Origin of the sequence: Methylobacter sp. (assembly GCF_030680395.1) — a bacterium.
In the GTDB taxonomy this organism is placed as follows: Bacteria; Pseudomonadota; Gammaproteobacteria; order Methylococcales; family Methylomonadaceae; genus Methylobacter_A.
On sequence record NZ_JAUXVR010000007.1, the window covers coordinates 57,672 to 109,988 of the forward strand.

Sequence of the window (52,317 nt, forward strand, 5' to 3'; positions counted from 1 at the left end):
TGCTCTGTGGTGTCTACGAGCCTTCATCGGGAAGTGCGTGTGTTAAAGGTGTGGTTGGGTCATTAATTGACATTTCCCTCGGGATCGATCCTGAAGCTACCGGAAGAGAAAATATCTATTTTCGCGGCGGACTGCTAGGAATGACCAAGGCTGAAATCAATAAACAAATCGACGGTATTATTGAGTTTTCGGAACTAGGAAACTTTATTGACATGCCGATGCGTACGTATTCAAGTGGAATGCACCTTCGTTTGGCATTTGCAGTTTCGACTATTCTACGCCCTGAAATCCTCTTGATGGATGAGTGGTTATCGGTGGGTGATGAAAGGTTCAAGCATAAAGCTGAAAAGCGCATGGCCGAGTTAGTCCAAGCCACGAACATCCTTGTTATTGCCAGTCATTCACGCGAGATTATTTTACAAACCTGTAACCGTGCTATCTGGCTTGAGCACGGTAAAATCCGAATGGATGGCGATGTCCATACCGTTGCAGAAAATTATTTTACGAACAGCTAGCTTGCTATCTGTTTAGTCCCACAATTGAACTGTCATAGTCAATCCGTAGTTTATTATCTAAATAACTATAGTCAGAGATGATAAACGGAAAGCATGGATGAAAATTGACCTTTACACGAGATGTTGGAACGATAGCGAAATGCTGGATTTTTTCTTTCGACACTACGATCCTTTTGTTGATCGTTATGTAATTTACGATGATGAATCAACGGACGATTCGCTTGAAAAGCTAGCCAAAAATCCAAAAGTCGAAGTGCGATCAATGCCGACATACTGCGATATGGACTCGCGTATCCTCTCGAATCATGCAATTCTTGAGGAATGTTGGAAAGAAAGTCGCTTTGTAGCTGATTGGGTAATTGTCACCGATATCGATGAGCATCTGTATCATCCGAATATTAAACATTATCTCAAGGTTTCAAAAAAACAAGGTGTAACAATCATTCCTGCTATGGGATACCAAATGCTTTCCGAGGTGTTCCCTCAACCCAACTCATTACTCTGTAAAATCTTGACAAAGGGCGCTCCTTCTTCCGAGTACAGCAAGCTGAATATATTTGCACCTAATGAACTCGATGCAACCAATTTTAAATTGGGCCGTCACCGTGCACAGCCAACTGGGAATGTAATCGCCCCATATCGGGATGAGTTGCGCCTCCTTCACTATAAGCATATAGGCTTTGAACGGCTTATGCGTCGTCATGAGTTATACCTGACAAGACAAAGAAAAAAGGACTTGGAAAACGGATGGGGTAATCAATATTCATGGAGCGAAGAACAATTTCGGGACGAATGGAAAGAGTTTGAAGCCAACCTAATTGATATTAAAAATTCGGATTTCAAGTTATGGGAAAATAAAGGCGGGGAGCGCTGGTGGGAAGAATGTACGAGAGCCCCCCGATCAAGTCTGTCGAGCCATTTCAGAGGCCATATCCGCAAGTTTTTTTCGAGCCTCTTCTCTTAATTCCGGCGAGGTTTCAGACCATTCTGTAAGTCTTTTTCTTAGAAATAAAACTGATTGTTCAAAATCCCAGTCTGATGGCATGCCATGAAAAAAAGATCGTGATATCCAGGCACCTGTGGCTCCGAGCCGCGGATACTGCGCCAATACCAAATTTGGATCAATTGATAGAGATTGGTCATCTGGACGCGCCACTCCACCAACTGAAAATGCAAGTCCTGCCCGGTTTGCTTCCCAAGCGATTGTGTCAACTATCGATGAAGCCAGCACTTCGAAATGGTTATTTACAGCCAATTCAATGCGAAGATCATTAAGACCAACCATAACTTCCTGCAGCCCAGGAATGGCGAGTATTTCACGAACTCGCACTAAGGCAGAGGCAGTTTCAAGCAAAATAACAAGGTGAGCACGCCCATCAACAAGGCGAACGAATTTTTCAACTTCTTGTGGCGTGCGAAAAAAAGGCAGCATAAGAACGTTAGCCCCGCTATGCAAAACTTCCTCAATTTCAATGGATGTCTTTGCATTAATCGGATTAAGGCGAACAAATAATTTGGCTTTACTAATACATCTACCAATCCTGGCTACATCTTTTATTTGGTGGTTAGAAAATCTTGTGTCATGGCCTTGTTGACGTTCAGTTTTGCCTAAATACTCTAAATCGACTCCTACACGATTAACCCCACAGCGATCTGCAGTAGCAGCCAAAACCGGATCGTTAGTGATCAATGTCAGCTTGAATTTATCGCCAAAACTTGTCATTAAATTTGTAGGTATTAAAGAGCTTATCTAAAAGCTGTTTTTGCAGGTTGTTGCGTTGTAATGTTTAATACTTTACGAGCACAGGACGGATTTTGAATTATTACTCTCAACTGAGTAGAAAATCGCATAGTCGGCAATATATTAGCTTTTGATTTATAAGTATCTCATTGCTTTGAAGTTGTACATTTTTAGGGTGCGATAGCAGTAGAGGTGTATTAAAGAATGTCCGGTATTTCTGATGTTCTACTAGGGAGCCTAAAATTATCAGGAGATTCATAATTATATAGCTCGTTAATCACATTGATATAGCCGGCATATACACCACTCTCGTTACGTAAACCATGCCATACACCAGGAGGAACAACCACAATTATAGGGCGCGTGGCTCCAAAACGAATAATTTCTGACGCTCCTTTTGTAGGAGAATCCGGCCTTCCATCCCACAAAGCCAATTTGATGTTACCGCCGACGCCAACTAGATGATCGGTTTGTTTGGAGTGACAGTGCCAATCTGTAAGCCCATCGGGATTTAACTGTACCCAATTAATTTGGCTAACCTTGATATCAAAATGAAGCCAATCATTGCGGAATAATTCCATCAGGGAACCACTGCGTGTCAAGACATTCCCCAGTTCATAGAAATGGACGCCGCTAATCTTAGGTGGAGCATATCTATGCCCACCGGCTATAACAGATTGCTTATCCTTATTCCCTATCAGAGACATATACCCGGATCCCCTATTGATCGTTATTGTGTAATACTAACGGCTGATTATAATCCAAATGCCGAAATACAGAGTTACAATATAAGAAACCCCAAGGTTTTGGTATCCGGGAAAACTAGACCACCACACACGGACTGCTAGCCAGCGGATGCACAATGATGAAGAGATCGTGCAAGGTATATCTTTGTTTTAATGCCCGAGTGACATTACAAAACTACAACGGCCTCATATTGAATCAGCCACTCTCGCCAGTTTACGGAGTTTTGCAATGGTTTCAACCACCTGCAATCCTTCCAAAGCCGAACTTTTCGGCATAGGCCCCGTACCTTCGACGTATTCGATAAAAGCGGTTATTTCAGCTAGGAGCGGCATGCTGTCGACAAAGGGACGTTGTTCATACATCGGTGGTTCCCGGCGCCGGGAACCCAAGTCTGAACGCAGCACAGAAATATGTTGGTCGTAGGAATCCGCCAACACTGCCACCCCATCCCTGCAACGCAATTCTATTTTCCTTTTATACTGTGGTGAACGTGTACCCACTTCACAATGTAGCCAAGCTGGGCCGGATAGCCAAGCTGATAACCCAAATAGCCCGTCTGCATCCGATTCAGCAATTGCATGGACAGGTTTTGGCAAGAAGCCTAATATTTCTAATGCAATAGTTAAATCATGCGGAAGCAGTATCCACGCAGGATCCACGTCGTCATGTGGGCAACCCCATTGCAATCGTGTCGTTTTGACGCCAAGTACCGGCCCCAACTCGCCACTGCGCACTAGATCGCGTAACGCATGCACACCCGCGTGGTAGCGCCATTTATCCATAACAAACACTTGATCTGCCGCAGTCTCAACTATTTCTTGAGCGGAACCAACATTGTTTGTGAGCGGTTTCTCGCAGTAAATAGGGACGCCACGCGGAACCAAACGTAAAACCACTTCGCCGTGTAGAATAGTGGGAACCGCAACAATATATGCATCCAACTCTGGCAGCTCATCAATTGTCGGAACGATTAAATCAGCGAAGGCGGACTGCGCATTTGCAATGCTTCCAGAGTTTGCTGCAACCACGCCTACCCAGCATCCTAAAACTTTAAGATCCCGAAGAATTAAGCGGCCCCAACGACCACAACCAATCAATCCAACCCTTACCATGGTTTATTCCTTTCGCTGTGGAGTTTTAATAACAATTCTTCCAACGAACACGCTGCGTCGTCGCGCTCTGATAATAACGGTGCAACGGCCTCCTCGGGCCAAGGGATACCCAATGCGGGATCGTCCCAGCGGCATCCAAGCTCATCGTGAACAGGATCCCAATACTCTGAAACTCCATACACAAATGTCGTTGGTTCAGGAAAGTAAAAGCCATGAGCAATACCTTGCGGAATCATCAACATCGACCGATGCCCCTCTGATAGTTCTATCAGCGATCCAACTCTTTTAGCTTTTCCGCGCAGATCAGTCAAGCCGACCTGCATGCGTCCTTTTATCACCACCAAATAATCAACATGCTTCACATGCACATGGACGCCACGCAAAACATGCGCCTCAGATTGAACAAGGTTCCATTGTACAGGTAATGGCATATCCACCCAGTCATGTCGAAAAATTTCAGTAAGAGTACCCCGAGAATCGCTGCATGCAGATAATGCTACATTTTTTATAGACTTCACTTACCCCCCGGTCGTATTTAATAGGCCAGATTATTATGTATTACTGACAAATGTACATTATAAGGTTTAAATTACCCATTCTATTCGATGAGTCTTATGAAACGATGAATCATGTTCGGCTACAACTATCTTGACCGGTTGACCGATATGTTGGACAAGGGTGTATTTCAATTTTATTTGGAGTCCGCTTTTGCCTGAAAAACGTATCACTCAACATCAAAGTTGATTTTGCCGGCATACCCGCAGCATTTGGCGTAGCTGCCCGTTTTTGGTAAGAGCGCTGTGGCGCTTAACCTGCGGGATTTGCATATCGCAAAACAGCAAATCCTTGTCAACGATTTCGAAGGCGACAGGCACATTGATGCCATTGGCGTGATACAGACAATTGAGGATATTGGCGCCTTTGACGGTGCGATTTTGGCAATGGTCGAAATGCCGGGTGATGATCTCGTTTTCATCGGTATAGGTTTTTTCCTCAAGGGTGTCATCGAAGATCAGCACGCCCTCGTCCGCCTCAATAGTGTGGACGGTTGGTTTCACCAACGACCACAAGTCCCGTGATGTGTAATCAGTGCCTGCTAAAAATCGGGTGATTTGATCATGGCTGACCTCATGGTCCGGCAGTTGGGACAAACCGGTCGCGGTGATCCGGGCAAACGAACTCATCAGATAATCGCGGTATAACGCCAACAGAGAATTTTTCATGACAGCTACCTCACATGAATTCAGTCAACAGGCAATATTCCATGCCTTTATCAACTTCAGTGTGTAACATCAGTTACTTAAGAATTCTGCTATCTGCGGTAAATGAAGCGACGAATGGCCCGTAACGGGTATGTAATTCTCCAACTGCGAGAATTTTTCAATGAAACATTGCTTTGAGCTAACGTAGCAAGACATTCATCATACGAATGTACAAGTGCTTCAAGACGTTTACTATGCGAATGCACAAGCACTTCAAGATGTTCGTCATACGAATGTACAAGTGTTTCAAGGCTTTCACTATGCGAATGTACAAGTGCTTCAAGACGTTCACTATGCGAATGCATAAGTACTTCAAGACGTTCATCATACGAATGTGCAAGTGCTTCAAATTGTTCATCATAAGAACCAATTAGCGCTTCAAGACGATTAATCTGATTTCTATCCTCTTGGTTCTGGGGAGTGATGGGTACGGCTGGCGTAAGTTGAGTCTGCCAATCCCCCATCACTGTTTCTACAAGATATTGAGAGAACGTCGGATCCGTTATCTTTTCGAGCCATAAGTCCAGCTCTGCGCAACGGACTTCCAGTGAGATATCAAGTCGCAATGGACTCGGAAAGTGTAGCGTTGTCGGTAGCGGATGGGAGTAAAAGTGGCAGTCAGGCATGTCGATCCACTGCCTCCACATATATAAATCACTCCAAATGCCATCAGGTCGCGGGCGCCAGCCATAGGGTAATCGATGGTAGGCCTGCAGGGTATGTCCAACGCAGGTAGGGCCAAAAATATTCCATTTGTTTCGCGCCATAATTTCACGAGTCGCAGCATCATCGATACGTCCACCCAGACTATGGATAGTTCCATCGGTATGTACACTTGTGTGTAGGGTATGAACGAAATCATTCGATTCAAGCAACTTGACCATCACGTCAAGATGATGCGGTAGCCACAAATCATCATCGCCCAAATAGCAGATAAAGGCACAGTCCAGCTCAGAAATAACGGCAGCCCGATAGGCCTCACCATGACCGGCACCTTTGGGATGAGGGCGAAATTCGATCCTTGAATCCTCGGCACATAGCACGGACATAAGACGATCTGTTTCAACAGGGGCGCCATCGCCAATCACGATCAGCTTAAAATTTTGAAAATGTTGTTGCTGAACGCTCTTGATTGAACGCAGGAGAGTGTGGACATGGTTATAGGTCGGAATGACAACACATACCGTTGGTAACGCATTACTGACCGTATGCATCGTCACAACACTAAGCTCAAATAGATAGCAACCAGGACTGGAGCTAAATTTAATAAAAGAGCACGTTGGTGGGAGCAATATTGAGGTGAACTGAAACTGTAATGATTTGAATTAACCTGCATTTTTATCTCAACGAATTAATAAAGTTCCGGTAGCTGAAAAATGGTTTCTAAATTTGGAAGTGGGTCAAACTTGTAACGTAGCATGAATATCGATGCCAAACTCCAGCTGATTGCTAAGCAAGCCGATGACAGTGTAAAACAGTATTGTGATCGACTATGTAAAATTATTATCACATTGCCGTGCAAGCATTTGTTTTATCGAGTGACGGGTAAAAATGAAACTGAAAAAATGTTGTCGACGCTGTTTTATAGGTTATAGCGTCGATCAACACTTCGATGATGACATAGCTGCCGCTTGGAGGGCCGATAAAAGAAACCGTCAAAAAAGAAACATTCGGCGGGGATTAACAAAAACTCGGGTATGCCGGTGAGGCAACTGATTGACCCGGTAACTGGCCCGGTAACTGGGCTTGTAATAGTACCTGTAGGCGGGTGCCGACACATTGCGGCGGCTGTCGAAACGATGTCCAACCTGAGGTTTACGCAGAGGCGCATGGTGCACACGGTTGATTTGGGCGTTCCGATGCGAAGGCGACCGGTTATCTGCCATGGCGGTTTGTTGGCCGAATAACATCAGCACACCAACAAGGAGCATGACTTTGTGGTTTAGACTGTTCATATTTATCTACCTCAAAAGATTTATCTGGGTGTTTAGCGACTAAGTCCCTCCCTGGACAACAACAGCCGCTTCCAACCAAAGCGGGTTTACTTTTGGCTTTCGTTTTGTTTTTGGTTTTTTCTTTCCTCATGACGTTTTTGCCATTTTTCCTGGTGCTCTTTTTTTATGGCATCCAACTTGGTCATCTGCTCGGCAGTTAACACTTCCTGCATACGCAAACGGCTTTCCTGACGAAGTGCTTCACGTTTTTCCTGCTGTTCTTTGAAGATCACTTCCAATTTACTTTTTTGCTCCGCGTTTAAATCCAGCTGTTTGGCCAGACGTTCCACTTTATCGCCCCTGTGTCCATCGAAATGGCCTCCGTCATGGCCGCCGGGAAATGCGGCTACAGTCAAAGGAAGGGCTAAGGCCAGTGCGATGGTTATGATTTTTTTGTTCATGTTAAGTCTCTCTATTGATTAAGGATCGTCAAACGGCGTTTTTCCGTTTTCGAGATCTACTTTAACCACGAAAAGCGCAAACAATTTGAAGCAATTAAGGAAACAGTGTGCAAATTAACGCTTATCTATTCCTTGCCGTAGGCAGAATGATCGAGCTTCAACTAATCGCTATCCCGTTGCGGATCATAGCGATAACCGGCGCCATAGACCGAATGGATCAGCTCCTGGCCGGGTAACAGTTCGGCCAGTTTTTTTCTCAATTTTTTGATGTGACTGTCGATAGTGCGGTCCGAAACAATGCGCTGATCCTGATATATCTGGTCCATCAATTTAGACCGGGAAAAGATGCGGCCGGGTTGCCGGTATAACACTTGCAGCAGTTGGAATTCCACTGAGGTCAGTTCGATCTCATGCCCTGCGGCCAATACCCGAAAACTGTTGGCATCCAGGGTTAACAAGTGAACAGGATGCTCATCATTATCCGCTTGGGGCTGCAATCGGCGCAGTACCGCCTTGACCCGCGCCACCATTTCGCGGGGACTGTAAGGCTTGCAAATATAATCGTCGGCACCCATTTCCAGACCCAGTAAACGATCGATTTCCTCTATGCGCGCGGTAACCATAATAATCGGCACTTTGCTAAAACTGCGTAGTTCACGGCAAATCGTCAGACCATCGCAACCCGGCAACATCAGATCCAATAATACAAGATCCGGATGCTGCTGTTTGACCCAGGGCACAACCGCATTGCCCTCGCCAAGCGTAGCGGTGGCGAAACCGGCATTTTGCAGATAATCCTCTGCCAGCTTGGCGAGCTTTTGTTCATCTTCGACGATTAAAATAAGGCGGGTATCGTTCATGGTCATGATTGCACCGGTAACTCAATGTGTATGGCGAGTCCACCCAGAGATGAGGCCTGCGCCTTGATAATGCCGTTATGCGCGGCCACTATGTTTCGGCAAATGGCCAGACCGAGCCCTGCACCGCCATGATTTCTGCTGCGCGAATGTTCGACCCGGTAAAACCGGTCGAACAATTTCTCTCTTTCTTCGCCGGATACCCCCGGGGCGCTATCGGCCATATCGATAAACAGGGTATCCGCCTTTTTTGCAACCGTGATTTCCAGACGGCCGCCGCTGTCGGTATAGTTGGCGCTATTTTTCAGCACATTGCGGAACAGTTGCGATAAACGGTCCGGATCGGCATAGAGGCTGACAGTACCCTGTGTCTTATTGATCAATTGAATGCTCAGCTGTTTACTGTCGAATTCAGGCATCAGCGCAGCCAAATCTCCTTTTAAAACGGCCACCGGATCGATAAGCGCTTTTCGGTAAGTCAATGCGCCTTGATCGGACAAGGCCAATTGATAAAGATCCTCCGTTAACCGGTTTAGCCGCATAACATCGCCGAACAAAGAATCGATTGCCGCACGGTTCATTGGACGAATGCCGTCCTGCAATGCTTCCAGCTCGCCGCGCAATACCGACAATGGGGTGCGCAACTCATGGGAAATATCGGCAACCCAACGCCGCCTGGCCTGTTCCGACTGTTCCAGGGCGGCGGCCATTTCATTAAAATCACGCGCCAGCTGTCCGAGTTCGTCACCGGATTCGACTGGCAGGCGGATATCGTAACGGCCGACAGCCAGTGCTTTGGCTGCCGCAGTAATACGCTTGATCGGCCGACCCAGAATATAGGCCAGCAAAAGCGCCAGAACGGCGGAGAGCGTTATCATTAACAGTGCAATCCAGGCGAATTCTTTAGCCTGCCTTTCCATAAACCGGAGTTCGCCGAGTTGATTGTCGGGTTTTCCCGGCAACAGTCCCAGAAAACCGACGACTCGATCCTCATGCCTGATTGCTTGCAGCGTTAATTGCGACAGCGCTTCCGGTTGACCGAAAATAATCGATTTATCAGCGGCCAATAGCATCACCCGCATTTCCAAAGGTTTGAAACGCCGATTGCTAAGGGCTTCGGATTCAATGTCGGGAGGCCATCTGTTCAGCGGTTCGGTCAGCGCTTTTTTCATCCAGGGTGCCGGATGCCGGTGACGACGGTTATCGGATTGCAGCAGCAACTGAATCCATTGTTGCTTGTTCCCGGCCAGAGGTTCCCAACTGCCGGCATCGGCATAATAGTCGGCCAGTCCATCGATCAAGTTTGAGACCCGTTCACGTTGCCGTGTCTCAATAAGTTCATTAAAGCCCCGATCCAAGGACCAGCCCATAAACAAATACATGCCGGCCACAACCAGCAAGGTGGTCAGCAGAAAAGTTAGAAATAATTTGACTCGAATGGATTTGTGCACAGAATTGCTCGTCAGTCGTCTAGGGTATTGTTAGCTCAACGCAGAAAAAATAAATCTTCGTGGTGAAGATTGAATAACTGTTACGCAGTAAAGTTTCATGGTTTTCCAGGTGCTCGAATGGTGCGCTGGAGGGGATGATTTAGTTGTACCCACCGTAAGATTGATGCTCGCGTTTTTCTTCGCGAAGTAGTTCACGTTCTACTTCCAAACGCTCTTTGGCTATGTCATTAGACTCCTTCATAAGCTCTTGTTCTCTGCGTTCACGTATGCTTTCTGCACTGTAATATAGCTGTGGCGCACCGTAACTGTTAGGGTTATATGCAGTGCCGGACTGGTCAGCGGCAATAACGTTTAATGACGTGGCAAACAGTGTTATTGCGATTATTTTTTTCATATCTACACTGTGGTCTATGATTTTGGTATCGTTGACTGAGTCGCAGTTTGAAGCTGTTTTATCATAAGTCTTTTAACAAACTCTTCGGCCGCTTGTCTATGCGCTATGCTAGTAATTTCCGGATCAGTTCCTTGTGATAATTTTCTAATTTCATCAAGAATCCCCTGTTCATTTTTTGTTATTACGCCACCGAATACCTGCTCAACGGCCTTTAGAGTCTCTGGACAGTATTCAAGCATTGACATTCTAAGCATCTGCTTTGGATCAACGTTGAGAATTTTGGCAATATGAGGAATGCTTCTGAGCGGTACTCTTGTTTTGCCAGCCTTAAACATGCTGATAATGTTAGCTCGATCAAAGCTAAGTTCCGCAGCCATGTCTGACTGTTTAATGTTGGACTGATCAATTTTGTCCCTAAGAAATTCATGAAACATTTGTGGTTTTATTTGCTCGTCAGTTGATAGCATAGATACCTTATATTAAAATTTATAATAAAATCAATTTGTTATAACGTAAGTAATGAGTGATTTTAACGTTAAGTTCGTTCTACAGTGCAGAGCTAATTTGTGACGAAAAGCTCATTTATTCGTCGTCATCCTCAAGCCCAAGTCTTCCAGAAAATCCGTAAAATATGGACTTAAAACTAAGAGTAGCAATGTTTCTTACACCCGTAAAAACATCCAAAATAATGTTAAAAAATATATAACAAATCCAGCCGGTTTCTTTTACGAAAGGAATTAAAATTTCTTTAAATACTTCAAGTGGAAGCAAAATAATTCCGGACTGAATGCCTAAAGCAACAGACTTAAAATATCTTTTATTTCTTTTTTCCAAAAGCATCACTTTATCAACCGACACTATTAAAAAATTCAGCATTTATACGCACCTATTTTTATTAAAAGAGCACGTTTACTTTTATCAATTGAATCTGGATTTGTTTTAATTGATAGCTGATCTTTCGGCTTATTTCCTAAAAAATAGGCAATTCTTTCAGCATTAGCACCTGATGGGTGAGGCATACCGCTTAATATTTGGTTCTCATTGATTATTTTTTGTGAAGCGAGCCATTCCAAGGCTTCCGTTACTTTAGGCCCTAAAGGGATAAACAGAGATGTTTTTAGTTTATTGCATATTTCTGTTACAAAAAACTCTTGTATCGATTCTCTTAGCAAAGGCGTTTTAAGCATTGATGGTGAGCCGGAATAATTTCCGCCATCAACAAAAACAGGGTTTTTTAAAATAGATGCCATTTGCACTAAATGTGCATGAGAGGTAAAAAGCAATACAGTACTGGGTATACCCAGTTTTTCGTGAATCCCAACATCATCAAGCATACTAATTAAATTAGTTCTCATGGAGCCGCTAAAGCTGGCAGCCGATTTAACCGCTTTTAAAATATCTTCTGAAGAACCGCCTTTTTCTAAGTCAATTTTTGCAGCATTCAGTGCATTAGCAGCTTGCTGAAGGCCAGGTGTAATGCCAACAAGTACAATTTTTGCGTTTTCATTAACATACTCAAATGGAGCGTAATAAATGCTTATTTTTCCTTCTTTTTTTAGCAAAAGCGAATCAGGTAATGGGGCAGTGGTAGAAAAATGAGGCTCATTTTGAATGAGTGCCCTGTAATTTTCAAATTGATAGTTTGCCATGATGTATTGGTTCTCTTTTGTTAAGTAGTAAGTTTAAAAAAAATCCTGATGATGCTATTTACGTTTAATTGACTCCTCTCGATATCCGGTGGTAATAATCTTGCCGTTATTCCCCCTCACCAGATAAATACTTTTGAGCTTGTCAATTTTATTGCTAATCCCACCGGTATAACTGGCCAACTTTTTAAGGCTGAGCTGATTGAAGTAAATCAACTCTGAGCCATTTTGTGGCTCGATAGCTCCATACTGCTCAAGCCAGTCGATAATCACGGGAGAAATGCCTCTCTGCTCTAGCCTGGTCTGTGCGTGTAGTGTTAAGTTCATGCCCGTGCTCCGTAAGTCAAAAATCAAGATAATAAGGCTATTTTAATTTTTATTTCACAAATATGCAATAAAAATTAAAATAAGAATTTCAGTGAAATTTAATATAAATATTTATATATTATATTTTGACATTTTAGTGTAATTATTTATAATTTGCATGAAATAATTTTTTAAGGAAAACCATGAAAAACTCTTACGTTGACGCTCATTTAAAAAAACTAGAAAGAGAGCTTGCGGAGCGCATACTTCTTTTATGCGCATTTGTGGGTGCCTGTTTTGGCAATGGGAATGGTGGCTTTGGTAATCGCCTTCTTGAGTCGATAGATAATACAGATATTGACATACATTATGATTTTGAACGTATCGATTTATCCAAATATAGCATTGGAAGAAATTTGCTATTTTTTTATGAGTACGCTTACCATGCGCGCTGTACTCAAGGGATTGATTGGGATAGCTGGGCTTCTGACAGTGAAGATGGAGTATTCCAAGAGTTTCTTAATCTGACTGGTACATACGCAATAATGTCAAGCGGTGCTAATATCCCTGAGTGGTGGACTGAAGGTGATGTTTATTCTGGTCTGCGTGACATGATGAATCTATGTCATGCAAGACATAGGTTGGACTTTGAAGAAGCGGTAAGCATTGCCGACATCACTTTATTGACCAATATGAACGAAAAAAGTGTTAGGAATGCGCTACGTGATGAAGGTGAAAATAAACTGCAAAGTTTCAATGGCGAACATATTGAAAGCGCAGAAGCACTACGCTGGATGCGCGGCAGAAAAAGCGGTTTTAGGGAAACGACTTTTATTGCTTTCGACAAAGATGAGCTACCGGAAAATTTACGCTATATAGAAATAGCGCCATTTATAAAAGAGCGATTAGAAAAGTTCTGTGATCATAGTGTTGGTTCATTCCGATATGCAGATGCCGCAGAACGTTTAGGTTATAGCTGTGAGAAAATTTGGTCTATTTTAGATGATATCGATAACCTGCCTATTAAAGATACCCATCGCATTGCCAAGGTCATTAAGGTTGATCCCGTTTGGTTTACCGAACAGGTTTTCACAGCGCTGTTTCCAGAACAAATGGAGCTGATTCTATATAAGAAAGAAATTGAGTATGAAGTGGACACCAACGAACAAGAAAAGCCTTATATCGAAATCAATTTGACCGAGAAGGGCATCAAAAACGGTTATATCGATATTCCTGCAAAATTTTCAGAATTTTTTCCTCCAGATTGCTTTGGTGATCGAGCAACAGGAAACCAAGGTATCCCTATTGAACTGCGATTCGGCAATGAAATTAGAAGTACTGATATGCGTGTTAAAAGTTCGATCACTATTAGCCCTAGAGCACGTTTTGGTGGTTATTTAAATAAAGTCATTAATGCAAAACCTGGCGATACGCTCCGAATTACCAAAGTTGAAGACCGGGTGTTCGAAATAAAACACACCCCCATCTAACTAGATACAATTCATGTTCGTATTCGATAGATCAACTTATAGGAGAGAATAAAATGAGTCAATGGAATCCAGAAGAAGCTATTATGCAATTAGAGAGCTTGGGCTTTAAGCCAACTAACGCTCATACCGAAAAGAGTAAATCTATTGGTTTTAGCGTAGACGATCAGAAGCAAAGACATATTGCTGTTTTCTGTGGAACTAAAAACACGGTTACTTGTTATGTGAATTTCAATTCAATAACGGGTGAAAAATATCCAATCGAAGGTATTGAGGGTATTGAAAAAATGAAATTTTATCCACGAGGCCATAAAGGAGAAAATGGTAATCCTGGAATATCAAGTTCTGTCGCTAGATATAACCCATCTCTTAACCCATCAAATCATGCAGTTATAAGGGTTCATGTTGATAGTAAAAATTCTCTTAATAGATTATTGACTTGGTACGCTGGAAATATACAGTAAGCATTTTTAATGCACTGGAAAAAACAAATAAGCTATTACTTACCGTTCGAAAAAATTCTGGGGTGATCATTAATGCTCTATGGAATAAGTTGACAGCTCTATATGAATAATACAAAAGACGATGTTATTTGCTACTGTACCGGAACAACTAAAGAGAAAATCAAGGAGCTTATCGCTCAGGGCATCAATGATCTGGATATGATTCCAAGGGAAACAGACGCTTGTTCTGGGTGCGGATCTTGCGATGCGGAAATAAAAGATTTTTTAGTCGAAAACAGCTCCGGCGCATAATCCGAAAACCGTCCGGTCGGATTGCTCAGTCCATTAGCAATCCACGGATAAATAAAGGCATCTCTGGGCACGCGACACACACATCCGTATGCGTGTGTCGCCCAATGTGAAATGAGGTCGACGCCCGAAACGGGAATGTCAGCCCAACCTCTAGGAATGTTTCTAAGCCCGATGAATGACCTAACTATTGAGAAATGATTGAATTAGCGTTAACCACCGAACGTGTGCGACCCATTTTCTACAGTTTTCGGCGCTGCCCTTATGCAATGAGAGCTCGTCTGGCTATCGCAATAACCGGAGTCATTGTCGAATTAAGGGAGGTCGAGTTACGCGATAAACCTGCAGCGATGCTGGCTGTTTCGCCTAAGGGTATGGTGCCGGTGCTGCAACTTGAGAACGGTGAAGTGATTGATGAAAGTCTGGATATTATGTTTTGGGCGTTGCGTCAGAACGATGCCGAGCATTGGCTTAATAGTTCTTGGTTACAAAATGCGGTGCAATTGATCCGACGGAATGACGAGGAATTCAAATACCATTTGGACCGATATAAATATGCAGATCGTTATCCGGCATACTCCGAGCTTTACTATAGGCAGCAAGGTGAGCTGTTTTTAACTGACCTTGAAAGACGGTTAAATCAAAGTCAATTCTTGTGTGGTGATTATTTTGCATTGGCTGATGCCGCTATCTTGCCTTTTATCCGCCAGTTTGCGGCGGTCGATTCAGATTGGTTTGAGAGTTCTCCTTATCCTGCTGTAAAGCAGTGGCTGAACAGATTTTTAACATCCAAGTTATTTGACGTGGTCATGACAAAATATCAATTCTGGAAGCCTTATGATCCGTTATTATTTTTTGGCAGTGAGAAAACTGGGGTTAATTAACCCCCGTATTGATATCCGGTTGTCGTACATATCGACTACCGGTAGTATGTCGGTTATCTACGTACCGCTTCCATCTAGGCCGAGCTATAGCAAGCAAATCCCATTTCACTGCATTGAGTTCATGTAAATGACAACCGGATAAGCACGGTATGATGCCTGGATAAAATTAATTACTCGAACAATACGGCATTAAAATGAAAATATCACTTATCGTCGCGATGGCGAGCAATCGGGCCATCGGCCTGAACAATCAAATGCCCTGGCATTTATCCGCCGACCTCAAAAAATTTAAAAAAATCACCATGGGCGCGCCCATTTTGATGGGCAGAAAAACCTACGAGTCGATAGGCAGGCCGCTGCCGGGGCGTACTAATATCATTATCAGCAGGAATCCGGCATACAGCCAACCGGGCTGTCTGGTGTTTAATGATATTGAAAAGGCGCTGGGAAGTTGCCGCGATGCTGAAGAAATTTTCGTTATCGGCGGCTCGGATTTTTATAAGTCGATGCTGCCGGTTGCCGATACGCTCTACCTGACGCAAATACATCAGGAATTCCCCGGTGATACATTTTTTCCCGAAATTGATGCAGCTCAGTGGATCGAGGTGGAGCGGGAAGATATCCGGGACGATCCTGATGCGGCGTTTAGCTACAGTTTTTTGAAGCTGGAAAAACGAAAAGGCTAGCAGTCCAAAGCCGGCGTTGGACTGCTTATGAGCATTAACATGTAGGAGCGGCTTTAGCCGCGATTATCGCTAAAGCCGCTCCTACATTGGTTAATAAGTTAACTGGCTACAGCCGGATAACTTTTATTGGATTTTTTAGTTTCAGGACAATCAATGCTGAAACGCTGCACTTGCTCACCGAGTTTTAATGCGGTGAGTTGGCCGCCCCAAAGACAGCCGGTATCGATGGCGTAACAGTTAGGGCCTTCATAATATCCCAAGGCAGACCAGTGGCCGAAGATAATGCGCATGTCTGCGTTTTTACGTTTAGGCACTTCAAACCAGGGAACAAGGCTTTTGGGTTGCGAGCCTGGAGGCCCGCTATTAACAAAATCCAATCGGCCGTTAACATCGCAGTACCGCATTCGGGTAAAGCAATTGATGATAAATCGTAACTTCTCGACACCTTTCAAATTGGATGACCAGATATTAGGCTTGTTGCCGTACATTTGTTTTAAAAACGCCTGATAATCAGTATCTTTTAAGGCCTGCTCCGCCAGCAAGGCCATCTTTTTTGTTTTCTTAAAATCCCATTGGGGCGGAAGACCCGCATGCACCAGGCAGAAATCATCGTTAAAATGAAACAGCGGCCGATGTCTTAGCCAATCAATCAGCTCATCTCTGTCCGGCGCTTCAAGTATCGGCAGCAGCGAGTCTTTTTTATGGGCTATGTTTTTTGGCGCGCAGGATGCAGCCAACAAATGCAAATCATGATTGCCCAGTACCGTGATTGCAGAATCCCCAAGCGATTTTACAAAGCGGAGGGTTTCCAGAGACTTGGGGCCTCGATTGACCAGATCGCCGGCAAACCACAACTGATCGGTGTGTTCATTAAAAGAAATAGTATCGAGGAGTCTTAATAATTCATCAAAACAGCCTTGAATATCACCGATAGCATAAATAGACATTTTTAATGCAGAGTTCTGGGGATGGACAAGGTAAATCTGGGAACGTCGGCACGGAAATTATCGCCATCATCCGAATGCATAGTATAGTCGCCTTGCATGGTGCCGACAGGTGTCGCTATCATTGCACCGCTGGTGTAGCGAAAAGATTCGCCGGGTTTAAGATAAGGAGTTTCGCCTATGACCCCATCGCCTCTGACTTCCTGGATCTTGCCATTGGAATCGGTAATCAGCCAATGACGCTGAAGCAGCTTTGCCGGTATTTCGCCGACGTTGGTGATAGTGATGGTGTAGGCGAAGACATAGCGATCCTCATCAGGAGAAGATTGCGCTTCTATGAAATGAGGTGTGGCTTCAACTAATATTTTGTTTTTTTCGTTCATTATTGGATCATATAGGTTATGTGTTGATTATTTCATCGTAACTTTTCATTAAACGCAAGTAACTATTCAGTATGAAATACAAAGACGGCTTTTTAATTCTGTTGTTGGCCTTGTCCCAAGCGACTCAGGCAGAAGATACTAAAGATTTATTTGCGGCGGCAATGATGGGCAAGCTTGAAAGAACAGAGGCTTTGCTGGCACAAGGGCTTGATGTTAACGGTAAAACAGCCAGCGGTCGCACCGCATTGATGGCAGCGAGTTTTAACGGTAATGTACAGATTGTTAAATCCCTGTTGGCATACGGAGCCGATGTCAGTCTTGCCGATAATGCAGGAGCGACCGCGTTAATGGATGCGCTGGTTTTCGGCAATGAAGACATCGTAAATTTACTGATTGTAGCCGGAGCCGATGTCAATGCGCTGGATAAACAAAATGTGACAGTCATGGGCAGAGCCAAAAAAAACGCCCACGAAAAAATCATTAAAATTCTGGAAAAAGCCGGGGCAAAAGAAGAGGCGGACGTGCCGATAGAAGACGCGACAGCTCCAGCCAAAGACGGTGCCGGCGGAAAACCGGCGGAAAAGCCCGATGCCAAACCACCCGTTAAAAAATAATTCAACTCAGGATAAAACATTGCACATTCATATCTTAGGCATTTGCGGAACATTCATGGGCGGACTTGCCGTGATTGCACGGCAGTTGGGTCACCAAGTCAGCGGTTCAGACCAGAATGTTTATCCGCCGATGAGTACGCAGCTGGAACAGCAAGGCATCGTGTTGATGGACGGTTATCGGGCCGAGAACCTGGACGGTAAACCCGACTTGGTGATTATCGGCAATGCCCTGTCGCGCGGTAATCCTGAAGTCGAAGCGGTGCTTAATAAAGGACTGAGATATGTATCAGGTCCGCAATGGCTGGCAGAGCAGGTGTTGCAGGATAAATGGGTGCTGGGCGTTGCCGGAACCCACGGTAAAACCACCACAACCAGCATGTTGAGCTGGATACTGGAGCATCAGGGCTTTAATCCGGGCTTTTTAATCGGCGGCATCCCGCTAAATTTCGGTATTTCGGCGCGGTTGGGCGAGTCCGACTTTTTTGTGATTGAGGCCGACGAATACGATTCCGCGTTTTTCGACAAGCGCTCGAAGTTCGTCCACTACCGCCCCCGCACCGCCATCCTGAATAACCTGGAATACGACCACGCCGATATTTTTCCCGACCTGGATGCGATCAAAAAACAATTTCATCATCTGGTCAGGACGGTGCCGGGCGAAGGCCTGATTATCAGCCCTGAACGCGACGCCAATATCAATGACGTGCTGGCGATGGGCTGCTGGACGCCGGTTGCCAAGACTTCGATTAATTCAAATGCTCAGTGGAATGCCCAATTGATCAAGGAGGATGGCAGCCAATTCAATGTGTTGATGGACAATCAAGCGCAAGGCTGCGTCGAGTGGTCGCTAACCGGCGAACATAATGTTTACAATGCGCTGTCTGCGATAGTCGCCGCAAAACACGTCGGCATTTTACCCAAGGATGCGATAGCAGCGCTGGGGCAGTTTAAAAACGTCAAGCGCCGTATGGAAGTGATCGCCCATATCCCTGTCCTGAGCGCAGTCGAAGGCAGCGGGGTGACTATATACGACGACTTCGCCCATCATCCGACCGCAATACAAACAACGCTGGACGGCTTGCGCAAACAGGTGGGACAAGAACGTATCATTGCGATAGTTGAACCGCGCTCGAACACCATGCGCCTGGGCGTGCATACCAAAACGCTGGCGGAATCTTTGGGTAATGCCGATTTGGCCATTATCTATCAGCCGGAAGCGATGGGCTGGGACTTAAGCGAGCTGAAACAATACGCCGGTAATATCGAAATCTGTCAGTCGCTGGATGAAATCATTGCCAAACTCAAATTTGAAGCGCGTTACGGCGGACATTATGTGTTGATGAGCAATGGCAGCTTCGGCGGCATTTATCAACGCTTGCAGGATGAACTTTAAATATATAAAAGATTCACCACGAAGACACGAAGAGCACGAAGACAACCAAAATAAAACTTCGTGTCCTTCGTGTCTTCGTGGTGAAACATAATTTACCCTAAACAAAAACATGCATATACAACAAGCCCTGCAAACCCTGCTGAACAAACAAAACCTAAGCTCCGATGAAATGCGCGAGGTGATGCGGCTGATCATGAGCGGCCAAGCCACTGACGCGCAAATCGGCGGGTTTTTAATCGCCCTGCGCTGTAAAGGCGAAACCATCGACGAAATCGCCGCCGCTGCCGAAGTGATGCGCGAACTGGCCGCCAAAGTGGAGGTAAAGGGCGAGCATGTCATCGACACCTGCGGCACCGGCGGCGATGGTGCGAACACCTTTAACATCTCCACCACCTGCGCCTTTGTCGTGGCCGCAGCGGGCGGGCAGGTGGCCAAACACGGCAACCGTTCCGTATCGAGCAGTTGCGGCAGCGCCGATCTGCTGGAAGCCGCTGGGGTCAACCTGGATTTAAGCGCCGAACAAGTCGCGCACTGCGTCAATGAAATCGGCGTCGGCTTCTTATTTGCGCCCAAACATCACGGCGCAATGAAACATACCAGCAATGCCCGTAAAGAAATGGGCGTAAGAACCCTGTTCAATCTCTTGGGTCCGTTATCCAATCCCGCCGGTGCGCCGAACCAGCTGATTGGCGTATTTGCCAAACAGTGGGTAGAGCCGCTGGCGCAGGTGTTAAAAAAACTCGGCAGCAAGCATGTGTTGGTGGTTAATGCCGATGACGGGCTCGATGAAATCAGCATTGCCTCGCCCTCAACCATTGCCGAACTCAAAGACGGTAACGTCACCAGCTACATAATTACGCCGGAACAATTCGGTTTTAAACGGGCCAGTTTGGCAGAATTGGCCGTTGATGGTGCAGCCTCCAGCCTGGTAATGGTAAAATCGGTACTGGATAATAAAGCCGGAGCGGCCAGGGACATAGTGGCGCTCAATGCAGGGGCGGCAATTTACGCGGCCAATATCACCGATTCCTTAAGCGCCGGCATAGAAAAAGCCCGGCAGCTTATCGCCAGCGGCGCGGCAAAAGCCAAATTCGATGCGTTGATCGCATATTCAAAAATCTCATAAACGACTAGAAGCCATGACTGATACGCCAGATATTTTAAAAAAAATTCTCGATAAAAAAGTAGAAGAAGTTGCCCGACGCAGACTGGGCATGACCATCGCCAATCTGGAAGAAATTGCCGGAACTGTAGAAAGACCGCGCGGATTTTATAACGCCCTGCAAAGCAAGGTACTGGCAAAAAAACCGGCTATTATTGCGGAAATCAAAAAAGCCTCGCCCAGCAAAGGCGTGATCAGGGAAATTTTTCAACCTATCGCCATCGGTCAGGATTACACGATGAATGGCGCAGCCTGTTTGTCGGTGTTAACCGATAAGGAGTTTTTCCAGGGTTCGGAAGTCTACCTGCAAATGGTCAGGGAACGCTGTCCGCTACCGGTGCTCCGAAAAGACTTCATGATCGACCCTTACCAAATCTATGAAGCGCGCGCCTTGGGAGCCGACTGTATATTGTTGATTGTCGCCGCGCTGGAAGACAGCCAAATGCATGAGCTGTCAGATATCGCAACCAAACTGGGCATGGATGTCCTGGTAGAAGTGCATAATGCGGAAGAACTGCAAAGAGCGCTAACACTGGATACCAAACTGATCGGCATCAATAACCGCAACCTGCGCACCTTTGAAACCTCATTGCAGACTACGTTGGATTTAAAAATGCAAATCCCCGCAGATCGTATGATCATCACCGAAAGCGGTATTCATACCCATGAAGACGTGCAGTTGATGCTGGATAATGGAATCTATACTTTCCTGGTTGGCGAAGTGTTTATGCGTGCGGAAAGTCCCGGGCAAAAAATGAAAGAGTTGTTTGGTTTGTAAGGTAAAGCTGCATATTTAGTACGAATGTTGAGAAACAGCTGAACTTGCAAAATATGAGTGCCGCAGATCCGATTGGCGTTTTCGATTCAGGCGTTGGCGGATTATCAGTTTTACATGAGATTCGCAGGGCGTTGCCGGGTGAGGATCTGTTGTATGTGGCGGACTCCGCCCATGCGCCGTATGGCGATAAATCCCAGCAATTTATCGAGGCCCGGTCGATTGCCATTACCGAGTTTTTGGTGAGCCGGAACGCCAAGGCCATTGTCGTGGCCTGCAACACGGCAACCGGCGCGGCGATAACGACATTGCGCTCACGCTTCTCCATGCCGATTATTGCGATGGAGCCAGCCGTTAAACCGGCGGTGGCGAATACCCGATCAGGGGTTATCGGCGTTCTGGCAACCAGCCGGACATTGGCCAGCGATAATTTTGTGAAGTTGTTTGCGCGATACGGTACGGATGTCGAGATATTGGGACAGGCATGTCCCGGATTGGTTGAACAAGTAGAAGCGGGCGATTTGTCAGGCGATAAAACCCGGCTATTGCTTGAGCAATATGTGATTCCATTGCTGGAGCAGAAAGCTGACACGATAGTGCTGGGCTGTACGCATTATCCGTTTTTGGCGCCGTTGATACAGAACATAGCAGGCCCCGGGGTGGCTGTCATAGATTCCGCCGCCGCCGTTGCACGGCAACTGCGCCGTCGGCTTGAAGTTGCCGGTCTGTTGGCGGATGCGGCCAAGGCAGGCGGAGAATCCTTTTGGACCAGCGGCTCATTGGGTAAAGCCCAGTCGCTGGTCTCTGAATTATGGCAGGCGGAAGTAGCGGTATGCGCTTTGCCAAGCCTACGTAAAAGGCTCGCAATGACTGAGAGTGATAGTGTCGTAGGAGCGGGCCACGCCCTCGACATTTTCGGCAACAACTGAAATTTTTGTTCACCGCTGATCGCGGGCATGGCCCGCTCCTACAAGGTTTACAGTCGTTACGTTTTTTCTTCGTGTCTTCGTGGCGATATGTTTTAAGTTAATGCCTATGAAGTCGCAAAGCTGATTTGATCAAAACTATTTACCTGCCGGTGCTCGGCCTGCGGGTCGGGCATACTGTCCCGGGTCAGCCAGATGGTTTCAAAACCTGCGGCTTTGGCGGCATCCAGTTCTTCTTTAATATCCGATAAAAACAACAGTTGGCTTGCCGGAGTTTCCAGTTGTCCCGCTATGTTTTCATAAGAGCTTTGTTCTTTCTTGCCGCCGATACGGGTATCGAAATAGCCGGAAAATAACGGCGTTAAATCGCCGTATTCAGTATGCGCGAACAACAGTTTTTGCGCGTAAACCGAACCGGAAGAATAAATGTATAAATCCAGGCCGCGGGCTTTCCATTCTTTGAGATGTGCAGCGGCATCGGGATACAGATGACCTTTGAAGTCGCCTTGCCGGTAACCGGCTTCCCAGATCAGGCCTTGCAAGGACTTTAACGGCGTGACTTTTTTGTCTTCATCTAACCACTGGATCAGCTGGGTGATGATTTGCCCGGTAGACAGTTGCTCTCCAACTTCTTTGCAGACATCTTCCAGCAGCGGCTTTACTTGCGGATCGGCTGCGTGGCTGCGCACATAGTCGGCCAGATTTGCCCGCGCATAAGGAAACAGCACCTCCTTAACAAACAAAATCGAGGAGGTCGTGCCTTCGATGTCGGTGACGATGGCTTTAATCATGATAGTTCGGCAATTGCTCCTGCATTGCTCTACCTCCTGCATCCGTGCAGTCGTCGGCAACGCATTGATCAAGCGTAGGAAAAGATTTGGCAATATCGCTGCCGGTAAAATCAGCCACCCAGCCGTCCGGCGTCGTGAATAAACGTATGCACTTAAACCGGGGATTTTCGCCCATATCAAACCAGTGCGTGGTGTTGGCCGGTACGCTGATTAAGTCGCCTTGTTCGCACAATACGCCATACACATTGTCGGCAACGTGCAGGTAAAACAGGCCGCGACCCTCGATAAAAAAGCGCACTTCAAAATCGGCATGGACATGCTCGGACAGAAACTTCTGCCGGAAGGCCGCTTTCTCGGGGTGGTCCGGGTTTAAACTGATTACGTCAACAGACTGAAAACTGTATTGCTGTTTCAGGCGGTCGATGGAATCGCTGTAGGCGGCAAGCACGGTATTCTGGTCGGCATCGGCAGTAAGTTCACAGTTGGCCGTCCAGCGTTCGAACTGTACGCCTATCGCATCCAGATGCTTTTGTATGGCGCCAAAGTCAGTATAAGCAACACCTGACTGTGGCTGATTCTCAGGGTAAACGGTTAATGCACTCATAGTCTTTTGGCTCCGTGTAATCGTAATTCGCAATCAAATAAAAATTCCAGCGCCTCGAGATGACGCAACGTTTCCTGTACCGAACTGCCCCAGGTATAAAGTCCGTGTCCGGCAATTATATAGGCGTAAATGGCGCCGTGCTTGTTCATATACTGTTCCACTTGCCCGGCCAGACGGGGGATATTCTGGTCGTTGGCAAAAATCGGTATCACAACCCGGCTTTCGTGGGTATCAATACCGGCCAAGGCTTTTAACAGCTCATAGTCTTCGAGTACGATTTCGGATTGGAATATCCGTGAGGTCAGGGTGGCATTAATCGAATGCGGGTGCAGTACCGACTGAACTTCCGGGAAACGTTTATACAGCGAGGTATGCAGCACCGTTTCCGCAGACGGTTTTTTACCGTCAAGGGAATTGGCATCGGCATCGATCAGCATGATATCGTCGAGTTGCAAACGGCCTTTGTGTTTGCCGGAAACGGTAATGGCAATGGTGCCGTCAGGCAGCCGTGCGGAGAAATTGCCGCTGGTTGCAGGCACCCAGCCTTTGCTGTCGATAAATCGACCGGCATCAATCAACTGATGGGCCAGCTTGAGAAAGTCTTCGGTATAGGTCATGTAGGGATAATGATTGTTTTGATTAGATGGGTGACAGTGAAACGTTGCGGAGATCAATCCGCAAACAATCGGGTAAAGAAATTTAAAAGAATATCACTACGAACGACTGCATGGAAGCAGGAGGTAGACTCGCGTCTGGAACAGCGATCGAGAGCAACGCATGGGGCGGTTGCCGAGACACGAAGGACACGAAATTTTCTGAGCGGTGAATAAAAGATTTTCAACCGCCTGATTACCCATATCCGCACAATTCCGGATCAGTTTATGGACGGGGTTTATCCCTTAAGTCGGCGCGGACAGATGAGGTATTTTCCACGCCGCCGGAACTTCCCATTCTTGTACCCAAGCGGCAAGATCAGCGGCAGGCATCGGTTTGGCGATGCCGTAGCCTTGCGCATGGCGGCAGCCCATTTGCAAAAGAGCGATGCCGTGTTCGATTGATTCCACGCCCTCGGCGATGACTTGTCGCCGGAAAGATTCGGCCAAACCGATAACGCCTTGCACAATGGCTAAATCATCCTCATTTTCGAGCATATTTCGCACGAAAGTCTGGTCGATTTTAAGCGTTTCCGCAGGCAGATGTTTAAGATAGCTCAGCGATGAATAGCCTGTTCCGAAATCATCCAGCGCAAACCGTACGCCCAATGTTTGACAGTCTTTAATAACCTGGGAGGTCAGCGATAAGTCAAGTAACGCCTGGGTTTCCAGTATCTCCAGCTCAAAATGAGCCGGTTTGATAGAGGGATGGCGTTCAAACGCATAATAGAGTTGCAGGATAAAATCGTCGGTTTGCAGCGATCTGGCGGTGATATTGACGCTGATGTGGAGTTGTAAGCCCAGCCGTTGCCAATCCTCCATGTGCTGCAAGGCCTTGTCGATAACCCAGGCATCGAGTTTGGTTATAATGTCATGGTTTTCAAGCAGCGGCAGAAAATCGCCCGGCATGACCACGCCGCGTTCAGGATGCCGCCAGCGTATCAACGCTTCTGCGCCGAACACGATACCCTGCTGCATGTCGACTTTGGGCTGGAAAAAAAGTTCGAATTCTTCGTTTTCAAGCGCCTGTTCAATACGGTTTAACGCCTCGCGATGCGAATGGAGTTGACGATCCAGCTCCAGGTTGTAAATATGAAAGCAGTTTTTTCCCTCTTGTTTGGCCTGATACATAGCTTGATCGGCATGCCGCAACAGCGTATCCGGGTCGGTATTATCTTCGGGGAAAATGCTGATGCCAATGCTGGCGGATACCGAAACAGCCTGGTTTTTCAAGGAAACAGGCTCGCTGATGACTTGCAGCAGACGATGCAAAGTGGTTTCGCAGTCTTCAACCTTTTCCAGTCCCAGCAATAAAAATACAAATTCATCGCCGCCTAAACGGGCGATGGTATCTCCTTCGCGCAGGGCATTTTTAATGCGCAGGGCAATTTCGATCAGCAGTTGGTCGCCCGCTTCATGGCCCAGTCTGTCGTTAACCGGTTTAAAGCCGTCCAGGTCAAGATAACCGACCGCCATTAAACAGTTGTCCCGCCTGGTTTGAGCAAATGCCAGATGCATACGGTCCGCTAATAGAATCCGGTTGGGCACACCGGTGAGCGGATCGTAGTGAGCCATGAGTTCCAGCTTCCGTTCCTGCTCTTTAAGCTGGGTAATATCTGAAGATGTGCCGATGTAATGCGTTATTTTACCCTGCTGATCGGCAACCGCGGAAATAGTGAGCCATTCGGCAAAGATTTCCCCGCCTTTCTTGCGGTTCCAAACCTCGCCGCGCCAGTAGCCCTGTTGACCGATTGCTTGCCACATGTTTTCATAGAAGCTGATATCGTGAAGTCCTGACTTAAGCAAACTTGGCTTTTTACCCAATACTTCATCGCGCGAATACCCTGTTATGCTGCCGAACGCCGGGTTCATATCGATAATGTTGCGCTGCGCATCGGTAATCAGGATGCCTTCCTGGGTACTTGCAAAAACGCTGGCAGCCATACGCTGTTCTTCTTCAACCTGTTTGCGTTTGCTGATGTCGCGTTGCAAACGCATATTCCAGATGACAATAAAAGCAAGCAGCGACAGTGCCGCTGCGGCATAAAGCAGAACGGTTTCAGTTTTTATACCGGCTTCATATTTCAAACTCATCCAGCGGTTCTGGATGGCGTCTTTTTCAGACTGGGGGATGTCGGCCAGGGTTTTGGCAAGTAAGCTTACCAGTTCGGGATTAGTCTTGGTGGCGGCCATGCGGTGGTGGCTTTTGTAATTGGTCGCTCCGGAAAAACTGAGATTAAGCATGCCCTCTCTTTTAATCGCGTAGTTGGTTGAAGCGGCATCGCCAATGTAAGCATCCGCTTTGCCGCTGCTGACCATATTCAATGCATCGCGAATATTTTCGGTGGGAACCAGTTGTATTTCAGGATGGTCGTGCATCAGCAGTTCTTGCATGAAGTAGCCTCTTTCCAGCGTCACCCGCTTGCCGCTGAGACGATCCAGGGTACCGATAAATCCGTTGTTACTATCGCTGATAATGATGGCAGGAGTGCTTAGATAGGCGTCTGTGAAAACTAAATAGCGCTCACGTTCTGGCGTTTTATTGGCGTTGGAGATCATCTCCAACTCTCCGTGCTGCGCCATTTCCAGCATTTCAGACCAGGATTTATCCTTCACTATGTCAAGCTTTACGCCCAGCCGCTGCCCGACCAAGGCTATATAGTCAGCGCTCAGGCCAACGTAATTACCGTTGGCATCGATCCATTCGTACGGTGCAAAATCACGGTCTATGCCTACGCGAATAACCGGATGCGTCTGCAACCAAGCCTGTTCCTCCGGAGTGAAATCAAGCTTGTTTTGCTCTTTTTGGAGGTAAATAAAGTCTTCCAGATGATCTGTCGAATTTATCAGGCCGAGCTGCCGATAAGTATCGGCGATCCGTTGAAAACGCTTGATATCGGTGTGACCGATTGGAATAGTGTCCGGCAAAATCATCTTTACCGTTTCCTGTGCCTCAAAACGCAAGTGCCCGGCAGACAGCCGGTTACCGGGATTATATTGACTTAGAATGATCCGGATCAATTCGTCCTGATGTTTGAGCGCATAATCCCAGCCTTTGAGCGAGGCGCGCAGGAAACGCCGAACTCTTTCCGGATGCCGGTTTAGTTCCTGTTCCGTGGTGAACAGATTATCGCTTAAAAAATCTACACCGTAGCTGCGAGGATCGATGATGTTAATTTCGATATTTTTGTTTTTGAAGTAATCAACCTGGTCGGTGAGATAGCTGACCATGACATCGGTTTTGCCATTGGTCAGGTCGTCGGGGTTGAAGGAGTTTGCCAAATGGGTAAATTCATCGCCGGAGATACCTGTTTCATAAAGCATGGCGAGCAGCGGTGCATTGTCAAAACTGTCCTCCATGACCCGTTTGCCCTGAAGCTCATAGGGGCTGACTATGCCGGAATCCTTTAAGGTAAGGTATACCAGCGGGTTATGTTGAAATATAGAAGCCAAAACCACGACCGGCTTGCCGACCAGCCGTTGTTCCAGCAGCCCGGTATCGGCTACGCCGTATTGAGACTCGTCTTTTAGGACTTGCTCAATGTTATTGATGCCGGGAATACGCTCACGGATAGTGACGTCCAGCTGTTCTTCAGCGTAAAAACCTTTTTCCTTTGCCGCGTAGTAGCCGGCAAACTGGAATGAATGTAACCACTTGAGTTGCAAAGAGACCTTTTCGGCAGGCTGTGCAAGTTCCGCCAATAAAGGTGATGAACAGAACGCCAGATACAATAAAGCAGCCAACCGGAGCAAGGGCATAAGCATCAGTGTGTGAAAATGTGTAATTCTAGCATTTCGGCATCGGTATGGTCTGTCTGTAATTTAATGCTTACGATTTTTTACAAAAAAGGAAGCCGTGAAATTATCGAAAAATTAGTAATTAGCAAAGTATCGCTCAAGCTTTTATAAATATTGATTTTAAATCAAATACACCTATAGTTGCCTGACAAAAATCACCAACCTTTAGCGAGTACACTATGCAACATTTTCGTCTTTCTTTTTTCGTCACCGCGGTCTGTTTGGCCGTAGCATTTTATTGGGGGGGAATAATGGGGGCTTTTATCGCCATTATTCTCGGAGTTCTTGAAGTCAGTTTATCATTTGATAATGCGGTTGTTAACGCATCAATTCTAAAGCGTATGGATGACCGCTGGCAGAAGTACTTTTTAACCTGGGGTATTTTGATTGCCGTTTTCGGCATGCGCCTACTGTTTCCTATCGTGATTGTTTCTGCGGCCACCGGTATCGACTTTATGGGCGTCACCGAGATGGCGCTAAAAGACACTACGACTTATGCCAAACATTTAGACGAGTCTCATGTACAAATTGCGGCATTCGGCGGCATGTTCTTGCTGATGGTGTTTTATTCGTTCATCTTTGATGAAACCAGGGAATTACATTGGTTGGGTTACATAGAAAAAAAAATGTCTTCATTCGGAAAGCTTGAAGCAATTGAAATTATCATGGCATTAGGGCCGCTGTTAATCATCCAAAACTACTTGCCCCAGGAAATCCGTTTGGATGCGCTGGTTGCAGGTGTTACAGGGGTTATTTTATACGTGATCGTGGACAGTCTTGCGACCTTGTTTGAGCATGAGGAAGAAGGTGAAGAGGTCGTTGCGGTGCTCAAAAAAAGCGGCATGATGAGCTTCATCTATCTTGAAGTATTGGATGCGTCGTTTTCCTTTGATGGCGTGATCGGCGCGTTTGCGATCACCCAGGATGTGGTCATTATCATGTTGGGCTTGGCTATCGGCGCGATGTTTGTGCGAAGCTTGACAGTCTATCTGGTGCGTAAAGGTGCGCTGGATGAATATGTGTTTCTGGAGCATGGCGCTCATTATGCCATTGGGGTACTGGCGGGCATTATGCTTGTCAGCATGACTCATCATATTCCTGAGGTTATAACCGGCTTGACGGGGGCAGTGTTGATAGCATTATCACTGATTTCATCAATCCGCTACAAAAAACGGGTCGCCTGATTTTGGGTTGTGTTTGCCGGAAACGCCAGTTCTCGCTGATGCTCGAACCGGCTTATTCCGGCTTATTCCGGCTTACTTTCAAGGTAGAAATTCAATTAGCGAATAGGGCTTAATCTTCCAATTGCTGAATGCCATCCAGATACCATTTGGACTGGATGCTGACTTTAGGCTTAATAAAATGCCAGACTTCCCTGACTTGCTCAGCCTGAGCGTTGCTGTCTTCGCGCATGATGGAATCGAACAGCACCACCGCTTCAAGTTCTGAACCGACTTCCCTGACTTCCAGCAGTTCCGCTTCCAGCTTAAGGACTTCTGTGCGGTTCTCCGTAGTCGATGCTTTAAGCTGATCCTGAATTTCGGCAAATACTTTATCCGTTGTTAAGCCTCTGATTTCGGCAAGATCACGTTCATCCCAGGCTTTTTGCAGTTCGGTAAAGGCTATCTTGGCGCCGATCAGAAAGCCCTTTTGATCAAAGTTGGCCGGAACGTTCGCTGTACCGACTTCTGCATTCTGTTGAGCGGATTGACCGAGGGCCCCGGATGTGGCGGTATTGTGTTTATCCCCGAACAGAATATCCGTATCGAAACCGGCAGGATCAGTCTGGTTTGGCGGCGACACCTGATAGTTGTTATCAGCTGTCCGGTTATAGGCGGGGCGTGGTGTAGCGCTCGCTTTTTTAGCGGCAAACCATTTATAAAGTAGAAAGGCAATTCCGCCAAAAATCAGTATATCCATAAAGTTGATACCCTGAAAGCCGCCGCCGGCAAATAGCGAGCCTAATAACCCGCCCAGCGCCAAGCCGCCCAACATACCCATTAAACCGCTACGACCAGCTGCCGCAGGTGTCGCTGCCGGGTTTGGCGTGGCAGCTTGTTGCTGGGCAGGCCGAGCGGGTGGGGTTACAGAGCGTTGATACGGAGCGCTGTAGGAGGATCTGCCGCCAAAAGAGCTGCCGCCGCCGAAACGTTTGGCATCTGCGTCTGACATCTCGGCTAACGTTAAGGAAAGCCCCATTAATAAAGTAGCAATAATTCCGGTATATTTATTCATACATTCGCAAGTTTAGTCAGTTGAATCATGCCGACTGTTCCTGTCATGCACTCTTCGGGGGTGATGTTTGCTGCTTCAGGCAACAAGAGTCTGGTTTTTGCATTATTGGGGTGAATAATTAAACAACAAGTTGTTAATTGTTTTTTAATAGCATAGCATTGTGCGCATGTTTACAACACTACGCAAATTTACCGTTATCTTTCTGGCAATAGTGCAATTGATTGCGCCGTTGGTGCATGCGCATGCCGGAGACAAGGTTTCAGACTTGGGACTGCATGTTCCCGGCCTTGAAATGTATGGTGTTAAACATAGTGCCTTTATGTCTCAGGCAGTCAATTATGATTTCGATTCTGAAGGAATCATAGTAAGTGTTGATGCCGGCATGAAAGACAGGCAAGTTAATGCCGTTGCAGATTTAGATGACAATCCCTATCTGCATCAACAGGCCGCACTATTTAAAACCGCACTCTCTCCTTTTGATACTAATTTCTCCCCGCAATCAGCGCAGTTTGTTTGTCGGTTGCTTATTCCATCGCTATCCCCTCGCGCACCTCCCGCTCAATAACCTTCGTTTTTGCAGGAATGTTGCAATGCAATGTTTCCCTGTAATTGCTCCTGCATTACCCGTTCATACAGTCGTACGTTACTGGTTTTTCCTTAAAACTTAATAACGCGGTTAGCGCCGCATCGAGTTTGGTCTATGTTTTTCTTGAACCTTTTCAGAAGGCTCATTCCTCAGTTCCTGCTAGGGAATATTATTTTTTGGGTGACGATTACCCTCAGTTTTGCCGATTCGGCCTATATTGTCGAACATCATGACCCGATTGAAAGCGATGCGACGCTGAGTTTAGCTAAAGTCGTCGATTTAACGCTGGAGAAGTATCCCGATATAACCTGGCTTAATTCTCTGGAAGAAGAAGCGACAGCTCTCTCGCTGCGCGGCGATAGCTGGACAGCCGGTGCATCGCAAGCGGGGCTTCGTTTTCAGGAAGCGACCAGCGGCACCCTGCATTATATTGACGGCACGGTGCAAGTACCGTTATGGAATTTGGGCCAGCGCGATGCGGAGCAAACAGTCGCAAAGCAAGCGGAAAACAACACCATGTCGCAATCGGATGCGATCAAATTACGAGTGGCGGGGCTGATCAGGGGCGCCTTATGGAATATTGCGCTGACCAGCTTAAGTTATGAACAGGCAAAAATCGAGCTCGCTATTACTGATCAGTTAGTGGCCAAAGTGCAGCGGCGTGTCGAGTTGGGCGACTTGCCCAGGGCCGATTTATTATTGGCGCAGTCGGAGTCGCTGCAAAAACGTTCAGTAGTCACTCAAGCTGAAGCGGAATTAATGCATGCCCGTAAACGTTATGCCGGCATCACTCAAATAACTAAAATCCCCGGCGATTATCAGGAAAAGCTGGTTGGGTTAACTGAGATTCAGCAAAATCATCCTGCCTTAGCCGCCATTAACGGCCAGATTGAACGCAAACAGGCAGAACTTAACGCGATTAAATTGGTGGGTTCCGGCCAGACTAATGTTGCGGTTGGCGTCAACAGCGACCGGTTTACCAATGATCCGCGAAGTAATCAAACGGAAAGCTTCAACATCGGCGTTACCGTTCCTTTCGGCGGTAGTGCGCATCTGGCGCCACAGGTTGCCGCCGTTAATGTCGAATTAAACAGACTGGTTGCAGAACGGGAACAATTGTCCCGCGACTTGGAACAGGCGCATCACGAAGCTGAGCATAATCTGGAAGTCAACCGGGTCGAACTGGGCATCGCCAATGAATTAAAGCAGGTTGCCGAAGAACATTTAAAAATGACCCAATCAAGCTTTTCGGCGGGGGAAATTGACTTGATGGATTTGTTGAAAATTCAGTCCAGAACCCAACAAGCGGTGTTAAATGCCAAGCAACGGTCAGTCATGTTGCAGCGCGATATCGCGCTTTATAATCAGGCCGTAGGAGTTATGCCATGAAACTATTTTTTGCCCGTCCTGCAATGGTGTTGTTATTGAGTCTGGTCGGTTTCGGCAGCCATGCTGCTGAAAACGTAATTCAAATGTCACAGGAAAATCTTGATGCCCTCGGTGTAAAACTGGGCAAGCTGGAGTCTGTTACACAAATTCCGGTGTTATCGGCTCCCGCTAAGGTGGTGATCCCACCGACGCAGGAATATATTGTCAGCGCGTCGCAGGCCGGCGTCATCGACAAGCTGAATGTGGCGATAGGCGATAAAGTAGCGAAAGGACAGATTCTTGCCCAGCTCAACAGTCCTGACCTGCTGACGCTGCAACGGGAATATCTGAAGGCGGGCACGGCACAGCAAACGGCTTTGATTAATTATAATCGAGACAAAAAACTGCTGGAAGAAGGCGTGATTCCCGAGCGGCGCTGGCAGGAAACCAGCAGCCAGTATCATTCCGCTATTTCCGAAGTTGATGAACACAAGCAATTGTTGGAAATTGCCGGGATGACCTCCGGTGAGGTTAATCATCTTGCCAAAACGCACCGCTTAACCCGTCAGCTCAATGTCCGTGCGCCCATTGTCGCTGTAGTGCTGGAGCGCTTAGCGGTTGCAGGCACACGCATCGATATGTTGGCGCCGCTGTACCGCATCGCCAACCTTGATGAGCTTTGGCTGGAAATTGCCATCCCGCAGGAACGCATGGCCGGCATTAAAATCGGTGACCGGGTCGTGGTTGAAAACTCCGACGTCAGTGCAAAAATCACTTTATTGGGGCAAAGCGTAAACCCGGAAAACCAGACTATGCTGGCGAGAGCGGTGGTGATAAAGACCCAGGATGTTGTCTCTCTACGCCCAGGGCAAAGACTCAATACCCGGATTATCCAGCCCAGCGACAAGGCGGCTTTTAAAGTTCCAAATGCGGCTATTGCCCAGAACGAAGGCAAAGCCTTTATTTTTATCCGTACTCAACAGGGATTTGCGGTGACTCCGATTAGCGTAGTCGGCAAACAGGGTGACGAGTCTATTATCGGCGGCGAGTTTACCGGTAACGAAGAAATAGCCGTCAAAGGCGCTGTTGCGCTCAAAGCAAATTGGCTGGGGCTGGGGAGCGATGAGTAATGGCTAATTTGATTCGCTTTGCGCTGGGTCAGCGGCTGATGATGTTGATGTTGGTCGTGCTGCTGGCAGGCGGAGGCTATTATGCCTTTAAAAATATTCCGATTGACGCCTTTCCTGAAGTATCGCCGACTCAGGTAAAGGTGATCGTTAAAGCGCCCGGCATGACGCCTGAGGAAGTCGAAGCCAGAATTACCGCGCCGATCGAGGTCGAACTGCTGGGCATTCCGCATCAGACCATGTTGCGTTCCATCGCTAAATACGCGCTAACCGACATTACCGTTGATTTTAAAGAGGGCACCGATATCTTCTGGGCGCGTCAGCAGGTTGCCGAGCGCTTGAATACGATGTGGGGGAGTTTGCCTGCCGGTGTCGAAGGCGGTATTGCGCCGATGACCACGCCGCTAGGGGAAATGTTTATGTTTACCGTGGAAGGCGGCGGCTTAAGCTTAATGGAACATCGCAGTTTATTGGACTGGGTAATACGGCCTGCACTGCGCACGGTCTCCGGGGTTGCCGATGTCAATTCATTGGGAGGCATGGTCAGGAGTTTTGAGGTCATACCCGATAACATCCGGATGTCGGCCAGAAACATCAGCATGGCCCAACTGACGACCGCATTGGAAAACAATAACCGTAATGACGGCGCAGGTCGCATGACTGACGGCGAAGAAGCTCTGATCGTCCGTGCCGAAGGCCGTATTAAAACCCTCGACGATGTCGGCATTATCGTGGTCGATAACAAAAACGGCGTTCCCATTACTGTCGGCGATGTCGCTATCGTCAAAATAGGCGCGTTGACCCGCTACGGTGCAGTCAGTAAAAACGGCGAAGGGGAAGCGGTTACCGGGCTGGTGCTGAGTTTGCGCGGCGCTAACGCCAGGCAAACCATTGCCGGTATAGAAGAAAAACTGGCCGAGATCAGCCCGGGCTTTCCTAAAGGCGTTGAAGTTAAGGTCTTTTACAATCGCGGCAATCTGGTAGACAAGGCGGTAGACACGGTTTTACACGCCTTGTTGGAAGCCATTGTGCTGGTTGTGATCCTGCTGATTTTATTTCTGGGCAATTTGCGCGCCGCTTTGGTGGTCGCATTGGCCTTACCGCTGGCAGCACTGTTCACCTTTATTTTAATGAACTACATGGGCATGTCGGCCAACCTGATGAGCCTGGGCGGCCTTGCCATCGCCATCGGTATGCTGGTGGATGCCGCCGTGGTGGTGGTTGAAAACCTGATCACCCATCTGGCGCATGCCGAAAAAGCCCAGCGCCTGCCGCGACTGCATGTTATTTATCGGGCCACCCGCGAAGTGGCTCAGCCGGTGGTTTCCGGCATTTTGATTATTATTATCGTTTTTTTACCGTTGCTGACCTTGCAAGGGCTCGAAGGTAAATTATTTACGCCGGTGGCCTTGACCATTGTGTTTGCACTCAGCGGTTCGCTGGTGTTGTCGCTGACGGTGATTCCGGTGATCGCCTCTTATTTGTTGAAAGAGGTGTCGCATGAAGAACCCTGGCTGCCTAGACAATTGCAAAAGCTTTATCAGCCCGCTTTAGTCTGGTGTCTTGCCAACAGCAAAAAGGTCTTTATCGCGGCAGGTTCCCTGTTGGCTGTGACCGTACTGGTCTTTACCCAGATCGGCAGCACCTTTATGCCGACCCTGGATGAAGGCGATATTATCGTGCAGTTGGAAAAATTGCCGTCGATTACCCTGGAGCAATCCGTGGCGCTGGATCTTCTGGTGCAAAAAAACCTGCGTAAAAACATTCCCGAAATCATCGATATTGTTGCCCGCGTCGGCTCGGACGAGTTGGGGCTCGATCCGATGAGTTTGAACGATACCGATACCTTTTTGATACTCAAGCCCAAAAAACAATGGCGCATGGACAGCAAGGAACAATTGCTGGATGAGATTCGGAAAGTCATGGCGCAAACGCCGGGCATCGCCTTTCAGTTTACCCAGCCGATTGAAATGCGGGTCTCGGAAATGCTGACCGGAACGCGCGGCGATGTAGCCGTCAAATTATTCGGCACCGATCTGGCCGTGTTGAATGAAAAAGCGCAGCAAATAGCGGAGGTATTGAAAAATATAACCGGCGCCAGCGATGTGTTCGCCAAGCAAAATGACGGCATGCAATTTTTGCAACTGACCATCGATAAACCCGCGGCAGGGCGCTTGGGCCTGGACAGCGACAGCATCGAAACGTTGCTGCGCGCGCAGATTGAAGGTTTGAAGCTTGGCGTGGTTCAGGAAGGCATCAAGCGTACGCCGTTAATTTTACGCGGCGACAGCAATACCGCCACTTTTGACAACCTGCAAATTGCCTTGCCGGATGGCGGGCAGGTGCCGGTAACGGCTGTTGCCAAAATAGAAAAAGTGGAAGGCGTGGTGTCGGTGGGCAGGGAGCGAGGCCAACGCTTTGTGGTCATTACCAGCAACGTGCTGAACCGGGACTTGGTAGGCTTTGTCGATGAAGCCCGCAAAGCCGTTGCCGACAAAGTAGAATTGCCGACCGGCTACACCGTTGAATTCGGCGGTCAGTTCGAGAACCAGCAACGCGCTGCAGCGACCCTGTCAGTGGTCGTTCCGGTTTCGTTAGGACTGATTTTCTTGTTATTGTTTTCAACGTTCGGCTCAGTCCGCCAAGCCGTATTGGTGTTATCCAATATTCCGTTGGCAATGGTCGGCGGCGTTTTTGCGTTATGGTTATCCGGCGAGTATTTATCGGTACCGGCATCGGTCGGCTTTATCGCGTTGCTGGGCATAGCCGTGCTGAACGGCGTGGTTATGGTCAGTTATTTTAATCAGCTGATCGCAACCGGCATGGACTTGGTCAAAGTGGTGCAGGTCGGATCATCCCGGCGTTTGCGCCCGGTGCTGATGACCGCCAGTATCGCGGCATTCGGTCTGATTCCGTTACTGTTTGCAACCGGGCCGGGGTCTGAAATTCAGCGGCCCTTGGCTATCGTGGTCATTGGCGGCTTGGTGTCATCGACGTTTTTAACGTTATTCTTATTGCCGATTTTGTTTAAATTATTCGGACTGTCACCGGAGGTGAAGCAATGAACACCAAGGAATATTTAATCACGCTCAACGTGCCGCTGAGTATTGAAGAAGCAATAGTCGATTGTCTGTTGACGCTGGAATCGGAACACGGCTTTAGCAGTTTTCCGGTCAGTTCCCATGACCATAAAAATGAAGGCTTATCGCTGGCGGAGCAGGTTACCGGACGGCAGAAAAAAATCCGTTTCCAGATGTATGTGCCGGAGCAGGGACTGGCCCAGTTATTGGATCAACTGAGAGCGGAATTTTCCGGCTCGGGGATTCGGTATTGGGTGCTGCCGGTGGTAGAGAACGGGACTATTTAAGGTAAAAATTTGGGCTTGATCTGTAGTTGCCAAAATTAGTTTCATCTGTATTGGATATTGACTGTCTCAAACCGACCCATAAGCGACGTCACATCTGTGTTTGATTCTGTCTGCTTCAGGATGATCAGCAGCCATTTATCGCAGGTCGGTTGTCAGAAAAGTCCATTCGCAGGAAGAGTTTTATTAAATTCCCCTTTCACGTTTGTCGGCAAGTGTTTAAAAGGCGTTCAAGATAAATCCAAAAGATTAATGATATTCATCTTAATGGCTAGGCGAGTCAACTCGATATCACTGGCAACGCCAAGTTTTCGCTTGATCATATAATGGCAGTTCGATACGGTTTTTGGACTGATGTTGAGTGTTTGAGCAATATCATCTGTTGACCGAGCATCGACTAACATACGCAGAATATCGAATTCTCGTACCGTTAATTCTTGCAGCGCGATACTATCGCCGCCTAATTTTTCCAGGGCCAAGGCTTGTGCAATGTCGGCACTCAACGTAATTCGCCCTGCATAGACATCATGGATAGCCCGGATCAAAACATCCGGTGCACTGCTCTTGGTGACATAACCCAGCGCACCCGCCCGAGTTGCCTGAACAGCAAAGCTTGGATTCTGGTGCATACTGAATACCAGGATCTTCGCATCCGGGCGTCGTTGTTTAATACGTACAATAGTCTCCAGCCCCCCTTGGCCGGGCATCGAAATATCCATAACGACTATATCAGGGTTGCAATCCTTAAAGCGTGAATAGGCTTCTGCTCCATCAGCTGCTTCAGCAACCACTTCCATTCCTGATTGCTTCTCCAATAGTGAGCGATAGCCTTCACGAACAATGGCATGATCATCGACCAGCAAAATTCTGATACTTTCCGAGCCTGTCATGTTTGTGTCTCTGAAAGGGATTGAACCGGAAGCCATACATGGACGGCAAGTCCGCTGGGGTTACCAGTATTTAATGTCAACCGTCCGCCGATTGCGGTTACTCGTTCACGTATACCGAGCAGACCAATCCCGGGGCTGTCTTCAAACGGCAGTTTATTGGCCTTACCGTTATCTTCGATACTAAGTTCAATGGTTGTTATTGAATTATTCGCAGAGACTGTTCGGAGTGTTACTTTCGCATTCGTAGCGGCTGAGTGTTTGGACACATTGGTCAGACATTCCTGAACAATCCGAAAAATAGTAACGGGAATAGGTTCGGGTAACCGGTCAAGGTCGTCATGAACAGCAAGGCTATAATGAATCTTGCCGCCACTGCTGGCATTCCAGCCAGCCACCAGGCTTTTTAAACTGACAGTAAGGCCCAGTTCATCAATGTCAGAAGGGCGTAAGCGCAATAATAATCCACGTATCGATTCCATCATATGATGGACAATTCGACTGATTTTTTTCCCTTCCGGAACCAGTTCCGGGCATTCATTTTCTGCGGTTTGTGAAATGGAAGCTGCGACCGCGTTGATCGCAGCTAGGCATTGACCGAACTCATCATGCAGCTCTCGGGCCAGGTAACGGCGCTCTTCTTCCTGAATATTCATCAGCTTTAAGGTTAATTTCTTACGCTCGGAAAGGAGTTGTTCCAGACTTGCCGCCAGTTGATTGATGGCCTTCCCGGTTCGCTGCCATTCATCTAACTCGAAAACGGGTAGCCGAAATGACAATTCACCCTTTTCCATTTTCTCCAAGCCTGTAACGATCACCTGTGCCGGTCGTAAAACTCGACTTATCGTAAAATAAACCAGCAAGCAAAGCGCCAAAGTGGTACTGGCAGACAGCCCCATTAAGCCACGGATATTTTGCCAGGCGCTTGCTATTCCCATCTCAGCGCTGGGTGCAACCATTACTGAACCATGAATCCGCCCCTTGAATTCCACTGGTCGCACTACCTCCAAGCCGGGATGGAAAGCCCATTGGTAAAAGCTTGCAAACCAAATAGGCCAGCTTCGTGACGTTATTTTTGCGCCATTGCAAATGTTGCGCCTGAGGCTGTCAATCGTTGATAAGTAACTGATACAAACGCCGGATGCAGTACTGGTCTCTTTCCATAAATTAAAATCAGGGAAACGTTCCGGTTGAGCAAAACCTGCATCGATATGCACCAATTGAAGCTCCAGTTGCTTATCGATTGACTCAGCCGTTACTTGTGTCTCAAGAATAGCTTGCTGATCGGCCTGATACAGCACATAGGCTGTCGTTGCAATCAGGCAAGTGCCAGCAATAAGGATAATCCGTGATAGCAGGTGAAATTTTAGATTCATGGCAAGCGCAAGCCTTCTGTTAAATGCTTTGCTGACGATTCAGCATCGGAAAATATTCATTTTTTTGATCATTTTAAGCTTGAATTCAGGGGCTGGAATAGGGGCCGCAGGAAGACCGGGCAAATTGCCCGACTTTTACGGGCAAATATAAGGTTACGGACTTACATTTACTCGCTACTCTATTAGCGACTATAAAACGAATATGATGAAACAATTAATGGTGGTGTTACCGATGACTTTTTTATCAACAAGATACAGTGTAATTTTATTATGAACCCTAGAAACAATGCAGGATTACATCACATGTTTGGCATATTATTTTTATGCCTGTTCAGTGTTGGCGTATTTGCTGAAACAAGCATCGCTATATTGGATTTTGAATTAAATGATGTCACCCTTGCCCCCAGAATACCTGCTGAAATTGAAAGAACGGCGGGCATAAAGGCTATGCTAGAAGGCGAATTAAAAAGAGCTGGTTATAAAATCATTGCTGTTGATTTGGATGCTCAACGTGAGGCCAACGGCGGTTTTGGGTATATTTTTGACCACAGCGACATGGCCGCAGAACTAGCGAAAAAAGCCGGAGCTGAGTATGTATTGGTGGGCAGACTGCATAAACCAAGCTTTTTATTCGCTTATATTATGGGACATTTAGTCAGGGTTAGTGACGGCCAATTAATCGGTAATTACATTTCAGAGACAAAAGGCGGTGATAAAAAATTAACCCTTAAAGGCGTCGAAAGTCTTACCGTTAAAATTGATAGGGATTTAGATAAAATCTATACGCCGCCACCCCCTTCTAAAACAATCGCTATATTAAACACCTCTGCGGCTGCAGACATGTCATCCCAGAAGCCGCAGACCCTTAGCAACCACATAGAAAATGGAGATACCAGATGAGAATGTATTTGATAGCTTTAATGCTTATTTTTTTCGAAGATTCCGCATTAGCTCAGGATAAAATTGATCGCATGAGCGCCGTTACCATGGAATCGTTTATCCCGGATACGGTTAAGTGGAATGACGAGCCGATACTCCCTAAAGGTGCCAAAAGTGTCATTCTAGTTGGTGACCCAAGCAAAGCGGGGGTTTTTATCGCTTTGCTGAAATTTCCATCTAATTATCCAATCCCACCACACATACACCCATTTACGTGTGAGGGAACAGAAGGAATGCGATAAAGAAGGAATCGTTATGATGCGGTATATACAGGTATAAAAACAGATAGTTAAAGCAATTTTTCGCTTTTTCGTTGAGTTTGCGATAAAAACGAATTTTGGTGGTTTTTAGTGTTTTGGGTCAAATGATCTGCGATATTTAAGATTCATTGTTTAAGCGTTTAAAAGTCATTTAAAAGTTCTGTTTTTTTGCCCTACAGTCGTTTAAAAAAAGACCATTTCGAGGACAACCTTCAAATGGTCTTTTTTTGGTTCAAATTTCGTGGCCGTACCAGCAAACACGTCCGGCTATTTTTAAAGTTTTGGCTTGCTCTGGGGTAAGTGTCTGTTCTTTATACCTGGGATTGTCGCTGATGATGGATACAGAGCCGTCAAAGGCTTGTTGCAGGCGCTTTACGATTAAATGATGGTCGGCTTGTACTATATAGATTGAGTCGTCAATTATTTTATCGACGCGAGTATCAACCAGAAGCGTATCTCTATCGCAAATAGTCGGGTCCATTGAGTCGCCTTTCGCTGTAATAATTGCTAAGTGGCCTATTTTTAAGCCTTTTTCTCTTAACCATGCTTTTTTAAACGCCAGCTGACCAGTCTGAAGCTCGGCTTCTACGTGGCTGCCATGACCTGCCGAGGCTTGGACGTCATACACCGGCACCAAGGCGAAATCATCCCAAACCGCTTCTGTTTCATCGCTATGGGCTTGATCTGAAAGCGATAAAGCAGCGGATTGCGGCGATGGGTCACGCAGACTCGCACTGCCAGAACTCGTGCGAAGGTCGCCTTGCGGCTTTTGTACGTGCATTTCCCCTTCGCCAGTTGCGAGCCACACGAGAGACACGTCAAAGGCTTCAGCAATTGTAATTAAGCGTTTTCTCGACGGATCGGAGTCACCTTTTCTCCAGCTCCTGACTACAGACTCAGATGCGCCACACTTTCTTGCGAATTCAGAGTTCCCTCCCACAGAGCTAATTAGGCAGTCAATGCGCTCAGCAAACGCGTCAGAGTTAGGTGCGCTAACTCTGACCTGATGCGAAACTTTATCTTGCGAGGTCAGAGTTTGCATAAACTATTGTAATAAGTAAACATTTTATAAAATACCCTCGTTATTTTTAGCGATTAAACTCTGACGCAACTCTGACCTCAAAATAATCGCTATATTTCGTTGACGTTCGCTAAATTTAGCGCTATCGTATAGCACATGGAAACATTAAACAGCCCTAAAAAAGCCAGTCCTGAAGACTGGCATAACGCCGACATCATAGCCGCCTTGCGTAAAGCAGGGTGGTCATTTCGACGGCTTTCCGTTCATTTGGGTCTGGCTCCCACCTCGCTGGCCAATGTGATGCAAAAGCCCTATCCAAAAATGGAAAAAGCAGTTGCCGACAAGATTGGCGTTGCGCCCTGGGTGATCTGGCCTAGCCGTTACAACGTCAGCATTGATGCCGACGGCAACGAGATAGGCGTACCCAATAGGGGCGCACCAGGGCGTAAAGCGGGTGTTGTTTATGATACGGGATTATCAAAAACCCGCAACGTAAAAAAGCGTAAGGCGGATTGACATGGCCAGGGTAAAAGATACGGTCACGCTAGACCTGTTCGAGATTCCAACGGTTGATATTGTTATCCCCGGCGAGTCTTTCTACGCCCGGGAGGTGTCGGAAACGGTCAGTTTGTTGATGGCCGAATCAGGCGTAAAGACCGTTATACGCTTAGTGCCGAGGTTAGCCGGCTGGCAGACAAGGACGTTTCAAAGCACATGCTGGATGCGTATTGCTCACCGGCCCGATTGGATCATGCTTTGCCGTTTTGGCTGGCACCGATACTGGAAACGGTATGTTCCGGGCATCATCTGACCAACTGGCTGGTGGCTAAAAGAGGCGGTCGAGTGGCTTATGGTGCGGATGCGCTGGATGCCGAAATCGGCAAGCTGGAGCTGATGAAAGATGAGATGTTGAAAGAGATGAATAGCCGCTTGAAAGATTTAAAGCGGCTGAAAAGCAATGCTGGTAATGATTAAGAAATTGGGAGAGCAGGAATGATAGATGAGAAAAGAACACCGTTTAAGGCTGGCGATTATAAGATCGAATTTGAACAGTATATGTCCAGCGTTGGCCTAAATAATGGGGAATATGGTGCTTTATTGCTCACGGCAAAACAGATGGTATTTGAACGGGAGCAACAAGGCTTAATCACCAAGATTATTGGACACTGTAGCAGTGAAGAGCGTCCTAATCTGCTTTATCGTTTACGTAAACACAGCACTCAATAACTTTATGCTGCCCTTGATATTTATTACTAAGCCTGTGATAGAGCTCCTCGGCAATAGTTTTGCCGACGTTGATGCCCACTCTGTACAACTCGGTTTCCAGCCAGAAGTTTGCTCTATCACAGCCTTTTGTTCCATTGGTCTCCCATTCAATAAAGACAGGGTAATAAATATCTTTAGTTCTGATCCAGAAGTCGAGCAGTTCTTTCAAGTCTTCGGGTTCATTTACATAGTAGGTGTAGCGGTTAATTTCGGTCATGGAGGCTATCCGGTTTGGGTTTTGTTGTGGAATTCAAAGCTTAGCACGGTCAATGGCCTCCGCCCAAACGTTAGGATAGTCCGATGAGTCAGGATTCAGAAACTTATTACACCGCCATAGAATTGGCAGGATTGGCCGGAATGCCAAAAACCGAATCCGGCGTTATCCGTGCAGCCAAGCGCGAAAACTGGCTACACAGAACCCGCTCCGGCAAAGGCGGTGGCAAGGAATACCCGCTGTCGGCTTTACCGGAAGAAACGCGGACTTATCTGACACTCCAAGCCGGAAAAGCGGAAGCTGCCGCGCTCTATGGCCCACAACTGGCCGTATTAAGCGCCGAGTTACAGGCGTCGGTTGATGAGTTCCATGCAGAACAGCCGGAAGAAGTCGTGTTCACTGTGGACTGGGATCATTTCCGCCGCAAAACCGCGAAGCAACAAACCAAGGCTTATAAAGAGGCCGAGGTGGTGCTGCAACTTAAACGGGTGATGGACGCGGACAGGCAGGCGGTGTTTGCCGCTAAAGAACGCAGGGCCAAAAACTCACCGCTACGGGTGAAGAAAAAAACAGTCAACGACATGCTGCGGGAGGTGGCCGCCGCTAATCCAGAGGTGTGTGGCTCGTGGCGGACACTGCAAAACTGGTGGCTGGGTAAACTGGGCAAGCCGGGCTGCATCCATTTCGACCAGAAAGACTGGGCACCGGCACGGGCAGGCAGCTATCGGGGACGCACCAAAATGGCGGAATGCACACCGGCGGCGTGGGAATATTACGTCAGCTTGTATCTGCACCGTTCGCAACCGTCTTTCAAGGACGGCTGGCGGCGCACGGTAGCCAAAGCGGCAGAATCCGAGTGGGTGGTGCCGGGCGAAGCGACATTGCGGCGGCGCTTGCTGGCCGAATATTCGATCGAGGCTATCACGATTTTAAGAGAAGGCGAGGAAGCGTGGCGGCGACTCAGGCCCTTTATCGTGCGGGATAAAAGCAGTCTTCGGGCTGGGGAAGCGGTATCCGGTGACGGCCTTAAGTTTGACCGGCTATGGACCCAATGGCCGGACGGTGACGTTATCAACACCAGCACCGCGTGGTTTTGGCAGGACCTGCACAGCGGCAAGATTGTCGCCTGGCGGCTGGGCAAGACCGAAAGCACGGATTTGTTCCGGCTGGCCACGTTTGATTTAACCGGACATTTCTTGCCGACTTACATGCAAGTCGATAACACGCGGGTTGCTGCAAACAAACAGATGACCGCAGGCGTACTGGGCCGGAACCGATTCGGCAACCAGCCTAATGATTTTATGGGGATGCTGCCGATGTTGGGCATTGATGCCCACTTTACCACGCCGGATCATACCATCGGCTCACCCGGCAGCAAGCCGATTGAGCGGGCATTTGGGATTGGCGGAATTCATGAAAAGGTGGCCACTAACCCGAAAATCCGCGACCGTGGCTTTAGTAAAGCGACAGCAATCAGCTCTGACGAATTGCGCGAGATTATTGCTTATGAAGTGATCCGACATAACGCGCAGGAAAAACGGATGTCGCCGGTGTGCGGCGGAGTGCTGAGCTTTGACCAGGCGTATGAGAAATCGTTTGTCAGTTGGGCTCCGCGTAAGGCCTCTGATGCGCAAAGGCGGATTTTGTTGTTATGTATTGAAGGAGCGAAGGCCAGCAGTAGCAACGGGCAAGTAACCATTAAGGCCGGGCGCAGTCGGTTGGGCAGCAATAAATACTGGTGCGAAGGGCTTAACGAGTATCGCGGACAGGAGCTGGCGGTATTTTACGACCCGGATGATTTAACCAAGGATGTGGATATTTACAACCTTGAAGGCCGGTTTTTGATGACGGCGCAGCATCAAGCCAGTACCGCATTTTTGGATAAGGAAGCGGGGGCCGAGTTGATGAAGCGGACGCAACGGCAGAAGAAGCTGCTTAAAAAGCAACTGACCGAAGATGCGGCGATTAATAAGCTGCATGATGAAAAGTTGCCGGGATTGGCGGAGCCTGAGGCACCTTCAAGCAAGGTGGTGACTGGGCTGTTTAATAAACCATTGGATCAGGGCGTCGTGGGCAATGACCGTCAAGTAATCGATGCCGAAGACAGCTTTGTCAAGGCAATGAACAAGATCGCAGGCTTATAACAGATGGAATCGATATTCAACAAAGAAGAAAAGGACGATCCACGGATATGGATTACCCCCCATCTGGGCATGAGTATTATCGACAATAGCAATGGCTGGATGGAGGACGGCCCCGCCGTTGAACGGCTTCTTTCTGTAGAAATGGATGACTACCACGCACAGGATGGCGAATGGAATTTTGATGATATGCAAGTGCGGTGCGGCTATATCTATATCAAGCCCAGCCGGAAGGGTTGGACTATAGCGTATAGGTTGGCTCGGATATTAGCGCGTGACGGCATGGCTTATGTCGATACGCCGGAAGGGAAAACACTGGTGACATTACCCGTGGTAATGACGCTGGATGATAACGGGCTTTTGTTACAGCAAAAGCCCTTTTAAAACGCGGCTACAAAGCCGTTTAAACCGGAGTGCAAAGCACCCCACAACAAGAAAATGGAGTATAGCAAAAATGAACATGGAAACACAAAACTTGCGCGAGCGAGTAAAAAAAGAGATAGCGACAGCAGGCCTCAGCCAAGCCCAGGCCAGCAAGGAAGCGGGTATCGAATCCAGCGGCGGCAGCAAGCTTAACCAATGGTTGCAGGAAAAGTACCAGGGCGACAATGACAAAATCGAGCAACAGCTGACGATCTGGCTGGAAACCCGCAACGAGTCGGCCATGCAACGGGCGGAAATGCCCAGAGCGCCGGGCTACGTGAAGACACCGACCTCGGAAAAGATCTTCTCCACCCTGGCCTATGCACGGATGGCGACGGTTTCAGTCATGGTGCATGGCGGCGCCGGGGTCGGCAAAACCAGTACCTGCGAGGCATTTGCCGCCCAGCACCCTAATGTATTCATCGTGACTGTCTCGCCATCAGCCGCATCGTATCCCGCGTGTTTGCGGCGCATTGCCACCGCCGTCGGTCTGCGCGGATTTAGCAATCGCTCCGCCGATTTGGAAGATGAAGTGATCGCTCGCCTTAAAGGCACCCAAGGCCTGCTGATTTTCGACGAAGCGCAGTTGTTGTCTACCGAGGCGCTGTGGGGTATCAAGAATATTTTCGACGTGGCCAAGATCGGCGTGGCTTATGTCGGTTCCGAGCAGGTGTACAGCAACCTGGCCGGACGCAGATCAGAGCTGAATGCGCCGCTGTTTCGGCGGATCAGCAAAAAGCAGGCGCTGAAACAGCCGACTCGTGACGATGTCAGTGTGATTTTGGCGGCCTGGGGCTTGTCTATTGACGGCACTGTCGGACGCAGCGCGGTGGATTATTGCGCCAAAATCGCGGCTAAACCGGGAGCGCTGGGCATGGTGACCGAGACCTTGCGGCTTGCATCCATGCTGGCCTTAGGCGCTGGCGATGCAATGAACCTGGGTACGATTAAACAAGCTTATCAAAGTTTAGGAGGTGAGTGATGGGAGCGTTACTGATTATTGAAGATATTAAAACGATCAAGGCGGAGGCGGTTGGCAGCAATGGCAACAACCCTGAGCACTTTTACCTGAATCTCACCATCACCGGTAACAACGGGAGCGTTACGGAATTCTGCTTAAGCAGCAAAGATAAAGCGGTGCTGAATCAATTAGCAGGGGGGCAACAATGATAGCTGTCATTAACCTGGTTGATTTGCCGACAGGCGGCATTGGTTTCTCGGTGCAGGCTGAGCAACAGCCCGACGATACCGGCATTACCGATACTGGATATCTGGTGCATTCGCTGACCGAAACGTTGCAGCATATTGCCGTGGACATGCGAGCGCAAAAACATCCTTGTATTGATAAGGAGCTGGCGCAAGGGTTTATTCGCAGGCCTTATCTTTACTCGAAGGAGGCGCAATGACAACCAAGAAACATTACCCCGACATGGCCTTGATCCGCCGTAAGGGCAAGTTGGTTTGCCAAGCCGTGCAAACCCTGGTCGAGCAAGGCATTGAAGTTGAGGTCGTTAATTTTAAAACAGCCACGCCGGTGATCGATGTCGCCGACTGCCCCAGCACCCAACTGTTACACGGGGTTGCGATCGGTCAAGTCCGGCATAGCGACGATGAAGTGCATATTAAAAAATCCGCGCATGTGTGCGGCTGTCAGGTGGTTTGGAGTGAAGCGAAATGAAAAGCGAGTTATTGCGGGAGATTGAACGGGTATTGTTTTGGGAGCGATTACGGCAATGGTGCCTGGATCAGAAATTAGCCTATCAGCAGGCAAGAAATCGGGCTTCGGCCAAAAAGCTGGAACGGCTGGGGATGTTATGAGTACCGAGATTGTGATTGTTTGGCAGTTGACAGTCGCGTTTGTAACGGCAGCAGCGATAGCGGTATTGATGAAGCTATGGTTTGACTGGGGGGATGTCATCGCGGCAAAAGCGGCTACGTCCTGGAATAAATTAATTAACGCTCTACTGGAGCAGGATAACTAACAATGCATGCTAAAGACCTGATTAAAAACAGCGTACAAAAAATCAAAGATCTTTATGAGCACATTGCCGAGATCAAACAAGATCCGGCAGTACCCATGATGAAGGATAGCAAGGGCCGCCATTGTCCGGTCGACATTATTAAAGATATTGACCTGGCTCGCGACAGACTGGTCAACAATCGCAACACCCGGGCGCAGGAGCTATCCCAACTGATCGAAGCCTTTAAGGCCGAAACCTTTGCCGATATTGACGCCTTTATCGAAGTCAGCAACAGCGAGCATGCCGCAAAGATAGGCGTGGCGTCAGAGAACGGCAAACGCAAAGCCTGGAAAGGCAATATCCAGCTGATCAACTATGCAGGCACTGAAAAAGTCAGCTTAAAAATTAACGACAAGATTGCCTTTAACGAAAAGCTCAACAATGCCATGGAAAAGCTGCAAGACTTAATTAAGGCGCACAGCAGCGATATCGATGAGATCATCAAAGTGCTGATTAATGAAGCCTTTAGGGTTGATAAAACGGGGTTTATCGACACCCAAAAAGTGCTGGAACTGCGCCGTTACAAGATCGACCACCCGGTGTGGAAATCAGCCATGGATGACATTGCCGAAAGCATCCAGATCGTCGGCAGCAAGTCTTACCTGCAATTCTTCCACCGCGAAACGCCGGAAGCCGAATGGCAAGGTATTGCGCTTGATATTGCGAGGTTGTGATGGCTAAACCAACTAAAGCCCAATGGGATGAGGTCAAACTAAAACTATCAAGACCTTATGGCTCTGCTTATTTCAAATGCGACGATTATCTGATTCATGCGGAAGTTCGGCAAAACAAAATGACATTGAAAATACAGGTTTATGTCAATGGCTGGATAAAGGGCGAGTGGTGGTGGACAGGCAAAGAGCGAGACCTTGGCACAATGCCCGATATTCCAAGGCGCTTTCATTGCCTGACACGCAAAGGAAAATCAGCTAAGGAGATAGGCCTTAACCATAAAATATTCGGCAAAAAGGTCTGCAAAGACAAAGGCATCAACGATAAGTTTTGCATGGCCTACCCGATATTTAATACAGCAGGGGGATTTGTCGCTCATCTGAAAAAGCATAACCCAGCGATTGAAGTGCTTGATTTTCTAACCTATCAAAAGGCACGGGATGCATTGCCTATCGATACGGATGAAATAGCGAGCGCGGCAGCCTTAGGAGAAGAACATGCCTAAACCAAAGGGCAAGCCCGATTACAAGGCCAGTGAACTCGCCAAAATCCATATCGCCAAGAAAGAGCTTGGCATGGATGACGATACCTACCGGGACATGCTGATGCAAGTGGCCAAGGTATCGTCAGCGGCCGATCTGTCAGCGGATGGTCGGGCCAAGGTGCTTGATTATCTGAAAAGCAAAGGCTTTACAGGCAAAAAGACCTACACCAAGCGCCCGCATACCGCTGACAACAAAGCGCAGATAAAAAAAATTGAAGCGCAATTGGCTGATATGAAACTGCCCTGGGATTACCTGATCGCCCGGCAGCAAGGCAAAGACGGTAAGACCTTATCGATGCTGGAGCGCTTAACCGGCAAAAAACGGGCGGAGTGGTGCACCAAAGCCGAGTTAAGCAAAGTGATTGCCGCATTGGCAGTGCATCAAAAGAAACTGAATAAAGGATATAACGATGGAATGGCAACCGATTGAGACTGCGCCGGCGAATACAGTGGTAGACCTATTTGTACCGTGGATACCGAATAGGGCAGGCTTTAAGGGGTTTCGATACACCGACTGCTACAGGCGAGGAGATGGGCAATGGACCTCGAAGAACTTCGACAGCGAGAAGCGCCGCACCGTCAACAACCCATCGCACTGGATGCTATTACCCGAACCCCCTAACAATGAATTGAGGACAAATAAATGAATATGAAACTGATATTGCAACGCATCGAGGGCTTATTGAATGTTGGCTTGGCCGAGCAGCAATTCAAAGACTACCTGCGCATGGTCATAACATTGCTGACCGACATGTTGCGCCAAATAGAAGGCGATGAATTTTGCCAGGGCTTCTTGCTGGGCGCTATCAACAGCATCAAGGCCGGCGATGCGCCTTTAATAAAAATGACAGAAATAAAAACAGAGGCCATGCACTAATGGATGACGCAGATTTAGCCGGTCGCTTTGACGAACTTAACCTGAAAACCAGCCTCTATGCCAGCCGTAAAGATGAGCCCCAAGCTGTTGCGACCGGAACCTGCCTATTCTGCGAAGAACCGGTTGCAGACGGACGGCGCTGGTGCGATGCGGGGTGTCGGAATGATTGGGAGAAAGAGAATGGCTGACTTATACAAAGTAATGGGACGTGAACAGTTATGCAGCGAGCACGCGGCGCTGTGTTTCATGGAAGCCCAGCGCCGCGATAAGGCGCAACAAAAGCAGGCGGCCATGGTTCTTAACGCTTTTGACGACCTTGAGCACGCCGATAAGCGCGAACAACTCGACAAGAAAGCGGAAGTGAGTCGTGCATCACGGCAGCGGCTATGACACCCCAAGGCAACCATGAGCAAAAAACGCTTTGTACAAACCGTAGTGGCTCGCAGCCTGCCGCCGCCGGACAAACGCCAAGCCTGCCTGGATTATGCGCTGGACCTGTATGACTGGCTCACCGGCAAAGGCTACGGCGACGACAAGCCCAGCCAGCCGCGTGACGGCAAGGATTGGTACACAAAGCTGGACGAGCGGCAACGGCGCTGGTTTGACGGCTTTTGGGTCATGTTCGATTACAAAAAAGACCGCGACGGCGCCGCCATGCGCTGGAGCCAGTTGGGTAAGCTCAGCGATGCCGAGTATCAGCAAATTATCGATGCGGCAAAGAGCGAGGCCAAGCGCGAACTGCCGCAAGGCCAAGCCCGAAAGATGGCCCAAGGCTGGCTGCATGAAAAAAGATACCTGGATTTTACCCCGACCAAAACGGCAGCAAAATCCATGCAAAACCACGTATTAACCCGATTGCTGAATGACCTGAACGGCGTCAAACGCCTGTATGAAACCAGCAAGGATGAAGCCCTGTTACCGCAGATCGGCAAACTTGAGGCAGCGGTTAAGACCGCAAGGGATAACCCAGAAACCAACCGGAAACCGCAATGACCGTAATGACTGATAACGAACTTAAAAAAATCGCCGGAAAAATAGCCAAATGCCTGGCGCTGGCTGCATCCGATAATCCTGCTGAAGCCGAAGCGGCCAAACGTCAAGCCACGGCCTTGATGAGTAAATACAACCTGACCAGCGGCGATGTAGCGGCCAGTCTGGTGCATGAAAAAACCAGCAAAGCAGGCGGAAAATACAACCCGCCGCAATACATGACACAACTGTCCGCCGTGATTGCCGAAGCATTCGGTTGCGGCCCCGTATTTAGTTCCGGCGGCGGTTTTGACGACAGCTTGATGTATTTTTATCGGCCCCGGCATAAAGCCGGAACTTGCCGCCTACACATTCGACGTACTGCGCCGTCAGATCAACAACGACCGCACCGCCTATGCTGCCACGTTAAAGCGCTATAAACGTGCAAACAAAATCCGCATGACCGACATCTTTTGCCATGCCTGGGTAAGGCGCATCGCCTATCAAGTGCGTGAATTCGCCGGAACCGAGCAGGATAAAACCGCCATCGAAGCCTACAAGGCCCAGCGCTGGAGCGGCGATCTGGTAAAAGATGAACGCAAATCCGCGCGACCTAAAAAAGATTCCGATTGGCAATCGGTCACCGCCGGACACTTGGCGGCCAGCGACGTATCGATCCATAAACCGGTCCAAAGCAAGCGCGGCCAAGCCTTGGCGCATAAGGCCTGACATGGATAAACCCACCTCAACAATGCTCAGGACGGGCATAGACGCTGCGCCCCTGGATGACGCCACCCTGGGGCTATTGCCGCGGCGTGTGGCCGAACTGGTTGATGTGGTGGGCTTGGCGGCGGCGTTGAAGATTGTCGAATTGCGCGGCGGCGGGCGGCTGGAAGTGCCGAAACGGGTTAAGGCCGATCATTGGCTGATTGAGCATATAGGGCTTGAAGCCTTGACCAAGCTGGTCGCTTATTACAACGGCGAACGCATTGAGATTGACCGTTGCGCCGATTTGGTCAGGACGATCCAGGAGCGGATCATCGTGGCCGCACACGACAACGGGGCTTCAAATTGGCAGCTGGCTCAGCAATACGGCTACACCGAGCGCGGCATCCGGAAATTGCGCAAGCGGGTGGAACAGGCCCAGCCTTCGGCCAACCTGGATTTGTTTGCGGATTTTTTGAATAACTGATTTTTTAACTCACGGAGACAACCTATGAACCTGAACGCCAAAAAACGCCAGCATATCCTGGAAACCCTGTATCAAGACCGGCAAGCCAATGCCAGCCGGTTGCACCAAGAGCAATGGACGCCGATTGCGGAATTGAAGAATGCCGTCGACGATATCGACTTTGCCCTGTCGGTGCTGGTAGAGCTGCGCTATGTCGAGCGTAGCGGCCATAAACTGCGCATTACCGGCCAAGGCGTATTGGCTTGCGAGGCCGGACAGGATGTTGTAAGCCTTGGCTGATATTCATCGGCTGAGTTTTACAGTATGGTGGCGGGATTTTTACACAACAGGAGCGACGATATGAATAAAATTATTATGGCGGCGGTGTGCCTATCATTAGCGGGATGCGCAAGCCTGAAATATCCAAACTGGGAAAGCGTAAAGGAGGCGGGAACTGCTTATAAGCAGCCTTGCAAACAAGTTGGTGCTGACGGGTGCCATTATGGAGAGTGTGAATTAGAAAGCAGCTGGTTTAAAAAAAGAGCAACAACGTTTGGGGCTAATAATTTTATTATTGA

General features: G+C 47.9%; 70 protein-coding genes and 1 pseudogene (2 of these 71 running past the window's edge). 44 read left to right on the plus strand and 27 right to left on the minus strand.

The genetic code is table 11. The features are described from left to right. Both Q8L79_RS02890 and Q8L79_RS02895 read left to right on the plus strand, forming a co-directional pair. A protein-coding gene (locus Q8L79_RS02890; protein ID WP_305267862.1) for an ABC transporter ATP-binding protein crosses the window boundary here: on the plus strand, positions 1-515 show its 3' portion. It extends 151 nt beyond the left edge of the window; only the last 515 of its 666 coding nucleotides appear in the window; the start codon falls outside the window, past its left edge; its stop codon occupies positions 513-515. Between the two features lie 97 nt (positions 516-612). Next, entirely contained in the window at positions 613-1,479 is an 867-nt protein-coding gene (locus tag Q8L79_RS02895) for a glycosyltransferase family 2 protein (protein ID WP_305267864.1), read from the plus strand. Here the strand turns inward: Q8L79_RS02895 and Q8L79_RS02900 are convergent. From Q8L79_RS02900 to Q8L79_RS02970, 15 genes are all read right to left on the minus strand, one after another. Then, positions 1,417-2,238: an aldolase/citrate lyase family protein gene (locus Q8L79_RS02900; RefSeq protein ID WP_305267865.1), complete on the minus strand. Its 822-nt coding sequence runs from the start codon at positions 2,236-2,238 to the stop codon at positions 1,417-1,419. The two genes, Q8L79_RS02895 and Q8L79_RS02900, sit on opposite strands and share 63 nt — an antisense overlap. Positions 2,239-2,453: 215 nt before the next feature. Further along, a complete protein-coding gene (locus Q8L79_RS02905) occupies positions 2,454-2,963 on the minus strand; it encodes a cupin domain-containing protein (protein ID WP_305267866.1) in 510 nt (169 codons plus the stop codon). A 225-nt stretch (positions 2,964-3,188) separates the two neighbouring features. Further along, positions 3,189-4,115, minus strand: coding sequence for a Gfo/Idh/MocA family protein (locus Q8L79_RS02910; RefSeq protein ID WP_305267868.1), 927 nt, complete (start codon positions 4,113-4,115; stop codon positions 3,189-3,191). After that, positions 4,109-4,633: a dTDP-4-dehydrorhamnose 3,5-epimerase family protein gene (locus Q8L79_RS02915; protein WP_305267869.1), complete on the minus strand. Its 525-nt coding sequence runs from the start codon at positions 4,631-4,633 to the stop codon at positions 4,109-4,111. Before Q8L79_RS02915 ends, Q8L79_RS02910 begins: the two co-directional genes overlap by 7 nt. Before the next feature lie 216 nt (positions 4,634-4,849). Beyond that, positions 4,850-5,338, minus strand: coding sequence for a transposase (locus Q8L79_RS02920; RefSeq protein ID WP_305267871.1), 489 nt, complete (start codon positions 5,336-5,338; stop codon positions 4,850-4,852). An 89-nt stretch (positions 5,339-5,427) separates the two neighbouring features. Further along, the gene (locus Q8L79_RS02925) at positions 5,428-6,591 is read right to left on the minus strand and encodes a glycosyltransferase family 2 protein (protein ID WP_305267873.1); all 1,164 of its coding nucleotides are present in this window, start codon (positions 6,589-6,591) and stop codon (positions 5,428-5,430) included. 441 nt (positions 6,592-7,032) lie between these two features. Next, a complete protein-coding gene (locus Q8L79_RS02930; RefSeq protein WP_305267874.1) occupies positions 7,033-7,332 on the minus strand; it encodes a hypothetical protein in 300 nt (99 codons plus the stop codon). A gap of 86 nt (positions 7,333-7,418) precedes the next feature. Continuing rightward, complete coding sequence (locus tag Q8L79_RS02935; protein WP_305267875.1) at positions 7,419-7,772, minus strand: periplasmic heavy metal sensor; 354 nt, start codon at positions 7,770-7,772, stop codon at positions 7,419-7,421. Between the two features lie 161 nt (positions 7,773-7,933). Next, positions 7,934-8,632, minus strand: a complete 699-nt coding sequence (locus tag Q8L79_RS02940) for a response regulator (protein ID WP_305268405.1) — start codon at positions 8,630-8,632, stop codon at positions 7,934-7,936. A 2-nt stretch (positions 8,633-8,634) separates the two neighbouring features. Beyond that, positions 8,635-10,080, minus strand: coding sequence for an ATP-binding protein (locus tag Q8L79_RS02945; protein WP_305267876.1), 1,446 nt, complete (start codon positions 10,078-10,080; stop codon positions 8,635-8,637). Between the two features lie 139 nt (positions 10,081-10,219). Beyond that, a complete protein-coding gene (locus Q8L79_RS02950) occupies positions 10,220-10,474 on the minus strand; it encodes a hypothetical protein (RefSeq protein WP_305267878.1) in 255 nt (84 codons plus the stop codon). Positions 10,475-10,488: 14 nt separating this feature from the next. Then, entirely contained in the window at positions 10,489-10,941 is a 453-nt protein-coding gene (locus Q8L79_RS02955) for a hypothetical protein (RefSeq protein ID WP_305267879.1), read from the minus strand. Between the two features lie 115 nt (positions 10,942-11,056). Beyond that, positions 11,057-11,350: a hypothetical protein gene (locus tag Q8L79_RS02960; protein WP_305267881.1), complete on the minus strand. Its 294-nt coding sequence runs from the start codon at positions 11,348-11,350 to the stop codon at positions 11,057-11,059. Further along, the gene (locus Q8L79_RS02965; RefSeq protein WP_305267884.1) at positions 11,344-12,123 is read right to left on the minus strand and encodes a hypothetical protein; all 780 of its coding nucleotides are present in this window, start codon (positions 12,121-12,123) and stop codon (positions 11,344-11,346) included. The genes Q8L79_RS02960 and Q8L79_RS02965 overlap by 7 nt, the downstream gene beginning before the upstream one ends. A gap of 54 nt (positions 12,124-12,177) precedes the next feature. Beyond that, positions 12,178-12,447, minus strand: a complete 270-nt coding sequence (locus Q8L79_RS02970) for a DUF4258 domain-containing protein (RefSeq protein ID WP_305267885.1) — start codon at positions 12,445-12,447, stop codon at positions 12,178-12,180. Between the two features lie 182 nt (positions 12,448-12,629). Between Q8L79_RS02970 and Q8L79_RS02975 the strand changes: the two genes are divergently transcribed. From Q8L79_RS02975 to Q8L79_RS02995, 5 genes are all read left to right on the plus strand, one after another. Then, positions 12,630-13,916: a hypothetical protein gene (locus tag Q8L79_RS02975; RefSeq protein WP_305267887.1), complete on the plus strand. Its 1,287-nt coding sequence runs from the start codon at positions 12,630-12,632 to the stop codon at positions 13,914-13,916. Positions 13,917-13,969: 53 nt separating this feature from the next. Then, complete coding sequence (locus Q8L79_RS02980; protein ID WP_305267889.1) at positions 13,970-14,377, plus strand: hypothetical protein; 408 nt, start codon at positions 13,970-13,972, stop codon at positions 14,375-14,377. A gap of 102 nt (positions 14,378-14,479) precedes the next feature. Continuing rightward, complete coding sequence (locus Q8L79_RS02985) at positions 14,480-14,668, plus strand: (2Fe-2S)-binding protein (RefSeq protein ID WP_305267890.1); 189 nt, start codon at positions 14,480-14,482, stop codon at positions 14,666-14,668. A 194-nt stretch (positions 14,669-14,862) separates the two neighbouring features. Further along, positions 14,863-15,549, plus strand: coding sequence for a glutathione S-transferase (locus Q8L79_RS02990; protein ID WP_305267892.1), 687 nt, complete (start codon positions 14,863-14,865; stop codon positions 15,547-15,549). A gap of 194 nt (positions 15,550-15,743) precedes the next feature. Continuing rightward, positions 15,744-16,235: a dihydrofolate reductase gene (locus tag Q8L79_RS02995; protein ID WP_305267894.1), complete on the plus strand. Its 492-nt coding sequence runs from the start codon at positions 15,744-15,746 to the stop codon at positions 16,233-16,235. A gap of 98 nt (positions 16,236-16,333) precedes the next feature. Here the strand turns inward: Q8L79_RS02995 and Q8L79_RS03000 are convergent, their stop codons facing one another. Together Q8L79_RS03000 and apaG are read right to left on the minus strand one after the other, a co-directional pair. Next, positions 16,334-17,182, minus strand: a complete 849-nt coding sequence (locus Q8L79_RS03000) for a symmetrical bis(5'-nucleosyl)-tetraphosphatase (RefSeq protein WP_305267896.1) — start codon at positions 17,180-17,182, stop codon at positions 16,334-16,336. A gap of 2 nt (positions 17,183-17,184) precedes the next feature. Continuing rightward, positions 17,185-17,562 (minus strand): Co2+/Mg2+ efflux protein ApaG, encoded by a 378-nt coding sequence (gene apaG, locus Q8L79_RS03005; protein ID WP_305267898.1) that lies wholly within the window; start codon positions 17,560-17,562, stop codon positions 17,185-17,187. Positions 17,563-17,633: 71 nt separating this feature from the next. Here apaG and Q8L79_RS03010 point away from each other — a divergent pair, with 71 nt between their 5' ends. The 5 genes from Q8L79_RS03010 (at position 17,634) to murI (ending at position 22,435) form a co-directional block, all read left to right on the plus strand. Beyond that, positions 17,634-18,176 (plus strand): ankyrin repeat domain-containing protein, encoded by a 543-nt coding sequence (locus tag Q8L79_RS03010; protein ID WP_305267899.1) that lies wholly within the window; start codon positions 17,634-17,636, stop codon positions 18,174-18,176. Positions 18,177-18,195: 19 nt separating this feature from the next. Beyond that, complete coding sequence (gene mpl / locus Q8L79_RS03015; protein ID WP_305268407.1) at positions 18,196-19,569, plus strand: UDP-N-acetylmuramate:L-alanyl-gamma-D-glutamyl-meso-diaminopimelate ligase; 1,374 nt, start codon at positions 18,196-18,198, stop codon at positions 19,567-19,569. Between the two features lie 109 nt (positions 19,570-19,678). Then, positions 19,679-20,695 (plus strand): anthranilate phosphoribosyltransferase, encoded by a 1,017-nt coding sequence (trpD, locus tag Q8L79_RS03020; RefSeq protein WP_305267900.1) that lies wholly within the window; start codon positions 19,679-19,681, stop codon positions 20,693-20,695. 13 nt (positions 20,696-20,708) lie between these two features. Further along, a complete protein-coding gene (gene trpC, locus Q8L79_RS03025; RefSeq protein WP_305267902.1) occupies positions 20,709-21,509 on the plus strand; it encodes an indole-3-glycerol phosphate synthase TrpC in 801 nt (266 codons plus the stop codon). Between the two features lie 53 nt (positions 21,510-21,562). Continuing rightward, positions 21,563-22,435: a glutamate racemase gene (murI, locus tag Q8L79_RS03030; RefSeq protein WP_305267904.1), complete on the plus strand. Its 873-nt coding sequence runs from the start codon at positions 21,563-21,565 to the stop codon at positions 22,433-22,435. A 104-nt stretch (positions 22,436-22,539) separates the two neighbouring features. Here the strand turns inward: murI and mtnC are convergent, their stop codons facing one another. From mtnC to Q8L79_RS03050, 4 genes are all read right to left on the minus strand, one after another. Continuing rightward, positions 22,540-23,223 (minus strand): acireductone synthase, encoded by a 684-nt coding sequence (mtnC, locus tag Q8L79_RS03035; protein ID WP_305267905.1) that lies wholly within the window; start codon positions 23,221-23,223, stop codon positions 22,540-22,542. Next, positions 23,216-23,827, minus strand: coding sequence for an acireductone dioxygenase (locus Q8L79_RS03040; protein WP_305267907.1), 612 nt, complete (start codon positions 23,825-23,827; stop codon positions 23,216-23,218). Before Q8L79_RS03040 ends, mtnC begins: the two co-directional genes overlap by 8 nt. After that, positions 23,824-24,444, minus strand: a complete 621-nt coding sequence (locus Q8L79_RS03045; RefSeq protein WP_305267908.1) for a methylthioribulose 1-phosphate dehydratase — start codon at positions 24,442-24,444, stop codon at positions 23,824-23,826. The genes Q8L79_RS03040 and Q8L79_RS03045 overlap by 4 nt, the downstream gene beginning before the upstream one ends. Positions 24,445-24,726: 282 nt before the next feature. Then, positions 24,727-28,239 (minus strand): EAL domain-containing protein, encoded by a 3,513-nt coding sequence (locus tag Q8L79_RS03050; RefSeq protein ID WP_305267909.1) that lies wholly within the window; start codon positions 28,237-28,239, stop codon positions 24,727-24,729. A gap of 218 nt (positions 28,240-28,457) precedes the next feature. Between Q8L79_RS03050 and Q8L79_RS03055 the strand changes: the two genes are divergently transcribed. Beyond that, positions 28,458-29,462, plus strand: coding sequence for a DUF475 domain-containing protein (locus tag Q8L79_RS03055; protein WP_305267910.1), 1,005 nt, complete (start codon positions 28,458-28,460; stop codon positions 29,460-29,462). Positions 29,463-29,571: 109 nt separating this feature from the next. Here Q8L79_RS03055 and Q8L79_RS03060 read toward each other — a convergent pair whose 3' ends face one another. Next, on the minus strand, positions 29,572-30,513 hold the full coding sequence (locus tag Q8L79_RS03060) for a Tim44 domain-containing protein (protein WP_305267911.1): 942 nt from the start codon (positions 30,511-30,513) through the stop codon (positions 29,572-29,574). Positions 30,514-30,679: 166 nt separating this feature from the next. Here Q8L79_RS03060 and Q8L79_RS03065 point away from each other — a divergent pair, with 166 nt between their 5' ends. The 5 genes from Q8L79_RS03065 to Q8L79_RS03085 all read left to right on the plus strand — a co-directional run bounded on the left by Q8L79_RS03065 (position 30,680) and on the right by Q8L79_RS03085 (position 36,961). Further along, the gene (locus Q8L79_RS03065) at positions 30,680-31,078 is read left to right on the plus strand and encodes a hypothetical protein (protein ID WP_305267912.1); all 399 of its coding nucleotides are present in this window, start codon (positions 30,680-30,682) and stop codon (positions 31,076-31,078) included. Positions 31,079-31,213: 135 nt separating this feature from the next. Next, entirely contained in the window at positions 31,214-32,488 is a 1,275-nt protein-coding gene (locus Q8L79_RS03070) for a TolC family protein (protein WP_305267914.1), read from the plus strand. Then, a complete protein-coding gene (locus Q8L79_RS03075) occupies positions 32,485-33,597 on the plus strand; it encodes an efflux RND transporter periplasmic adaptor subunit (RefSeq protein WP_305267916.1) in 1,113 nt (370 codons plus the stop codon). Before Q8L79_RS03070 ends, Q8L79_RS03075 begins: the two co-directional genes overlap by 4 nt. Beyond that, the gene (locus tag Q8L79_RS03080) at positions 33,597-36,659 is read left to right on the plus strand and encodes an efflux RND transporter permease subunit (RefSeq protein ID WP_305267918.1); all 3,063 of its coding nucleotides are present in this window, start codon (positions 33,597-33,599) and stop codon (positions 36,657-36,659) included. The genes Q8L79_RS03075 and Q8L79_RS03080 overlap by 1 nt, the downstream gene beginning before the upstream one ends. Beyond that, complete coding sequence (locus Q8L79_RS03085) at positions 36,656-36,961, plus strand: DUF3240 family protein (RefSeq protein WP_305267919.1); 306 nt, start codon at positions 36,656-36,658, stop codon at positions 36,959-36,961. Before Q8L79_RS03080 ends, Q8L79_RS03085 begins: the two co-directional genes overlap by 4 nt. A 227-nt stretch (positions 36,962-37,188) precedes the next feature. Here Q8L79_RS03085 and Q8L79_RS03090 read toward each other — a convergent pair whose 3' ends face one another. After that, positions 37,189-37,848, minus strand: a complete 660-nt coding sequence (locus tag Q8L79_RS03090; protein ID WP_305267920.1) for a response regulator transcription factor — start codon at positions 37,846-37,848, stop codon at positions 37,189-37,191. Further along, positions 37,845-39,221, minus strand: coding sequence for a histidine kinase (locus Q8L79_RS03095; RefSeq protein ID WP_305267921.1), 1,377 nt, complete (start codon positions 39,219-39,221; stop codon positions 37,845-37,847). Before Q8L79_RS03095 ends, Q8L79_RS03090 begins: the two co-directional genes overlap by 4 nt. A gap of 303 nt (positions 39,222-39,524) precedes the next feature. Between Q8L79_RS03095 and Q8L79_RS03100 the strand changes: the two genes are divergently transcribed. Next, entirely contained in the window at positions 39,525-40,121 is a 597-nt protein-coding gene (locus tag Q8L79_RS03100; RefSeq protein WP_305267922.1) for a DUF2380 domain-containing protein, read from the plus strand. Then, complete coding sequence (locus tag Q8L79_RS03105; RefSeq protein WP_305267924.1) at positions 40,118-40,402, plus strand: hypothetical protein; 285 nt, start codon at positions 40,118-40,120, stop codon at positions 40,400-40,402. Before Q8L79_RS03100 ends, Q8L79_RS03105 begins: the two co-directional genes overlap by 4 nt. Positions 40,403-40,652: 250 nt before the next feature. Here the strand turns inward: Q8L79_RS03105 and Q8L79_RS03110 are convergent, their stop codons facing one another. Beyond that, complete coding sequence (locus Q8L79_RS03110) at positions 40,653-41,201, minus strand: S24 family peptidase (RefSeq protein ID WP_305267926.1); 549 nt, start codon at positions 41,199-41,201, stop codon at positions 40,653-40,655. Positions 41,202-41,210: 9 nt separating this feature from the next. Next, positions 41,211-41,462: pseudogene (locus Q8L79_RS20100) on the minus strand (helix-turn-helix domain-containing protein); the annotation flags it as partial. A gap of 135 nt (positions 41,463-41,597) precedes the next feature. Here Q8L79_RS20100 and Q8L79_RS03115 point away from each other — a divergent pair. The 3 genes from Q8L79_RS03115 to Q8L79_RS03125 all read left to right on the plus strand — a co-directional run bounded on the left by Q8L79_RS03115 (position 41,598) and on the right by Q8L79_RS03125 (position 42,668). After that, positions 41,598-41,957: a helix-turn-helix domain-containing protein gene (locus Q8L79_RS03115; protein WP_305267927.1), complete on the plus strand. Its 360-nt coding sequence runs from the start codon at positions 41,598-41,600 to the stop codon at positions 41,955-41,957. Positions 41,958-42,155: 198 nt separating this feature from the next. Then, entirely contained in the window at positions 42,156-42,416 is a 261-nt protein-coding gene (locus tag Q8L79_RS03120; protein WP_305267929.1) for a hypothetical protein, read from the plus strand. Positions 42,417-42,434: 18 nt separating this feature from the next. Next, entirely contained in the window at positions 42,435-42,668 is a 234-nt protein-coding gene (locus Q8L79_RS03125) for a hypothetical protein (protein WP_305267930.1), read from the plus strand. On the opposite strand, the gene Q8L79_RS03130 is transcribed toward Q8L79_RS03125, so the two are convergent. Beyond that, a complete protein-coding gene (locus tag Q8L79_RS03130; RefSeq protein ID WP_305267931.1) occupies positions 42,628-42,924 on the minus strand; it encodes a hypothetical protein in 297 nt (98 codons plus the stop codon). The genes Q8L79_RS03125 and Q8L79_RS03130 overlap by 41 nt on opposite strands. An 83-nt stretch (positions 42,925-43,007) precedes the next feature. Here Q8L79_RS03130 and Q8L79_RS03135 point away from each other — a divergent pair, with 83 nt between their 5' ends. The 21 genes from Q8L79_RS03135 to Q8L79_RS03230 form a co-directional block, all read left to right on the plus strand. Then, on the plus strand, positions 43,008-45,065 hold the full coding sequence (locus Q8L79_RS03135) for a transposase domain-containing protein (RefSeq protein ID WP_305267932.1): 2,058 nt from the start codon (positions 43,008-43,010) through the stop codon (positions 45,063-45,065). A gap of 3 nt (positions 45,066-45,068) precedes the next feature. Further along, positions 45,069-45,446: a hypothetical protein gene (locus tag Q8L79_RS03140; RefSeq protein ID WP_305267933.1), complete on the plus strand. Its 378-nt coding sequence runs from the start codon at positions 45,069-45,071 to the stop codon at positions 45,444-45,446. Between the two features lie 76 nt (positions 45,447-45,522). Beyond that, entirely contained in the window at positions 45,523-46,467 is a 945-nt protein-coding gene (locus tag Q8L79_RS03145) for an AAA family ATPase (protein WP_305267934.1), read from the plus strand. Then, positions 46,467-46,655: a hypothetical protein gene (locus tag Q8L79_RS03150; protein WP_305267935.1), complete on the plus strand. Its 189-nt coding sequence runs from the start codon at positions 46,467-46,469 to the stop codon at positions 46,653-46,655. Before Q8L79_RS03145 ends, Q8L79_RS03150 begins: the two co-directional genes overlap by 1 nt. Continuing rightward, positions 46,652-46,891 carry a hypothetical protein gene (locus Q8L79_RS03155; RefSeq protein ID WP_305267937.1) on the plus strand — a complete coding sequence of 80 codons (240 nt, stop codon included), beginning with the start codon at positions 46,652-46,654 and terminating at the stop codon, positions 46,889-46,891. Before Q8L79_RS03150 ends, Q8L79_RS03155 begins: the two co-directional genes overlap by 4 nt. Continuing rightward, entirely contained in the window at positions 46,888-47,163 is a 276-nt protein-coding gene (locus tag Q8L79_RS03160) for a hypothetical protein (RefSeq protein WP_305267939.1), read from the plus strand. Before Q8L79_RS03155 ends, Q8L79_RS03160 begins: the two co-directional genes overlap by 4 nt. Then, entirely contained in the window at positions 47,160-47,303 is a 144-nt protein-coding gene (locus Q8L79_RS03165) for a hypothetical protein (RefSeq protein WP_305267940.1), read from the plus strand. Before Q8L79_RS03160 ends, Q8L79_RS03165 begins: the two co-directional genes overlap by 4 nt. Continuing rightward, on the plus strand, positions 47,300-47,467 hold the full coding sequence (locus Q8L79_RS03170) for a hypothetical protein (protein ID WP_305267942.1): 168 nt from the start codon (positions 47,300-47,302) through the stop codon (positions 47,465-47,467). Before Q8L79_RS03165 ends, Q8L79_RS03170 begins: the two co-directional genes overlap by 4 nt. A 2-nt stretch (positions 47,468-47,469) precedes the next feature. After that, entirely contained in the window at positions 47,470-48,180 is a 711-nt protein-coding gene (locus Q8L79_RS03175) for a DUF3164 family protein (RefSeq protein ID WP_305267944.1), read from the plus strand. After that, positions 48,180-48,683, plus strand: coding sequence for a hypothetical protein (locus tag Q8L79_RS03180; RefSeq protein ID WP_305267946.1), 504 nt, complete (start codon positions 48,180-48,182; stop codon positions 48,681-48,683). The genes Q8L79_RS03175 and Q8L79_RS03180 overlap by 1 nt, the downstream gene beginning before the upstream one ends. Next, positions 48,676-49,152, plus strand: a complete 477-nt coding sequence (locus Q8L79_RS03185; RefSeq protein ID WP_305267947.1) for a gp16 family protein — start codon at positions 48,676-48,678, stop codon at positions 49,150-49,152. Before Q8L79_RS03180 ends, Q8L79_RS03185 begins: the two co-directional genes overlap by 8 nt. Next, a complete protein-coding gene (locus Q8L79_RS20105; protein ID WP_370869863.1) occupies positions 49,133-49,369 on the plus strand; it encodes a DUF551 domain-containing protein in 237 nt (78 codons plus the stop codon). Before Q8L79_RS03185 ends, Q8L79_RS20105 begins: the two co-directional genes overlap by 20 nt. Continuing rightward, on the plus strand, positions 49,366-49,599 hold the full coding sequence (locus Q8L79_RS03190) for a hypothetical protein (protein ID WP_305267949.1): 234 nt from the start codon (positions 49,366-49,368) through the stop codon (positions 49,597-49,599). The genes Q8L79_RS20105 and Q8L79_RS03190 overlap by 4 nt, the downstream gene beginning before the upstream one ends. Beyond that, entirely contained in the window at positions 49,599-49,787 is a 189-nt protein-coding gene (locus Q8L79_RS03195) for a hypothetical protein (RefSeq protein ID WP_305267950.1), read from the plus strand. Before Q8L79_RS03190 ends, Q8L79_RS03195 begins: the two co-directional genes overlap by 1 nt. Further along, the gene (locus Q8L79_RS03200; RefSeq protein ID WP_305267951.1) at positions 49,780-49,989 is read left to right on the plus strand and encodes a hypothetical protein; all 210 of its coding nucleotides are present in this window, start codon (positions 49,780-49,782) and stop codon (positions 49,987-49,989) included. The genes Q8L79_RS03195 and Q8L79_RS03200 overlap by 8 nt, the downstream gene beginning before the upstream one ends. A 15-nt stretch (positions 49,990-50,004) precedes the next feature. Then, positions 50,005-50,592: a hypothetical protein gene (locus tag Q8L79_RS03205; RefSeq protein WP_305267952.1), complete on the plus strand. Its 588-nt coding sequence runs from the start codon at positions 50,005-50,007 to the stop codon at positions 50,590-50,592. Beyond that, a complete protein-coding gene (locus tag Q8L79_RS03210) occupies positions 50,589-51,008 on the plus strand; it encodes a DUF2786 domain-containing protein (RefSeq protein WP_305267954.1) in 420 nt (139 codons plus the stop codon). Before Q8L79_RS03205 ends, Q8L79_RS03210 begins: the two co-directional genes overlap by 4 nt. A 19-nt stretch (positions 51,009-51,027) precedes the next feature. After that, positions 51,028-51,297 carry a hypothetical protein gene (locus Q8L79_RS03215; RefSeq protein WP_305267955.1) on the plus strand — a complete coding sequence of 90 codons (270 nt, stop codon included), beginning with the start codon at positions 51,028-51,030 and terminating at the stop codon, positions 51,295-51,297. Position 51,298: 1 nt separating this feature from the next. After that, on the plus strand, positions 51,299-51,760 hold the full coding sequence (locus Q8L79_RS03220; protein WP_305267957.1) for a Mor transcription activator family protein: 462 nt from the start codon (positions 51,299-51,301) through the stop codon (positions 51,758-51,760). A 24-nt stretch (positions 51,761-51,784) separates the two neighbouring features. Continuing rightward, complete coding sequence (locus tag Q8L79_RS03225; protein ID WP_305267958.1) at positions 51,785-52,039, plus strand: hypothetical protein; 255 nt, start codon at positions 51,785-51,787, stop codon at positions 52,037-52,039. Positions 52,040-52,099: 60 nt separating this feature from the next. Beyond that, positions 52,100-52,317 carry the beginning of a hypothetical protein gene (locus Q8L79_RS03230; protein ID WP_305267960.1) on the plus strand. 469 nt of this gene lie beyond the right edge of the window, so only the first 218 of its 687 coding nucleotides appear in the window; the start codon lies at positions 52,100-52,102; the stop codon falls past the right edge of the window.

What these genes read in the sequence shown, in the direction of transcription:
- Q8L79_RS03120 (WP_305267929.1), top strand. Translation starts at nt 42,156, where the DNA reads ATGCTGGATGCGTATTGCTCACCGGCCCGATTGGATCATGCTTTGCCG.
- Q8L79_RS03140 (WP_305267933.1), top strand. Translation starts at nt 45,069, where the DNA reads ATGGAATCGATATTCAACAAAGAAGAAAAGGACGATCCACGGATATGG.
- Q8L79_RS03180 (WP_305267946.1), top strand. Translation starts at nt 48,180, where the DNA reads ATGGCTAAACCAACTAAAGCCCAATGGGATGAGGTCAAACTAAAACTA.
- Q8L79_RS02995 (WP_305267894.1), top strand. Translation starts at nt 15,744, where the DNA reads ATGAAAATATCACTTATCGTCGCGATGGCGAGCAATCGGGCCATCGGC.
- Q8L79_RS03110 (WP_305267926.1), bottom strand. Translation starts at nt 41,201, where the DNA reads ATGCACGTACAAAAGCCGCAAGGCGACCTTCGCACGAGTTCTGGCAGT.
- Q8L79_RS03010 (WP_305267899.1), top strand. Translation starts at nt 17,634, where the DNA reads ATGAAATACAAAGACGGCTTTTTAATTCTGTTGTTGGCCTTGTCCCAA.
- Q8L79_RS02920 (WP_305267871.1), bottom strand. Translation starts at nt 5,338, where the DNA reads ATGAAAAATTCTCTGTTGGCGTTATACCGCGATTATCTGATGAGTTCG.
- Q8L79_RS03055 (WP_305267910.1), top strand. Translation starts at nt 28,458, where the DNA reads ATGCAACATTTTCGTCTTTCTTTTTTCGTCACCGCGGTCTGTTTGGCC.
- Q8L79_RS03135 (WP_305267932.1), top strand. Translation starts at nt 43,008, where the DNA reads ATGAGTCAGGATTCAGAAACTTATTACACCGCCATAGAATTGGCAGGA.
- Q8L79_RS03200 (WP_305267951.1), top strand. Translation starts at nt 49,780, where the DNA reads ATGGCTGACTTATACAAAGTAATGGGACGTGAACAGTTATGCAGCGAG.
- Q8L79_RS03190 (WP_305267949.1), top strand. Translation starts at nt 49,366, where the DNA reads ATGAATATGAAACTGATATTGCAACGCATCGAGGGCTTATTGAATGTT.
- Q8L79_RS03220 (WP_305267957.1), top strand. Translation starts at nt 51,299, where the DNA reads ATGGATAAACCCACCTCAACAATGCTCAGGACGGGCATAGACGCTGCG.
- trpD (WP_305267900.1), top strand. Translation starts at nt 19,679, where the DNA reads ATGCATATACAACAAGCCCTGCAAACCCTGCTGAACAAACAAAACCTA.
- Q8L79_RS03125 (WP_305267930.1), top strand. Translation starts at nt 42,435, where the DNA reads ATGATAGATGAGAAAAGAACACCGTTTAAGGCTGGCGATTATAAGATC.
- Q8L79_RS03185 (WP_305267947.1), top strand. Translation starts at nt 48,676, where the DNA reads ATGCCTAAACCAAAGGGCAAGCCCGATTACAAGGCCAGTGAACTCGCC.
- Q8L79_RS02895 (WP_305267864.1), top strand. Translation starts at nt 613, where the DNA reads ATGAAAATTGACCTTTACACGAGATGTTGGAACGATAGCGAAATGCTG.
- Q8L79_RS03060 (WP_305267911.1), bottom strand. Translation starts at nt 30,513, where the DNA reads ATGAATAAATATACCGGAATTATTGCTACTTTATTAATGGGGCTTTCC.
- Q8L79_RS20105 (WP_370869863.1), top strand. Translation starts at nt 49,133, where the DNA reads ATGGAATGGCAACCGATTGAGACTGCGCCGGCGAATACAGTGGTAGAC.
- Q8L79_RS03225 (WP_305267958.1), top strand. Translation starts at nt 51,785, where the DNA reads ATGAACCTGAACGCCAAAAAACGCCAGCATATCCTGGAAACCCTGTAT.
- Q8L79_RS03080 (WP_305267918.1), top strand. Translation starts at nt 33,597, where the DNA reads ATGGCTAATTTGATTCGCTTTGCGCTGGGTCAGCGGCTGATGATGTTG.
- murI (WP_305267904.1), top strand. Translation starts at nt 21,563, where the DNA reads ATGAGTGCCGCAGATCCGATTGGCGTTTTCGATTCAGGCGTTGGCGGA.
- Q8L79_RS02910 (WP_305267868.1), bottom strand. Translation starts at nt 4,115, where the DNA reads ATGGTAAGGGTTGGATTGATTGGTTGTGGTCGTTGGGGCCGCTTAATT.
- mtnC (WP_305267905.1), bottom strand. Translation starts at nt 23,223, where the DNA reads ATGATTAAAGCCATCGTCACCGACATCGAAGGCACGACCTCCTCGATT.
- Q8L79_RS03070 (WP_305267914.1), top strand. Translation starts at nt 31,214, where the DNA reads ATGTTTTTCTTGAACCTTTTCAGAAGGCTCATTCCTCAGTTCCTGCTA.
- Q8L79_RS02935 (WP_305267875.1), bottom strand. Translation starts at nt 7,772, where the DNA reads ATGAACAAAAAAATCATAACCATCGCACTGGCCTTAGCCCTTCCTTTG.
- Q8L79_RS03085 (WP_305267919.1), top strand. Translation starts at nt 36,656, where the DNA reads ATGAACACCAAGGAATATTTAATCACGCTCAACGTGCCGCTGAGTATT.
- Q8L79_RS03000 (WP_305267896.1), bottom strand. Translation starts at nt 17,182, where the DNA reads ATGTCTATTTATGCTATCGGTGATATTCAAGGCTGTTTTGATGAATTA.
- Q8L79_RS02965 (WP_305267884.1), bottom strand. Translation starts at nt 12,123, where the DNA reads ATGGCAAACTATCAATTTGAAAATTACAGGGCACTCATTCAAAATGAG.
- Q8L79_RS03105 (WP_305267924.1), top strand. Translation starts at nt 40,118, where the DNA reads ATGAGAATGTATTTGATAGCTTTAATGCTTATTTTTTTCGAAGATTCC.
- Q8L79_RS03175 (WP_305267944.1), top strand. Translation starts at nt 47,470, where the DNA reads ATGCATGCTAAAGACCTGATTAAAAACAGCGTACAAAAAATCAAAGAT.
- apaG (WP_305267898.1), bottom strand. Translation starts at nt 17,562, where the DNA reads ATGAACGAAAAAAACAAAATATTAGTTGAAGCCACACCTCATTTCATA.
- Q8L79_RS02970 (WP_305267885.1), bottom strand. Translation starts at nt 12,447, where the DNA reads ATGAACTTAACACTACACGCACAGACCAGGCTAGAGCAGAGAGGCATT.
- Q8L79_RS03090 (WP_305267920.1), bottom strand. Translation starts at nt 37,848, where the DNA reads ATGACAGGCTCGGAAAGTATCAGAATTTTGCTGGTCGATGATCATGCC.
- Q8L79_RS02940 (WP_305268405.1), bottom strand. Translation starts at nt 8,632, where the DNA reads ATGAACGATACCCGCCTTATTTTAATCGTCGAAGATGAACAAAAGCTC.
- Q8L79_RS03155 (WP_305267937.1), top strand. Translation starts at nt 46,652, where the DNA reads ATGATAGCTGTCATTAACCTGGTTGATTTGCCGACAGGCGGCATTGGT.
- Q8L79_RS02985 (WP_305267890.1), top strand. Translation starts at nt 14,480, where the DNA reads ATGAATAATACAAAAGACGATGTTATTTGCTACTGTACCGGAACAACT.
- Q8L79_RS03170 (WP_305267942.1), top strand. Translation starts at nt 47,300, where the DNA reads ATGAGTACCGAGATTGTGATTGTTTGGCAGTTGACAGTCGCGTTTGTA.
- Q8L79_RS03130 (WP_305267931.1), bottom strand. Translation starts at nt 42,924, where the DNA reads ATGACCGAAATTAACCGCTACACCTACTATGTAAATGAACCCGAAGAC.
- Q8L79_RS03215 (WP_305267955.1), top strand. Translation starts at nt 51,028, where the DNA reads ATGACCGACATCTTTTGCCATGCCTGGGTAAGGCGCATCGCCTATCAA.
- Q8L79_RS02980 (WP_305267889.1), top strand. Translation starts at nt 13,970, where the DNA reads ATGAGTCAATGGAATCCAGAAGAAGCTATTATGCAATTAGAGAGCTTG.
- Q8L79_RS03100 (WP_305267922.1), top strand. Translation starts at nt 39,525, where the DNA reads ATGTTTGGCATATTATTTTTATGCCTGTTCAGTGTTGGCGTATTTGCT.
- Q8L79_RS02950 (WP_305267878.1), bottom strand. Translation starts at nt 10,474, where the DNA reads ATGAAAAAAATAATCGCAATAACACTGTTTGCCACGTCATTAAACGTT.
- Q8L79_RS02900 (WP_305267865.1), bottom strand. Translation starts at nt 2,238, where the DNA reads ATGACAAGTTTTGGCGATAAATTCAAGCTGACATTGATCACTAACGAT.
- Q8L79_RS03050 (WP_305267909.1), bottom strand. Translation starts at nt 28,239, where the DNA reads ATGCCCTTGCTCCGGTTGGCTGCTTTATTGTATCTGGCGTTCTGTTCA.
- Q8L79_RS03075 (WP_305267916.1), top strand. Translation starts at nt 32,485, where the DNA reads ATGAAACTATTTTTTGCCCGTCCTGCAATGGTGTTGTTATTGAGTCTG.
- Q8L79_RS03115 (WP_305267927.1), top strand. Translation starts at nt 41,598, where the DNA reads ATGGAAACATTAAACAGCCCTAAAAAAGCCAGTCCTGAAGACTGGCAT.
- Q8L79_RS03145 (WP_305267934.1), top strand. Translation starts at nt 45,523, where the DNA reads ATGGAAACACAAAACTTGCGCGAGCGAGTAAAAAAAGAGATAGCGACA.
- Q8L79_RS03040 (WP_305267907.1), bottom strand. Translation starts at nt 23,827, where the DNA reads ATGAGTGCATTAACCGTTTACCCTGAGAATCAGCCACAGTCAGGTGTT.
- Q8L79_RS02905 (WP_305267866.1), bottom strand. Translation starts at nt 2,963, where the DNA reads ATGTCTCTGATAGGGAATAAGGATAAGCAATCTGTTATAGCCGGTGGG.
- trpC (WP_305267902.1), top strand. Translation starts at nt 20,709, where the DNA reads ATGACTGATACGCCAGATATTTTAAAAAAAATTCTCGATAAAAAAGTA.
- Q8L79_RS03165 (WP_305267940.1), top strand. Translation starts at nt 47,160, where the DNA reads ATGAAAAGCGAGTTATTGCGGGAGATTGAACGGGTATTGTTTTGGGAG.
- Q8L79_RS03195 (WP_305267950.1), top strand. Translation starts at nt 49,599, where the DNA reads ATGGATGACGCAGATTTAGCCGGTCGCTTTGACGAACTTAACCTGAAA.
- Q8L79_RS03095 (WP_305267921.1), bottom strand. Translation starts at nt 39,221, where the DNA reads ATGAATCTAAAATTTCACCTGCTATCACGGATTATCCTTATTGCTGGC.
- Q8L79_RS03205 (WP_305267952.1), top strand. Translation starts at nt 50,005, where the DNA reads ATGAGCAAAAAACGCTTTGTACAAACCGTAGTGGCTCGCAGCCTGCCG.
- Q8L79_RS02955 (WP_305267879.1), bottom strand. Translation starts at nt 10,941, where the DNA reads ATGCTATCAACTGACGAGCAAATAAAACCACAAATGTTTCATGAATTT.
- Q8L79_RS02925 (WP_305267873.1), bottom strand. Translation starts at nt 6,591, where the DNA reads ATGCATACGGTCAGTAATGCGTTACCAACGGTATGTGTTGTCATTCCG.
- Q8L79_RS03150 (WP_305267935.1), top strand. Translation starts at nt 46,467, where the DNA reads ATGGGAGCGTTACTGATTATTGAAGATATTAAAACGATCAAGGCGGAG.
- Q8L79_RS02975 (WP_305267887.1), top strand. Translation starts at nt 12,630, where the DNA reads ATGAAAAACTCTTACGTTGACGCTCATTTAAAAAAACTAGAAAGAGAG.
- Q8L79_RS03045 (WP_305267908.1), bottom strand. Translation starts at nt 24,444, where the DNA reads ATGACCTATACCGAAGACTTTCTCAAGCTGGCCCATCAGTTGATTGAT.
- Q8L79_RS03210 (WP_305267954.1), top strand. Translation starts at nt 50,589, where the DNA reads ATGACCGTAATGACTGATAACGAACTTAAAAAAATCGCCGGAAAAATA.
- Q8L79_RS03065 (WP_305267912.1), top strand. Translation starts at nt 30,680, where the DNA reads ATGTTTACAACACTACGCAAATTTACCGTTATCTTTCTGGCAATAGTG.
- Q8L79_RS03160 (WP_305267939.1), top strand. Translation starts at nt 46,888, where the DNA reads ATGACAACCAAGAAACATTACCCCGACATGGCCTTGATCCGCCGTAAG.
- Q8L79_RS02930 (WP_305267874.1), bottom strand. Translation starts at nt 7,332, where the DNA reads ATGAACAGTCTAAACCACAAAGTCATGCTCCTTGTTGGTGTGCTGATG.
- Q8L79_RS02990 (WP_305267892.1), top strand. Translation starts at nt 14,863, where the DNA reads ATGATTGAATTAGCGTTAACCACCGAACGTGTGCGACCCATTTTCTAC.
- Q8L79_RS02960 (WP_305267881.1), bottom strand. Translation starts at nt 11,350, where the DNA reads ATGCTGAATTTTTTAATAGTGTCGGTTGATAAAGTGATGCTTTTGGAA.